Consider the following 56,081-nt stretch of genomic DNA (forward strand, 5'->3'; position numbering starts at 1 on the left):
GCGGACGCCCCGTTCGTGCATGCGCGCCAGCGTCTCCTGATCGACGTCGTCGTCGACCATGGCCACGCCGCGCGCGTGACCGCCGCAGCGGTCCAGCGCATCCAGCATGCAGCGGTTGTCGGTGCCGTAGTAGCTGGGCTGCACGATCACGTAGCGCTCCACCCCCAGTGCATCCAGCGCGCCCTCCAGCTTCGATTGTTCGCCGTCGGGCAGCGTGTAGTGGGGATGCGGGACGCGCGGATACCGGTCGGCCGGCCCGAAGACGTGCACGTGGGCATCGCAGGCCCCCGGGGGCACCTCGAAACGGGGGCGCTCCAGCGTGGAAGGCGCGCGCATGGGCGTGGAAGTCAGCATGGAATCTGTCATGGCAGGACCGTGGTGTATCAATCGAGATGGACGCGCCCGCTCGCGGCGACGCGCCGGTTACGGACCAGTTCGGAAGAAATCGCCTCGCGCATCGCGGCAGGATCGTAGGCCTGGAGCTCGAATCCCTGGCCTTCAAGGGAAAGACGCAGCCCCGGTTCGGCCATTGCTTCGCGCAACGCGCGTCCGACCGCCTCCTGCTGGGCCGCGGGCGCCCCCGCCGGCATGACCAGGCCCACCCACGAGCGATAGCTGTAGTCGGTCAGCGCGGGCAGTCCCGATTCGGCGTAGGTCGGCACCTCGGGCAGCAGGTCCCAGCGCTGCGCGCCCGTCGCCGCCAGCGCGCGTACCCGGCCGCTGCGCACATAGGGCACGATGGGTGCCGTGACGTAGACCATCATGTCGACTTCGCCGGCCACGAGCGCGTTCATGGCCTGCGCCTCGCCCTTGTACGGCACGTGCCGCGCGGCGATCCCCAGCGCCTGCAGCAGTTCCTCGCTTTGCAGGTGCAGGCTGGTGCCGACGCCGAAGGACCCGTAGGTCAGCCCGTCGGGATGGGCCTTTGCATGTTCGACCAGTCCCGCCAGATCCGCCACCGGCAATCCCGCACGGACGGCCAGCACTCCCGAGTTCGCCGCCACGATGGCCAGCGGCGTGAAATCCTTCAACGGGTCGTAGCCGACGGCGCGGTCCACCACCGGGTTCACAGTCAGGATGGACGGCGACACCGCCAGCAGCGTCTGGCCATCCCGCGGGGCTCGCAGCGCGGCCTGGGCGCCGATCTTGCCCGCCGCGCCCTGGCGGTTCTCGACCACCACCGGGACCTCCAGACGCGGTTGCAGGTACTGGGCAACCACCCGCGCCACACGGTCGATCGGTCCGCCGGGCGGCGTCGGCACCACGATGGTGAGCGCGCGCTGGGCGTGGGCCGGCGGGATCCCCGCCATCAATACGGCAGCCAGGGCCAGCGCCCCGCGCCAGCAGCGGTCACGTCGCATCGCCGGCCCCCACACAAGCCAGGGCCTGGACGACGCGCTCGCGCATTGCCGCGGCCAGCAGGTCGCTGTCTATGCCCGTCATCATGAACGGCGCGGCGCCGCGTTCGATCAGGTCCGCCACATAACGAACGTCGGCAACCCCTCCGATGACCAGCGGCTTGCCCGCCCGCAGGCACGCGCGCAGGGCCGCCTCGTGCGCCTCGCGCACGCGGGGATGGGTGGCCTCGCCGGGCACGCCCAGTTCGGCGCTCAGGTCATTGGTGCCGATGGCCACCAGATCCACGCCGGGTACGCTGGCGATGGCCTCGGCATTCTCGATCCCGAGCGGGCTCTCCAACAGCACCTTGACGAGGGTGGCGCGGTTGGCGGTGGCATAGAGTTCCGCCGCCGGCACCCGGCGGAATCCGACGCAGGGCAGCGTCGCGATGGCCGACCGGTGTCCCTGGGGCGGGAATCGGCAGGCGGCCACCAGGTCCGCGGCCTGCCCGGCCGTTTCGACCCGGGGGAAAATGATGCCCGAGGCCCCCGCATCCAGCAGCCGTCCCACGACGCCATATTCGCGCTCGGGCACCCTGACCAGCGCCGCCATCCCCAGATCTGCCGCGGTGCCGCACAACGCGCCCGCCACATCCACGGGCATGGTGCTGTGCTCCAGGTCCACCCAGACCGCGTGGTGTCCCGTGGCCCTGGCCCACCGCACGACATCGGGCGTACGCGCGCATCGCAGGCCCAGCGCCGCCACCGGCAGCCGGCGAACCAGCCGGTCGATGACGGGATGGACGGCGTCTGTCCGCGAGTTGTCTCGTTGATCCATTATCTGTTCTCGCCTCCTCGATGCCCCGCATCCTAAGCCTCCTTTTTTATATTCTGAAATACAATTTGAATGAGGCTTTCGATATCCTAAAGATATGATCGAGCTACGCCACCTGCGCTACTTCATCGCCGTCGCGGAAGAACTCAACTTCACGCGCGCCGCCCAGCGGCTGCACATGGCGCAGCCGCCGCTCAGCATCCAGATCCGCGCGCTGGAAGAAGAACTCGAGGTGCAATTGTTCGAACGCGACAAGCGGCGCGTGGCGCTGACCCAGGCGGGGCGGCATTTCCTTGAGCGCGCCCGCGGCATCCTGCGCGAGGTCGAGGATGCGAAAGGAGAAGCCCGAAGCGCCGCCTCGGGCGAGATCGGCGCCATTTCGCTGGGCTATACCGCGTCGTCGATGCTGTCCTCGCTGCCGTCCATCCTGCGGGATTTCCAGCTCGCCCATCCCCAGGTGCACATGAACCTGCACGAGATGACCTCGGTCGATCAGCTCGATGCCGTCAACGCGCGCACGCTGGACCTGGCCATACTCCGGCATCCCGGGGTGGAGATCCCGGCGGGCATCGCCATCGAGGAATGGCTGCGCTCGCCGCTCGTTGCGGCTATCCCCGCCGGCCATCCTCTGGCGGCCGCCCCGCTCCACATACGCGACCTGCGCGACCATCCGCTGGTCATGTATCCGCGCCAGGCAGGCATAGGTTTGTATTGGAAGGTGCAGGACCTGTGCGCGAAAGCCGGATTCCGGCCGCGCATGGTCCAGGAAGCCCGCGAAGCCTCCACCATCATCGGGCTGGTCGCGGCCGGCGTGGGCATCGCCATCGTGCCATCGCACACCCGCTGCATCGCCCTCGGTGGAGTGATCTACCAGCGTATCCTGGACAAGGACGCGGTATCGCCGCTGCACCTGGCCTACCGCACGGCCGATCAGGGCGTTCACCTGCGCAAGTTACTTGTCCAACTGCGCGCGCGCCGGAAAATGTAACTCGGCCATCATGACCGGCCATGCTCCCGCCATGTGTATCCGTTCGCTAGCAAGCGAGCTGTTCGTCCTCGGCCACACGGCCTTCGTTCCGGGTTTCCCCGGAAGCTCCATCCCTCATTCAGCCACTGTTCAGGCGCCTTTGTTGCTCCCGGAGCAATTTCCCCCGCCCGCTCGACGCGCTTTTCGCAGAAAAAAGAAATGGGCTCTTTCTAACAATTGAGACATCCTGCAAACTTCCGATAACACACGCCCCCTATACTCGTTCGCGCAATTACAACGGGAAAAGCATGATTGTTTTCATTGCCATCATCGCTGCCATCTGCGTAGGGGTCATCGTGGTCAAGGCTCGCCAACGGGCGAAGGCTCGCGAGATCGCCCGCGAAAGGCATGGCAAGCAGTGCCCGAGCTGCGGCAAGTACGTGCATCCCGCCGCCGCTATTTGCAAGCACTGCTACGCCCGGCTGCCGGCGTCCAAGACCTAGGGTTTGCGGAATTTCAACAGGAAGCCATCGGCCTCTCCGATCGCGGCGTAGCGTTCGCGATCCTTGTCGCCCAGCCGGAAGGTAGGCGGCAGCGTCCACACCCCCGCCGGATGATCCTTGGTATCCCTGGGATTGGCCAGCGCCTCCGAGCTGCCGACGAAGACGAAGCCGGCCTGCCGGGCGAGCTGGATCGCGTAATCCTGCCGTACGTAGCCATCGGCGGCGCGCGGGTCCTGGGGCTTGTCGGTCCGGCCGCGGTGGGCCTCGATGCCCAGGATGCCGCCGGGTTTGAGGGCGCGGTAGAAGGCGGCCATCACCTCTTCGGCGTAACCGTCGTTCATCCAGTTGTGCAGGTTGCGGAAGGTCAGCACGATGTCGGCGCTGCCCGGCGGGGCGATGTCGTAGCGCCCCTTGCCGAAGGCCGTCACCCGGACCCGGTCGTACCAGGCCGGATTAGCATCCAGCTTGGCGCGGAAATTCCGGTAGTACTCCTGGTAGTAGGCGCGCCCCCCGCCGTCCTGCGGATACTGGGCGGCGTAGTAGGTGCCGCGCGGCTTCAGGTACGGCGCCAGGATCTCGGTCCAGTAGCCGGCCCCGGGCGAGATCTCGACCACGGTGGCGTCCGGCCGCAGCTCGAAGAAGTGCAGGACCTCGTAAGGCTTGCGCGCGGCGTCCCGGGCGACGAAGGCCGGCGTGCGCGCCGGACTGGCGATGGCCTGCTTCAACGCGGTGTCCTCGCCGACCGGCGCGACGGCGCACCCCGCGCCGACCAGCGACACGCCAACGACCGCGACCAAGGCTTTGAATGACATGCGAAAGGCTCCCATGGAGAAGGACCCTGCACCGGTGTCGGTGCGGTCCGTGGCTGCGCATACAATGACGCCGTTCCCCGTTTTAACACCGGCCCGCCCAGGCGGGCCATGCCCAGACCGCATATCGATCTGCGTTTCCCGTCGCGTCCCGTCCACGGCCGGAAAGCAGACCCCATCGGGGCGCGGCGCCTTTTTCCTTTCCCTCCATGATCTCAAACGCATGCGGCGTCGATTTCGGGACGTCCAACTCCACTGTCGGCTGGCACCGGCCCGCCGCTCCCTCCCTGCTGCCGCTGGAAGACGGGCAGCCCACCTTTCCCTCGGCGGTCTTCTTCCACGCCGAGGACATCGAGACCAGCTTCGGCCGCGCGGCGGTCCGGGATTACCTGGAAGGCTATGACGGCCGGTTGATGCGGGCGCTGAAAAGCCTGCTGGGCACGCCGCTCATGGAAGGCCACACCGAGGTCCAGGGCCGGGCGCTGCCCTTCCGCCTGCTGCTCTCGCATTTCATCGGAGAACTCAAGCGGCGCGCCGAGCACGCGGCCGGCAGGACTTTCGACCAGGCGGTGTTCGGCCGCCCCGTCTTCTTCGTCGACGACGATCCGCGCGCGGACGCCAAGGCGCAGGAGACCCTGGCGGAGATCGCCCGCGAGGTAGGCTTCCGCCACGTCGAATTCCAATACGAGCCGATGGCGGCAGCCTTCGACTACGAATCGCAGATCGCCGGCGAGGAACTGGTCCTGGTGGTGGACATCGGGGGCGGCACGTCGGACTTCACGCTGATACGCCTGAATCCCGCGCGCGCAGCCGCCGCCGAGCGGCGCGAGGACATCCTCGCCAACGGCGGCGTCCACATCGGCGGCACCGACTTCGACAAGTACCTGAGCCTGCGCACCGTGATGCCGCTGCTGGGCCTGGGCAGCCGCCTGACCAGCGGCAAGGAGATGCCCTCGACGCCCTACTTCAACCTGGCATCGTGGCACACCATCAACCAGGTCTATGCCCGCAAGTCGGCCACCATGCTGGCCGAACTGTTCCACGAATCGGCCGAGAAGGACAAACTCGCCCGGCTGCTGGAACTGGTCAAGGAGCGCGCCGGCCACTGGGTGGCTTTCCAGGTCGAGGAAGCGAAGATCGCGCTGGCCGCCGCGCCCGAGGCCCGGATGGACCTGGGCCGCGTCGAGCCCGGTTTGATCCAGGTGGCGACGCGCGCCGACCTGGATGCCGCCATCGAACACCTGGTGGACCGGATAGGCAGGACGATCGCCGAGCTGCTGGACACCGCCGGCATCGCCGCGCGGGCGGTCGATACGGTGTTCTTCACGGGGGGATCAAGCAGCGTACCGCTGCTGCGCAACCGGGTCGCCTCGCTGCTGCCCGCGGCGCGCGCGGTCCAGGGAGACACGTTCGGCAGCATAGGAACGGGCCTGGCCCTGGACGCCGCGCGGCGCCTGGGGTGAGACGCCGGCCGGGGCTCAGCGCCCCGAGACCTGCTCGCTTTCCACGGTCATGTCGAGCACGTAGGCGTAGCGGGAGGCGTCCGCCGGCGGATTGGCGAGGGTGTAGCGCTTGATACGCAGCACGTTGCGCACGCCGGCCGTATGGGTATAGCCCTGGATGTTGCCGTAGAAGGCTTCCCAGTCGCCATAGCCCTGCTTGACGCCGGCGGCGTCGTAGCTGACCGTGCGCACCCGCATGCATTTCATGTTCGGGATGAGGGGATGGCTGCAGGGAACCAGGTCCGGCGCCACCTCCAGGAACATGGTCTCGCCCGCCGACCCGTAGCGCGTCTCGTCGGTGGGCGTGCCGGCCAGCCGCCATTGGCTGCCGTCGGCGAAGGTGAGTTTCAGGGCGGGCTGCGCCCCCGCCTCGGGCCGCGCGGCGCCACCCAGGATCTCCCAGCCCGACACCGTCGGCAGCCGCTCGGCCACATCCCGTTCGTACTTCATCAAGGCCTGGTCCGGGCACATGCGCAAGGTGCCGGCCATCTGCGTGATGGTCATCCGCGCGCCATCCACGCGGTAGCCGCCGCCCAGCATGTTGCACAGCCCGGCCACGGAAACGCGCTCCCCGGCGAAGGTCAGTTGCAGCGCCTGGCCACCGTGGGTGTTTACCGCATCCGGCTGGGGCGCGCCGGTCGCGTTCAGCGCCTGTTGCAGGCGCCAGTGATAGGCCGCCAGGATCGAGGCATCGGTCTTGGCGCCGGAGCCGCCCGCCGCGCCGCCCTGCTGGGCACAGGCCGCCAGCCCCTGCACCACGACCGCCGCGAGCAGGATTTTCCAGGTCCGTTTCATGGACGTTCTCCTTCTTCTTGAGGCCATCAAGCGTAGCATTCCACGGCGCCCAGGCGCGCGGCGGCCCGCCGGGGAGTGCTACAACTGCAATAATCGCCCCATACCCGCAACAAGTCCTGACAAAGAAACGATGCCGGCGCACTATTTCATGGCCATCGGCCTGACCGTGGTCTTCTCCATCGGTTACCGTCGCCCTGCACTACGAAGCCTTGCGCTTCATTTCCTCCATCCATCCGCGGCGCTGGAGCGGGCGGGCGAACATAGGCGTGCTGATCTGCGCCATCATCGCCGCCCATTGTCTGGAGGGCATGCTGTTCGGGGCCGGCTACTGGATAGGCGCGGAATGGCTGGGGCTGGGGCACCTGACCGGCGCGGCCAGCGCGGGCCCCCTGGCCTACATCTACTTCGGACTGGAAACCTTCACCACCCAGAGCCTGGGCGACATCTTTCCCACCGGGCCGCTGCGTCTGCTGGCCTCGGTGGAACCCCTGGTGGGCCTGATCCTGATCGGCTGGTCCACTTCGTTCACGTTCATTCTCATGCGGCGCAACTGGCGCGAGCGCCAGGACGGCGAAAACCGCCGCTGAGCGCCCCCGCGCGCCCCGGGCCTATATCCTTCCCATCAACAGCAGGACGATCAGCACGACCAGGATTACCCCGATGATGCCCGAGGGCCCGTATCCCCAACTGGCAGCATGGGGCCATGCGGGAAAGGCGCCGATCAGCGCCAGCAGCAGGATGATCAGAATTATTGTGGTGAGCATGGCGTTCTCCTCGATAGCGAAGGAAGCGGCCTTGGCAAGGCCTGCCTGCCCCTCAGCAAGATGCGCGCCCGCCCTCGGCTTCAGACCCCCAGCCTGGCGCGCAGCGCCTGGCGATAGGGCCGCGACACCGACCAGGGTTGGCCCAGGCCGCGCAACTGGACGGTCCACGGCATCGAAGCGCCCCGCTCCAGCGCCTTGACGTGCCCCAGGTTGACCAGCGCCGTACGGTGGATGCGCATGAAGCTCTCCTGTGGCAGCAGCTCTGCCCAGGCGGACAAGGGCCGCATGTCCTTGACCGAGCCCCCGCCCGCCAGCCAGATCAGGGAATAATCGCGCGCCGAGCGCACGCCCAGGATGTCCGCCGGGGCCAGTCCGCGGGTTCCGTGCCCCAGCCGCAGGTAAAGCAGGGGCTCGTAGAGCTGCGCGCGCGCCCGGCTGCGCTCGGTTTCCGTGCCGCCATAGCGGGCCTGCGCGATCAGGTCCGCGCACAGGAACAGGCCCAGCGCCTGCGCCGGCTGCCAGCGCACCGGCGCGCGCGTCGCATCGAAGCCTATGCAGGCGCGCAGGCGGCCTTCATGGAACACAGGCACGCTCAGCACGCTGCGATCCTGCTGGCGCAGCATTTCCGCCTGTACCGACCTTGCCGCGCGCGGCATGCGCGCCACGTCATGGATCATGACGGCGCGCCGCTGGTTCAGGGCGCGATGCAGCCACGCGATCATCGTGACCGGCGCATCCTGGAGATCGCTCACATGGGAGGTGATGCCGGACCGGCACCACTCATGGGTGTTGCGAAAGCGCAGGGCGCGCGCATCGTATTCGAACATCCATGCGCGATCGACCTGCGCCAGCGTTCCCAGCGCCTGCAGGGCAAGAAAGATGGCCTCGTCCTGGGGCCGGCTCATCAGTGCCAGGGCAACCTGGTGGACCCAGGCCCCCAGCGCCGGAGCCGACGCGCACTGGTCGCGCTCCAGGGTCTCGAACGGCGCGTCGCTGTCCATGCTGTCCATGGCTGGCCTCTTGCGGCGCTATTTGCGGATGGCGTCCACGCACGCCTGCAACACCGGGCGCACGGCCTTCACGAACGCCTGGAAAGGCGCGCCCGTGCTAGTTTCCGGACCGCGCCAGTTGTAGGTGAAGCAGAACGTGACCGGCACCCGGTCGACGATCATCTGGCCGGGAAAGCTGATGGTGTGGAAGTCCAGCCAATCGATGCTGCCTCCCTTGCCATACGCAATGATGTCCGCCGGCACCACCAGCGAGATCGCGTCGGCCATCGCCAGTATCCGCTTGTATTCCGTCAGGGTCGCCGGCTGGGTGAAGAACTTGCCCGACAGCGATTGCCGGTACCACGCCACCAGCTCGGTGGCCGTGCTGAGCATCGACTGCCTGTCGTTGATCGCCTGCCGCGCGTTCGGCAGCGAAGGCTGCGCCAGCTCCGCCATCAAGGCCTCCCAGCCCAGGTCCACGCCGTCGGGCGCCCCGGCCAGGTACGAGAACAGGCGGCGCGTCGAATCCGGGATCCGCGTATGCGTCAGCCCCGCCCGGGCGATCAGTTGCCGCACCCGGTCCGCCCCCACCGCGGCATAGGCCATGTCGGTGGCGGTGTTGTCGCTGTGGGCGATCATCGCCTCCAGCGCGTACTTGGCGGGCAGCGTGCCGTTCAGGTCGACGAATACAGGGCTGCCGGGCGAGCGGACCCCGTCGTCGATGGTCTGCGGCATGTTCCCGGAAATGCCGTTGTACGACGTTTCCGCATCGATCACGAACTGGCCCAGGATGAAGGTCTTGATCGCGCTGCCGATGAACAGTTGCCGGTCGGGGTTGTAGCTTGCGCTCCAGGAAGCATTGGGAACGTCGGCCCGCACCAGGCAGTGCGTGCCTTCGGGCGCCAGCGCGCCAAAATCGGCCACCGCCTTGAGAACCGCGTCGCTGGCATTGCCCTCGGCGGCCTGGGCATCGCCCCCGCACGCGGCCACGGCCTGCACGGCCAGCGCCGACGCGGTGAACTTGAAAAGCCTGCGGCGCTGCTGATCGGCCGGGTCGACGGGGAATTGCATGGTCGGGGACACTCCGCTGGTTGACGCCCGCTCACGCGCGGCCCGCCACCCCGGCAGCCGTCATGCGGAGCACGCATGGACGTCGCGGATGTTGGAAGTCGGTGTGGGAATTGTCAATCAGGAACGATCAATCGACGTTATTCGCCGACGAATCGACATACGCCCCCGCCGTCAGCCGGCGCCAGCGAAGGCTGGCGCCGGCTGCCGCGACTCATCGCCGCATCGAACCTCCCGACGACGCGCCGTTGTCAGGCGAAGGAACCGGCTTGCCCGACGCGCCCGAGGACGGTCCCATGTCGGTCCGGGATTCCCGGTCGTTGCCGCCCGGCCGGGTGCGGTCGCCCGAAGGCTGAGCCGCATCCGAGCCGCTGCGGCCGGCGGGCAAGGGCTTGCCCGAGGCCCCGCTGGAGGGCCCCATGTCGCTGCGGCTTCCGTGCTCGACGGGCCCGGTCCGCTTGGTGGATTCGGGCTGCGGGCTGTTCTTCCCCTGGTCCGCGGGCAGGGGCTTGCCGGACGAGCCGGTCGACGGCCCCATGTCGGTCCTGGCATCCTGGCTCGTCCGGTCGGGCGAACTCGTCTGCGCGATGGCGAACGGCGTGGCAGCCGCCAGCAGGACGGCGAGCAGCGTGTTGCGAGTGGTACTCGAGCATTTCATGGCGTCACCTCTTTGGTTTTGGATATGAACCCGGGCTGCCGCAAAACGCGTACCCGGCTTCGCGAGGCGGCGAATGCCATGTCGAACGCCCAAACAAAAAGGGCTAGTGGCTGCTGGCGCACTAACCCTTGGAATTCCTTGGCGGAGCGGACGGGACTCGAACCCGCGACCCCCGGCGTGACAGGCCGGTATTCTAACCAACTGAACTACCGCTCCGCAGCGGCGTTTTTACTGCTGCCAACCTGTGGCGGTTGGCGTCCCCTAGGGGATTCGAACCCCTGTACTCACCGTGAAAGGGTGATGTCCTAGGCCTCTAGACGAAGGGGACCTGGAACTGCTGTTTCGTGGTGGAGGTAAGCGGGATCGAACCGCTGACCTCTTGCATGCCATGCAAGCGCTCTCCCAGCTGAGCTATACCCCCACGGTTACTGCCATTCAGTTACCGCCATCCATCTGGGTGGATGCCCGCTGAAATGTTTTTCAAGCGGGATCTGGATTATAGCCATATTTCAGCTTGCAAGTCCACGCAGGACCCGCCTGAGACACAGGCGGAGCAGAAAAGCAAAAGCCCTGCTAAACACGGGATTTAGCAGGGCTTTCTGATTCTTGGCGGAGCGGACGGGACTCGAACCCGCGACCCCCGGCGTGACAGGCCGGTATTCTAACCAACTGAACTACCGCTCCGCAGCGGCATATTTTTACTGCTGCCAACCTGTTCGGCTGGCGTCCCCTAGGGGATTCGAACCCCTGTACTCACCGTGAAAGGGTGATGTCCTAGGCCTCTAGACGAAGGGGACCCGGAACTACAGTACTGCTTCTTCCCGGACTGGTGGAGGTAAGCGGGATCGAACCGCTGACCTCTTGCATGCCATGCAAGCGCTCTCCCAGCTGAGCTATACCCCCGTCCTGCGAAGAAGCGAGATTATGCACGGTTTTTAAACCGTGTGCAAGCGGGCCAGCACTTTCTCGCGGCCAAGCAGTGACAGGACCGCATCGATGGCCGGCGTCTGCGCCCGTCCCGTCACGGCTACCCGCAGCGGTATCCCGAGCGCCGGCATCTTGACGCCATGCTTGGCCAGGGTGGCCTTCATCAGCGCCGAGATCTGTTCCCGGGTCCATTCGATCGAGCCGGCCTCTTGCGCGAAGTCGCGCAGGATCGCGCGCGCGGCATCGGTCAGGTGCTGCGCGACCAGGTCCGGCGGCGTGGCCGCGGCATCGAATTCGCCGCAGAACAACATGGCGTCGTCGGCCAGTTGCTCGAGCGTTTCGGCGCGTTCCTTGAGCAGCGCCATGATGGCCGGCAGGTCCACGCCGTCGACCGCCCCGCCCCGCTTGGCGATGCGCGGCGCGACGCGCGCGGCCAGGTCGGCGTCGGCGCTCTGCTTGATGTAGTGGGCGTTGACCCAGTTGAGCTTCTTGGGATCCCACTGCGCCGCGGACTTCGACAGGCTGCGGGTATCGAACCACTCGACCAGTTGTTCGCGCGTGAAGATCTCGTCGTCGCCGTGGCTCCAGCCCAGGCGCGCGAGGTAGTTGATCATGGCTTCCGGCAGATAGCCCTGGTCGTCGTACTGCATGACGCTGACCGCGCCATGGCGCTTGGACAGTTTCTCGCCGTCCGGTCCCAGGATCATGGGCACGTGGCCGTATTCCGGCAGCGTGGCGCCCAGGGCCTTCAGGATGTTGACCTGGCGCGGCGTGTTGTTGACGTGGTCGTCGCCGCGGATGACGTGGGTGATGCCCATGTCCCAGTCGTCCACCACCACGCAGAAGTTGTAGGTGGGCGTGCCATCGGGCCGGGCGATGATGAGGTCGTCCAGTTCGGCGTTGGCGATGGTGATCGGGCCCTTGACCAGGTCGTTCCAGGTGACGTCGCCGTCCAGCGGATTGCGGAAGCGCACCACGGGCTTGCGGCCCTCGGGCACCGGCGGCAGGGTCTTGCCCGGCTCGGGCCGCCACGTGCCATCGTAGCGCGGCTTGCGGCCTTCGGCCCGGGCGCGCTCGCGCATGGCTTCGAGTTCGTCGGGCGAGCAGTAGCAGTAATAGGCCGACCCGGCGGCCAGCATGCCCGCCAGCACCTCGCGATAGCGGTCCATGCGCTGCATCTGGTAGAACGGGCCTTCATCGTGATCGAGCGCCAGCCACGCCATGCCGTCCAGGATGGCTTGCACCGCTTCGGGGGTGGAACGCTCCAGGTCGGTATCCTCGATCCGCAGCACGAAGGTGCCGCCGTGGTGACGCGCGAACGCCCACGAGAACAGCGCCGTGCGCGCGCCGCCCAGGTGCAGAAAGCCCGTGGGCGACGGTGCGAAGCGGGTACGGACCGCGGGGTTGCGGCCGGACGACGAGGAATCGGTGCTCATAGGAAAACGGCTCTCGTGCAGGAGTGAATACTGGGCGCGCGAAGCGCGCCAGGGTCGGCTGACCGGGGTAGTATTGTATTGCAGCAAATCCGTGCGGCCCCGGGCCGCCACGCGCCTGCGCGTCCTCATCCAGAAAGGAGGGCCATGTCCCGGCACGCCCTGTCCCCGCTGTTCGATCCCCACTCGCTGATCGCCATCAGCGACCGGCCGCTGCCGATGATGGCCTCCCTGCCCGCCGCGCTGCGCGCCCGCACCACCGAGCTGCGGCTGGACGAGCGGCGCACCTGCGTCCTGCCCGCCGGGCTGGCCCAGGCGGCCGAGCGGCCCGACCTGGCGGTGGTGTCCGTTCCCCGCGACGCGCTGCGGACCACGCTGGAGACGCTGGCGCCGGCCCGGCCGCGAGCGGTGGCGGTGCTCACCCACGAGCCATCGCTCGAGGACAACGATTTCTGCTGTGCCTGGGCCGCGGCCCACGATTGCATACTGCTGGGGCCGCACAGCTTCGGGCTGCAACGGCCGCACGCCGGCCTCAACGCCAGCGTGCACCCCTCGCTGGGGCGCTCGGGCCGCGTCGCCCTGGTCACGCAATCGCGCTCCATCATGGCGGTCGTGATGGATTGGGCCGATGACAACCGGACCGGCTTCTCGACCGTCGTTTCCCTGGGCAGCGAAGCGGCGCTGGACGTGCCCCGCGTGCTGGATTTCCTGGTGGCCGACGCGCGCACCGATAGCATCGCGCTCTACCTGGAGGACGTGCGCGACGCCCGCGAATTCATGAGTGCGATCCGCGCCGCCGCCAGCGTCAAGCCGGTGGTGGTGCTCAAGGCCGGGCACGGCGGCCGAGAGCGCACTAGCGTGCGGCCCCTGGCCGCCGACGAGTCGGCCTCCGCCGCGCCGCCTCCGGTCCCGTCCGACATGGTCTTCGATGCCGCGCTGCGGCGCGCTGGCGCGGTGCGCGTCCGCTATTTCGTGCAACTGTTCTCGGCGGTGAAGGCGCTGGGCTTCGCCAAGCTGCCCAGCGGCCGGCGCATCGCCGTGCTGGCCAACGGCAGCGGTCCGGCGCAGCTGGCACTCGACCAGTTGGGGCCGGGCCGGCCGGTCATGCGCGCCGAACTGGGCGAAGACACGCGCAGGCAACTGGCTGCCACGCTCAGCGCCAATGCCTGGACCGACAATCCGGTGGTCGAGTTCTCGGCCCCCGATCCCCAGGCCTGCGCGCAGGCCGTGCAGGCCATCGTCGCCGACGCCGGCGTGGACGGCGTGCTGGCCGTGCTGTCGCCCGATCCCGAGGCCGACATGCGCGCGGTGGCGCAGGCCCTGGCCGCCACCGCGCCCAAGGCCTCGAAGCCGGTCATCACCTGCTTCATGGGCGATGCCGCCATGCGGCCGCTGCGCCGCATCCTGGACGACGCCGGCTCGCCCTCGTTCCGCACGCCCGAAGCGGCGGTGGACGCCTTCGGCAACCTGGCCACCTATCACTACAACCAGCAATTGCTGCTGCAGACCCCGCCCCCCGAGCCGCCCGGCCAGGAGCCCGATCTGGCCGGCGCGCGCATCCTGCTCGACGGCGCGCGGCGCGAGGGCCGGCTGACACTGACCGAACCCGAGAGCAAGGCGCTGCTGGCGGCCTTCCACATCCCGGTGGTCCAGGTCCTGCTTGCCCGCACCCCCGCCGAGGCGGTGATCGCCGCGCAGCAGATCGGTTTTCCCGTGGCCATCAAGATCGACTCGCCCGACGTGGTGCGCAAATCGGCGGTCCGGGGCGTGCACCTGGACATCCGCAACAGCACCGAACTCGTCACCGCCTACCAGCGCATGCTGGCGAATGCCCACGCCGCCGCGCCGCAGGCCTACATCGAAGGCATCACGGTGGAGGCCATGGCCGGCCCGCCCGGCTCGGCCAAGGTCTCCATGGGCGTGGCCCGCGACGCGCTGTTCGGACCGGTGATCCGTTTCGGATCCGCGCGCTCGCGCAGCGAAAGCCCCTCCAACCGCAGCCTGGAACTGCCGCCGCTCAACGGCTTCCTGGCGCGCCGCCTGATGGAGCGTTCGCCGGTCTGGCGCTACGCGTTGGCGGGCCAGCTATCGCCGCGCGCACTCGACGCGCTGGAGGACGTGCTGGTCCGCATTTCCGAGATCGTCTGCGCGCTGCCCGATATCGAGACCATAGACATCGACCCGGTCATGATCGACGGCGACCGGGTCGTCGCGGCCGACACCCGCATCACGCTCACGCGCGAGACCGCGGGCGACGCCGACGCGGGCCTGGGCGGCTACGCCCACATGGCCATCCACCCCTACCCCGCCCGCCTGGTCAGGCACCTGCAATTCAAGGACGGCTCGCCCTACACCATCCGCCCCATCCGGCCCGAGGACGCGGCACCGTTGCAGGACTTCACCCGCCAGTTGTCCGAACACACGCGCTACATGCGCTTCATCTCGTTCATGCGCGAGCTCTCGCCGCGGACACTGGCGCGCTACACCCAGGTCGACTACCACCGGGAACTGGCCCTGGTGGCCACGGTCTGGGAAGCCGACCCCGACCACCCCGGCGAACTGCGCGAGGCCATCATCGGCGTGGCGCGTTATCTGCTGAACGCCGACGGCGAAAGCGCCGAATACGCGCTGGTCATCGGCGACGCGTGGCAACGGCGCGGACTGGGCATCCAGCTCATGACGACGCTGGTGGACGCGGCGCGCAGGCAAGGATTGGCCGTCATCGAAGGCTTGGTACTGGGCAACAACCGGCCGATGCTGACGCTGATGGGCCGGCTGGGGTTCCACGTCGACGTGGACCCCGACGACTTCAGCATGCGGCGGGTGTGGCTGCGCCTGAAAGGCGACGGCGCCCCGGCGGGCGACGGTCCGGCGGGCTAGCGCGGACGGGGGCTTTCCTTCCTGGCCAGGCCGGCGACGAAACCCAGCGCGGCCAGGGCAACCAGCGCGGATACGGCAAATCCGGACACCGCACCGTGCGCCAGCAAGCCCGCGCCCAGCGCGGTCCCCAGGGCGATGCCCAGGTAGATGCAGGAGGCGTTCAGCGCGACCACCAGCGGCGCCTCCTGCGGCGCGGCGTTGGTCAGGCGCAGTTGCTGCGGCGGTGTCTGACCCCAGCTGCTCATGCCCCAGACCAGCACGAGCAGCCCCACGGCCACCTCGTGGCCGGCGCCCGCCACGGCCAGCCACGCCATGATTGCGAATGACGCCGCCATGGCCACGTATGCGGTGACCGACACCGGCGTGGGCCCCCAGCGATCGGTCCCGTAACCGGCAAGCAGGTTGCCCAGCACCGCCCCGACGCCGTAGCAGAGCAGCATCGCGCCGATGTGTCCGTCGGCGATCCCCAGGGCCTGCAAGGCGGGCACGCTGTAGGCATACACGATGTAGCAGGCCGTCATGCCCACCACCGTGAGCGGCAGCACCCAGGCCACCGCCGGCCGGCGCAGCACCGCCAGGCGCGCGCGCAGCGACGAACGCGCCTGCCCCGGCAGGGCGGGCATGATCAGCGCCACGCCCACGCAGGCCAACGCCGCCAGCGCGGCCACCATGCCCAGCGCCGTGCGCCAGCCGAACCACTGGCTGACCAGATTGCCCAGCGGCACGCCCAGTGCCGTCGCCACCGTCAACCCGCCCGTGACCAGCGAAAACGCCCGCGCCCGCAGCTCAGGCCGCACCAGCGCCCCACCCGCCGCCGTGGCCGTCGGCGTATAGGCCGCCGCCCCCACCGCCGCCAACGCTCGGCTTGCCAGCAGCGTCCAGATGTCCGGTGCCAGCGCCGAAAGCAGATTGGCCAACGCCAGCACCGCCAGCGCCCCCACCAGCACCCGATTGCGCGACCACGGTGCCGTGACCGTCGCCAGCACCGGCGCCAACAACGCATACGTTCCCGCGAACACCGTGACCGACAGCCCCGTCATGGAATTCGATGCCTGCAACGACTGCGCGATCGAAGGCAGGAACCCCGACACGATGAACGCATCCGTCCCCACCGCGAACGTCCCCAGCGCAAGAATGGCAACCGATCCCAACCCCTGCCCCGGCAAGGCACTGACAGACGAAGAAGCGCTACGCGTCATGATGAAGAACTCGGCAAGAAGCGAGGCCATGCCTCTATTCTGGATATCTTATATCCAGATTAAAAACAAAACAAACCCCAACCGCAGCCAGCGAAGCACAAATGCCACAACCCAAGAAACAGGTACTAGACCCAGGATGCGGTGGATCCGGCTCCGCCGGTCCACCCGCATCGCCCCCTGGGGGGCGCGCGAAGCGCGTAGGGGGGGACCTACCTCAAGCTGAAGTCCACCCCCGTCTGCTTCGCGCCCTCGGCGGGCTTGGCCTCGATCTTGGGCGCGACCACGAAGGCCCGCTCGCCCAGCTTGGCCTCGCGCAGCACGGCCATCACGGCCTGCGCGCGCCGCACGGCCAGTTCGCGCAACTGGTCCGGCCCCACGTTGACGCTGGCTGCCAGCAGCGCCTCCATATCGGGACCGGGCAAGGACTTGGCAAGGCCGATCACGTTGCGCGGCTTGTCGATCTTGGCGGCCTTGTAGGCGCTTTCCAGGTAGCGGGCCCGCTGCGCGGCATCCAGCGGCGGCAGGTCCTTCCCGTCGGCGTCGTCCCCCTTCTTGCGCAGGTCTTCCCGCTGCTGGACGCGGATCAGGGCGTCGACGCCGGCCTTGCGCAGGCCCTCGGTGTCCACGGACGGGTTGGCCCGGCCGGCCACGTCCAGCTTCAACGCCGGACGGTCGTTCAAGGCCTTGACCAGCGTTTCGACGCGTTTGCGCGTATCGTCGTCGAGCACGGCGCGGCCCGGCGCGAAATCGATGTGGGACAGCTCCTCGCCCGAGCCGAAGGCCGAGGCCAGCAGCGAGAACGGCGCCGTCACCGCCCGCACGATCAGGTTGACCAGCGCGCGGAAGATGATGCCGCCCACCGAAAACTGCGGGTCGTCCAGCGATCCGGAGATGGGCAGTTCGATGTCGATTTCGCCCCGGCTGTTCTTGAGCAGCGAGACCGCCAGCAGCACCGGCAGCTTCAGGGCATCGGGGCTGTCGACGCGTTCGCCGAAGGTGAGCTGGTCGAGGAAGATCTTGTTGCTGGCCTGGAGCTTGCCGTCCTGGATCAGGTAGTGCACGTCCATCGACAGCTTGCCGCGTTCGATGGCATAGCCGGCGTACTTGGCGGCATAGGGAGTCAGCGCCGGCAGTTCCACGCCCTTGGCGCTGGCATGGATGTCCGTGTACAGCCGCGGACCGAAGGGGTGGAGCTTGCCCGTGATGTCCACCGGCGCGTCGCCGTCCACCTTGGCCGTCACCTGCACGTCGGCCGGCTGGCTGTCGGCCGAGGATACGGCCGAGATGCTGCCGGCGATGTCGGTCAGGTTGGCGCGGTAATTGGGCTTGACGAAGTTGTCGGTGAAATTGATGTGGCCTCGCGCCAGCTGCACGGCGCCCACCCGGATGTCGCGCGGCATTCCGCCCGCCTCGGGGGCTGCCGCGCCTGTTTCCTTGGCGCCCTGCACCCGCTGTTCCGATGCCGCCGGCTCGCCGGCCTTCGTTGCCGGCCCGGCCGGCTTCTCGTCGGTGATGGAACCGGCCTGTTCGCCCGGCTGGACGATCAGCTGCGACAGGTTCAACCGCCCCTGCTCGCTCAGGATCACCCGTGCGAAGAAATCTTCCAGCGAGATGTCGCCCAGGTCGGCCTTGAGCGTATCGCCCGCGCTGGCCACGTCCAGCCGCTTGAACGCCAGCCGCTTCCATTTCAGGAAATCCGCCGAGTTGAGCTTGTCGATCAAGTCGAGATTGGTGATCTCGGCGGCGCCGGTCCAGGCCGCGCGCTGCGGCTGCCTGCCGGTGGCGGCCGCGAACTCCAGCCTGCCGTTGGCGCCGGCCACGACGCTCTTGACGGTGGCGTTGAGCCGCTCCGCCAGGTAGGGGGCGAGCGCGGTCAGGTCCAGCCGGTCGGCGCGCACCTGGGCCTTGACCGAAAGCGGCTCGGGCACGACCGTGCCCTTGATGTCGGCGGTGCCGCGCCCCTGGACGGACGAGCGCAGCGAGAAATCGACGGGCGCCCGCAGGTCCGACCCGAGGTTGCGCGCCTCCATCTGCAAGCCGTCCAGCCTCAGCGCCACGCGGGGCGACACGGACTCGTCGGTCAGCCTGAGTGAGCTCTTGGCGACCGACAGTGTGCCCGCGCTCACCTTCCACGCGGCCTGGCCATGGCCAGCGGGGGCCGGGGTCGGCTTGCCGGCGGGTCGGGTCCGGGGCGCGGCCGGAATGGCGATATCCGCCCAGCTCACGGCCGACGAGGCCGAGCGGGTGGCCGCCAATGCCAGGCCGTCGATGGCGATGCGTTCGATCCGTGCCATACGCCCCGCCAGGTCGCCAGCCAGCCCGCCCACCTCCAGCGACTCCAGTTTCAGGCTGGATGCCTTGTCCGAGACCGGTGCCGCGGCCAGCTTGCGCAGCGCGACGCTGCCATCGCTCCAGCGCACCGCCAGGGATTCGCCCTGCTCCACGTGCAGCCTGGCTGCCGCGCCCAGCGAGCCATCGTCGATGCGCAGCGCCAGGTACGGCTTCCACAGCGGCGCCAGCGCAGGCAGCGCCAGCGAATCCAGCTTGAGGTCGAGGTCCGCCGACAAAGGCTGGAGGCGGACCGGGCCGCTGACGTCCAGGCGGCCCGCCTCGCCCACGCGCGCGGCCACGGTCAAGGGCACGGCCTGGTCCTGCGCCGCGGGCAGGTTCAGATCGCGCAGCTCCGCCGCGAACTCCGAGATGCGGTAATCGAAGCGATCCTGCTCATCGTGCCAGGCGAGTTCGCCGTCCTGCAGCGCCACGGTTCCCACCGACACATGCCAAGCATCGGCCTGTGCGGGCGCGGGCGCGGAAGAAGGCGCCGGGGCCGGGCTGGCGGACGGCGACGGCGCGGCCGGCGCCGCGGGCGCAGGCGCAGCGGGCTGCTGGAAACGGCCAGCCACCTCGGCCAGGTTCACGCGCCCGTCGGCCGAGCGGCTGGCATGGATCGAGGGGCCGGCCAGGACGATGCGCTCGGCCTGGAACCGGCGCGCCAGCGGCTCCAATGCGAACTTCTCGAGCGCCAGGCTCTTGAACGCCAGCAGCGCGGCATCGCCCTGGTCGCGCACGTCCACCTCGCGCACCGTGGCATTGCCTTCCAGGCGGACCTTGGGCGCCGCCGAGCCGCCTTCCTCGAACACCAGCTGGGCATCGCTGTCGAGCCGGGCGTGCTTGAGCACCACCGGCATCGCGCCCGGCACGGCATCGGCCAGCGCATCCAGCCCCAGGTCGTCGATCTTGAGATGCAGCGAGGACGTACGCGGCGTATCGAAGGGCCGCGCGGTGCCCTCCAGGTTGAGCGGACTGCCGTTGACCAGCGCCGACAGCCTGGGTTGCACGTCGATGTCGGTGGCATAGGCCAGCGTGGACAGGAAGGGAATGCCCACCTGCAGGTCGCGCACGGTGTGCTGGCGGCCCGTGACCTTGTCGTCGACAGTGATCTCGCCGCCGTCCAGCTTGACGTTGTTCAGCGAAAACCGGGGCGGCGGCCCGTCTTCCGAGGGCTTGGCGGCCAGGCGGTCGAGCATGTCGCTGATGTTGAAGCGTTGCGGCCCCTCGCGGACCAGCGAGACGCGCGGCGCGGTGATCGTCAGCCCGTCCACCACCGGCGCGAGCCGGAACAGCGACGAAACCGAGGCATTGACCTCGACCTGCTCCACCGAGAAATCCGGATGGGTGCCCGCCTGGTCGAGAATGGCGAAGTCATGGACGCGCAGGCGCAGCTTGAAAGGATTGAACGACACCTCGCCCACGCGTGCCGTACGCCCCAGCACCTCCGGCACCTGGGCCAGCGCCACGCTGCGGACCAGCCGGGGAATGCCCCAGGCGGTCAGGGCCAGGAACAGCAGCCACAGGACCAGCAGGGCAATGAGAATACGAACCAGCGGCTTGCGCCGCCGCCTGATGCCGTCGACCGTCCCCCCCAGCGTGAAAGCCACGTCGCGATCCGGTCAGAGGGAATTGCTGGCCGACATGAACAGCTTGGTCGATCGCGCTCCGCTGCGGCAGAAGGCCAGGACCGGCCCCGGCAGGGTCTTGAGCAGGGAAGCGAAGGTGGAAACGTCGCCGGGCTGGATGTTCGCGCCGTTGACCGGCTGGTGGACGTAGTTCAACCCCGCCGCCTGCGCCGCGGCCTGCATCTGCTCGCTGGAGGGCTGGGCCGGCCCACCTTCGAAATCGGGCCGGTTGTTGATGACGCTCTTGAAACCGGCCGCCGCGACGGCGGCCATGTCTTCCGGGGCCAGTTGGGGGGCCACGGCGAAGTTTTCGGTAAGGGAAGTGAATGCGGACATGCGAGTCTCCGGAAGGATCCCCCCGCGCGCCGCGCGCGCTCCGGAAGCGCCTTGCGGGCCGCGCGTTGCGGGGGATCGATAAGGGGTAATCCTAACTCGGAGACGTCCGCCAGACAAACGAAACGCGCAGAATACGTCGAGGTTCCGCGCCGCCCGCGGGGCGGCGCGGACGGCCTCACGAAGAGCCGGCCTTGCCCTGGATCTCGATGACGACCCGGCGGTTCGGCGCCAGGCAGGCGATCAGCTCGCTGCGGTTGCGCTGGTCGCACTGCACCACCGGCTCGCGCGAGCCCCGGCCGTCCGAACTGATCAGGTTGGACGGCACGCCGGAATTGACCAGGTAGGCCACCACCGTGGCGGCCCGCTGCCGGGACAGCCTGTCGTTGTAGCTGGCGCTGCCCAGCCGGTCGGCATGGCCGATCACCCGTACCCGTTCGACGTCCACGCTGCGCAGTTCCTTGCCGATCTCGTCCAGGCGGCGGCGCCCTTCGGGCGAGATGCTGGCCAGATCGGACCGGTCGAAGGCGAACAGCGCGTCGGCGCCCAGCGTGATCTGCCTGGGGGGCGGCTTGACCGGCGCGGGCGCGGGCGGAGGCGGCGGAGGCGGCGGAGCGGCCACCGGGCGCGGGAACACGAAGTCCGCGCACTCGCGCCGGTTCCAATTGCCGGCCTCGGTCTGCATGTCCTTGTTGAAGCGCAACTGGTACTGGCAGGTGATGAACTCGTTGCCGTTGCCGGTACGGAAATTGAAGATGTAGTTCCAGGTGCGCACGCCGAACACGCCCTCGCTGAAGTGCGGCGGGCCGAGTAGGTCGTAGACCTGGGGCTTGGTCATGCCCGGGATCATCTGCCTGAGATTGTCCAGGTTGACGAAGGTGCCTTCCTTGAGCGAGGCGGACTCGCGGGCCGGAAACTCCACCGCGGGCGGGCTGGCCCCGTTCGCCGCGGCCGGCGCGGACGGCGACGCCGGGGCCTTCGAACTGCGGAACATCGAGCAGCCGCTCATCACGGCCACCGAAGCCACGCATGCGGTCAGCAGCGCGAGGCGCCTGCCGGCCAGGCCGGCGCGGCGGGCATGGGGGTTGTTTTCTTGCATCCTGGCCTCCGATGATTCGTTCATGCGCGCTACCACTGGTAACCCGCGCCGATGACGGCGCCCACCTTGCCCTGGGAATTGACGTTGCCGGCGATCTTGTAGACCCAGCGGCCATTCTCCGAGATGGTGGACAGCCCCACGGCGATGGCGGACTGGCCGAGATAATGGCTGGCGGCCGCCGAGGCCATGCTGCGCCCCGGGGTATACGCCTGGGGCAGGCCCGCCACCGCCATGGCCGAGGCCGCGCCGGCATTGGCGTTGCGCTCGACCCTGCGTAGGTCGTCGCGCACGCTGCTGATGCTGCTCGTGAAGTCCGACGTGGCGCTGCGCAACTGCCGCAGGTTGACGGCGTCCGTGTCGGCGGTGCCGTCGCCCACGTTGGCGATCTGCCGCTCCTGGCCCGCCGCGCCCACCGACACCACGTTGGGCCGGTCCGCCACCGAGTTCGTGCCCAGGGCGACGCTGTTGGCGCCGCTGGCCTGCGCGCCGGTGCCCAGCGCCATGCTGTTGGCCACCGTGGCCTGGGCGTTGTTGCCCAGCGCGACGGTATTGCTTTGCGTGGCGTTGGCCTGGTTGCCGATCGCCACCGAGTTGGTGGCCGCCGCGCCCGTCTGCGCGCCATTGCCCATGGCCATGCTGCCGCTGCCCTCGGCCTTGGCGCCGGTACCGAAGGCGGAGGCATTGGCTCCCGAGGCAAGGGCGGAGTTGCCCACCACCGTCGAATTGACCCCAAGCGCCTGGGCGGAGTTGCCGACCGCGGTCGAGTTCTCGCCCTTGGCGATCGACGCGTTGCCCAGCGCCGTCGCCGCGGCGCCCTCGGCCATCGCGCCGGCACCGCCGGCCACCGAGTCCTTGCCCGTGGGCTTGGGTTTGGCGCGGGCAAGCGAGTTCTCGATCTGGAACATGCCGTCCTTGCCTTCCTGGATGTTGGTGATGTCTCCCGACACCTCCTTCAACTGGGCGTAGTTGACGGCATCCGTGTCCTGCGTGCCGCGCGCGACATTGGTGATCTGGCGTTCCTTGCCGGCGGCGCCTACCGATACGGTGTTGTCGCGATCGGCGACCGAGCCGGCGCCGAGCGCCACGCTGTTCTTGGCCGACGCATCGGCATTGGCGCCGATCGCGGTCGAGCTCTCGCCCGTCGCCTTGGATCCGGTCCCCATGGCCGTCGAGTTCGCGCCGCTGGCCGTCGCGCCCGAGCCCATCGCCGTCGCCTGGGCGCCCGTGGCGGTCGCTCCGGAGCCCACCGCCGTCGAGGCCGTGCCCGAAGCGGCGGACGCCCCGCCGACGGCCACGCTGTTGTCGGCGGAAGTCGTGGCGCCATTGCCCATCGCGACGCTGTTGGCACCGCCCGACACGGCCGCCGGACCGGCTGCGACACTGTTGGTGCCGGTGGCCTGCGCCCCGGCCAGCGTGGAATTGGCCTTGAAGTACTTGGTGTCCGAATCGATGTCGTTGATGCGCTTGTACAGGCTGAGGTTGCTCATGATGTTGGTCTCATCCTGAGTCCAGCCCCACAGCTGCGAACCATTGATCGCGTCCGTGCTGGAGGACGTCACCGCGCCCCGGCCCACGTTCGAGATCACCGTCGACGTACCCCCGGCGTTCAGGGTGATCTTCGACTTGGTGTCGTCGTCGTACTTCACCGCCAGCTTGTCCATTTCGCCGATGCGGCCGTCCACGGCCTTCAGCTGCGCGATGTTGGCGGCATCGGTATCGGCGCTGCCCGCCGACACGTTGGTGATGCGGCGCGTCGCACCGGCGCTGCCCACCGACACTTCGCCCGCCGACGACTGGCGCGCGGTCAGCGCATACGCGACGTAGTCGCTCTGCGCGCCCACGGTCGTGGTCGAGCCCGCGCCCAGGGCCACGCTGTTGGCCATGCTGGCATTGGCACCGTTGCCCAGCGCCACGGCGTTGGCGGCCGACGCCACCGACGCGCCCCCCGCCGCCACGCTGTCCGTGCCGCTGGCCGAGGCCGCCGCCAGGGTCGAATTGGCCTTGAAGTACTTGGTGCCGTTGTTGTCGATGTTGGTGACGCGGTTGTCCACGTTGGTGACGTTGGTGTTGGTCTCGTTCAACTGCGAGCCGTTCACCGCGTCGGTGCTGGTGGCGCTGACTTCGCCGGCCTTGACGTTGGTCACCACCGTTCCCGTGCCGCCGGCGTTCAGGGTGATCCTGGTCTTGGTGTCGTCGTCGTACTTCACCGCCAGCTTGTCCACTTCGCCGATGCGGCCGTCCACGGCCTTCAACTGGGCGACGTTGGCGGCGTCGGAATCGGCGCTGCCCGCCGACACGTTGGTGATGCGGCGCGTCGCACCGGCGCTGCCCACCGACACTTCACCCGCCGACGACTGGCGCGCGGTCAGCGCATACGCGGCGTAGTCGCTCTGCGCGCCCACGGCCGTGGTCGAACCCGCGCCCAGGGCCACGCTGTTGGCCATGCTGGCGTTGGCGCCGTTGCCCAGCGCCACGGCGTTGGCCGCGGAGGCCACCGACGCGCCGCCCGCCGACACGCTGTCCGTGCCGGTGGCCGAGGCCGCCGCCAGGGTCGAATTGGCCTTGAAATACTTGGTGCCGTTGTTGTCGATGTTGGTGACGCGGTTGTCCACGTTGGTGACGTTGGTGTTGGTCTCGTGCAGTTGCGAACCGTTCACCGCGTCGGTGCTGGTGGCACTGACATCGCCGGCCTTGACGTTGGTCACCAGGGTGCCGCCGGCGCCGCCCAGCGTCGCCTTGGTCTTGGTGTCGTCGTCGTATTTCATCGCCAGCTTGTCCACCTCGCTGATGCGGCCGTCGACAGCCTTCAACTGGGCGACGTTGGTGGCATCGGTGTCGGCGCTGCCCGCCGACACGTTGGTGATGCGGCGCGTCGCGCCGGCGCTGCCCACCGACACTTCACCCGCCGACGACTGGCGCGCGGTCAGCGCGAAAGCCGCGTAGTCGCTCTGCGCGCCCACCGTGGTGGTCGAGCCCGCGCCCAGCGCGATGCTGTTGGCCATGCTGGCATTGGCGCCGTTGCCCAGCGCCACGGCGTTGGCGGCCGACGCCACCGACGCGCCGCCCGCCGCCACGCTGTCCGTGCCAGTGGCCGAGGCCGCCGCCAGGGTCGAGTTGGCCTTGAAGTACTTGGTGCCGCCGTTATCGATGTTGGTGACGCGGTTGTCCACGTTGGTGACGTTGGTGTTGGTCTCGTTCAACTGCGAGCCGTTCACCGCGTCGGTGCTGGTGGCGCTGACTTCGCCGGCCTTGACGTTGGTCACCACCGTGCCGCCCGCTCCGGCCAGCGTCACCTTGCCACGCGTGGCATCGTCGTACTTGACCGAATTGGCGTCGATGCCGTCGATCTGGTCGGCCACCGCCTTGAGCTGGCGCACGTTGACGGCATCGGTATCCGCCGTGCCGCCCGCGACGTTGATGATCTGGCGCTCGTTGCCCGCGGAGCCCACGGACACCGCGCCGCGCACCGGCACCGCGACGTTCGAGAACACTTCCCTGCCGCCGCCCTCGCGGTCGGAAACGGACTGGAAGCCCAGCGCGACGCCGCCCGCCACGGTCGACGATGCGCTGGCACCGACGATGGTCTGGCCATTGGCATTGCCGTAGGTGCTGTCGCCGATCAGGACCGAGTGGCCCTTGCGCGCCGCGTAGTTGGTGTCGGGCACGCCCGGCATGTTGGGATCGGTGAAGATCGTCCCGGCATCCTCGTTGGGCAGGATGTGCTTGGCGTTGGTGCCGATCACGACTTCCTGCGAACCGTTGGCCGAAGCGCCGTCGCCGATCAGCACCTGGTTGTTCTGCGCCGCGGGAATGTCCCAGCAGGTGGCGCCGGCCAGGCCCAGGACGTTCAGGCAGTTGTTCCTGTCCACCCAGGACGGCGGCTGCGTGCCCGGCAGCAGCAGACCGTTGTTGTAGGTCAGGCCGGAATTGATGTTGGTGATGTAGTTGCCCGAGGTCACGCCGCCCAGCAGCGTGAGCTTCTGCTCCGGCAGCGGGCCCCCCAGCGTGCCTTGCAGCGTACCCGTCACCGGTGCCAGGTCCAGGATGGGGATGCCCAGCACGTTGACCACGCTGAAGCGCGCGTTGATGTTTTCGCGGTTCACGCTCAGCGCGCCGGAACGCATCCACGCTTCCTTCTGGCCGAACAGGCTCATCGTCAATGGCTGCAGGCCCTGCCCGACGCCGCCCAGCAGGCCGGCCGTGCCGATCACCAGGCCGGTGGGCGCGGGCGGATTGAGCGGCGGCGGCTCCGAGCCCGACGAGGCGGCGACCGCCATGGTCTGGCGGTTGGAACTGCTGGGGAAGAGCGACCCTCCCGTGGGCAGGATACCCAGCGTGCCGTTGCCGCTCAGCGGCGACATGGGCGAGGCGGGCACGCTGTTGGACAACGTGGCGACCGATCCCAGCGACGCCGCCGAAGCGACCGCGTCATCGGCGGGCACGGCGGCATTCCGGCTCTTGTCCACCGGCGCGGAAGCCAGCACCTCGGCGAGCTTGGCGGGAACCGACTCGACCGCCTTGCCGGCCTTGCCCGGCAGCGCCGAGCCGACCTTCTTCGTCACCGCGGCCGGCGCGGCGGCGATGGCCTGGACCGCGGCGGGAACCGGGGTGGCGGCCAGCACCTCGCCGACCACGGGCAGCGACGGCACGGCCTCGGCGATGGGTATCTGCTGCAATGCCGAGGCAGGCGGCAGGATGGGCGCGCCGATGCCGGCCAGGGCCGCCGCCGTCTGCGAGACGCCCTGCTGCACGGCCGACGCCACGGGGGCAACGCTGGGCGCCGCATTGGTCGTGGCCTGAAGCAATTGGCTCATCACGCCCACCGCGGCGCCATCGGTCAGCCGCGCGTTCGACAGGCCGGGCACGCCATGCATGCCGTCGGCCGCCGCCGGCGCCGCCCATGCCCCGGCCATCAGCGCCACGGCAAGCGCGCCGGCCTTGCTGGCGCCACCCTTACCCCTGGCACGCGCGGTTTCGGCAACCGCCACCCAACATCCGAGCCGCTGGCTCCACACGGTGCGATAGGTCTTGTTCAATTTCAGCCCCCACGGATAGGTATCCCAACAGAGCCGCGATCCGCCGGATGGCGAATCGACCACTGCTGGAAAACACGTTTGCGGGAGCTTCGAGCAAAAGCTATGCCATCGGCCTGGACGCCTCGCGGCGCAAGCCCGCGCGAACTCCGGAACGAGGGCGCACGATGCGGCGAAAACGTTGAAAACAAACGGGATATCGGCAAACCGAAGATGTTCCTCCGGTGCGATAGTCACACCGATTCCCGGGCCCGCCGCGGGGCGGCGGAGCCAAAACGTTACGTACCATACGCAGGGGCGTTACGTAACGCGCGGGGGACGGGAACGCCCCGCGACGGCCTCGCGCGCCACCTCGATGAAGGCCGCCGCCGCGGCCGAGGGCGAGCGGAAGCGATCGCGGATCAAGGCGATTTCCGAGCGGACCACGGGGTCGCGCAACGGCCTGGCCACCGAGTTGCCGTCGCCGGGGACCAGCGCGCCGTACGGCGGCATGATGGCGGCCCCGAACCCGGCCTCGACCAGGCTGATGACCGTGCTCAACTGGACGACCTCGACGGCGATCCGGGGCTGCAGGTCCAGGCGAGCGAAGCAGCCGTCCAGGAATTGCCGGAAGGAATTCTCCGGGGTCAGCGCCACCAGCGGCGTCTCCGCCAGATCCGTCCATTTCAGCTGGCGGCGGCGCGCCAGCGGATGGACGCGGGGCAGCAGCGCCACCAGCGGCCCTTCCAGCAGGGGCTCGGTCAGGTATTCGTCGCGATCGGCCGGCAGCATGCCTATGCCCAGGTCGATGTCGGCCGAGGCGATGCCCGCGGGAATGGCCTCGGAAGGAATGTCGCGCAGGGTCAGCGCGATGTGGGGATAAGCGCTGCGGAACCGGGCGGCGATGCCCACCAGCAGGCGCGACATCAATAGCGGGGGCGCGGCCACCGTCACGTGGCCGTGCTGGCGCGAGGCCAGCCCCTTGACGTTGCCGACGGCGGCGGAGAGATCGGCCAGCAGGCGCGCCGCCGGCCCGCGGAACTCGCGCCCGGCGTCGGTCAGGCTGACCTGGCGCGTACTGCGGTCGAACAGGCGGCACTCCAGGCTCTGTTCCAGTTCACGGATCAGGATGCTCAGGCCCGACTGGGAAATATGGATGCGCTGGGCCGCCTTGCTGAAGTTGCCTTCGTTGCACACCGCGACGAAGGCCTCGAGTTGGCGCAGGGAAATCGACATCGTGCGGGCCCGCCGGCAAAGTATTGGAAATCACTATGAATCTATATGAATATTTCAATTTTTACAATTAGTCGACTCTGCTAGATTTGCCGGAACGCTTACCGCAGGAGCCCGCCGGCCGTGTCCCCCACCCTGGTCCTTCACCGAGGCAGGATCATCACCTGCGACGACCGCGGCGACGTCGCCTCGGCCGTCGCGATCCGCGGCCGGCACATCGCCGCCGTAGGCCGTGATGACGACATGCTCGCCCTGGCCGGCCCCGAGACCCGGGTCGTGGACCTGGGCGGCAAGGCGGTGCTGCCAGGGTTGACCGATGGCCACGCTCACATGGACCGCGAGGGCCTGCGGCGCCACCTGCCCAGCCTGGCCGGCGCGCGCACGCGGGACGACGTCCTGGACATCATCGCCGACGAAGCCGCCAAGGCCCCGCCGGGTACCTGGATCGTGACCCAGCCCATCGGCCAGCCTCCCGAATATCCCGAACCCGACGACGCGCTGGCGAACGGCCCCTACCCCACGCGCCACGACCTGGACCGGGTCAGCCCCGATCATCCCGTCTACATCCGGCCCATCTGGGGGTACTGGCGCAACCGCGCGCCCCTGGTCTCGGTGGCCAACAGCCGCGCCCTGGCGCTGGCCGGCGTGACGCCCGCCACGGTCTCGCCCTCGCCCGACGTCGACATCGAACGCGACGACGCCGGGCGCCCCACCGGCCGGTTCGTCGAGCGCACGCTGGTGCCCATCGTCGAACATACCCTGATGCGCGCCGCCCCCGGCTTCACCGCCGAGCAGCGCGCCAGCGGACTGCGGCACGCGATGGCCGAATACAACCGCTACGGCACCACCGCCGTATTCGAAGGCCACGGCGTGGCCGGCGAAGTCATCGACGCCTACGAAACGGTCCGCGGCCAGGGCGCATCGACCGTGCGGTCCACCCTGGTCCTGAGCCCCTATTGGGGACCTCGTGGCGGCGGGCAGGCGCTGGAGCTGCTGCGCGAATGGCGCACCTGGCTGGCTCGCCGCGGGCGGGGCGACGACATGCTGCGCGTGCAGGGTCTGTACGCCGAGATCGACAAGGATCCGCTGAACAACATGCTGCGGGCCGGCAATCATCCCTGCACCGGCTGGGCCGGCTTCCAGGCGGGAGCGGCGCTGGATGCCGGCGCGCTGGCGCCGCTGCTGGCCGAGGCCGCGCGGGCCGGCATCCGCGTGGCGGGCATCTGGCCCGACCTGCTGCCCCTGTTCGAACAGGCTCACCGCCAGCACCCCATCGACGACCAGCGCTGGGTGCTCGGCCACCAGCCGGTGGTCGACGCCGACACCCTGGCCCGCATACGCGATCTGGGTCTGGTGCTGACCACGCATACCAACCGCCATATCTACAAGGACGGCGACCTGTGGATGCAGCGCCGCGGCGCCGCCGGCCAGGACGACATCGTGCCGCTGCGCCGGCTGCGCGATGCCGGCGTCGCGGTGGCGTTCGGCAGCGACAACCTGCCGGTTTCGCTGTTCGGCCCCATCTGGCACGCGGTCGCGCGCCGCAGCCGCGGCGGCGCATCCGTTGCCCCCGGCCAGGCGCTGGGCCGGCAAGAGGCACTGGACGTCGCCACGCGGGGCGGCGCCTACCTGACATTGGACGAAGACGTCCGAGGTTCGATCGAACCCGGCAAGCTGGCCGACCTGGCGGTATTGAACGCCGATCCGCTGACCTGTGCCGAGGACGATATCCCTACGCTGCATTCCCTGTTGACGGTGGTCGACGGCCACATCGTCGCCCCCACCCCCTGAAGGAGATTCCCATGACATCCGTCCCGTTCCCGGCCCGCCGGCTGGCGGTCGCCAGCCTCGCCGCGGCCTGCGTCCTCGCCTCGACCGCCGCCGTCGCGGCCGATGTCTGGCCCTCGCGCCCCATCCGCGTGGTGGTTCCCTACGCGCCCGGCAACACCGGCGACATCACGCTGCGCTTCGTCCAGTTGCAACTGGAGAAGCAGTTCGGCGTGCGCATCCTGATCGACAACAAGAGCGGAGCTTCCGGCAACATCGGCGCCGACGAGGTGGTGCGCGCCACTCCCGACGGCTACACCTTCCTGCTGGGAGCGACCAACAACTTCGTCACCAACCAGTACCTGTTCAAGGGCATGCGCTTCGATCCGACCAAGGACCTGGTGCCGGTGTCCCTGCTGAGCAACGGCCCTTCCGTGCTGGTGGTCAACGGTTCGTCCGACATCCGCACCCTGTCCGACCTGACCGCCGAAGCAAAGAAGAATCCCGGCAAGCTGAACTTCGGATCACCCGGCAACGGCACCCCGCCCCACCTCGCGGCCGAGCTGTATAGCCAGCTCGCCAACGTGCAATTGACCCACGTTCCCTACCGGGGCTCGCCGCCCGCGGTCCAGGCTCTGCTGGCGGGCGAGATCCAGCTGTATGCGACCGCGCTCAGCTCGGTGGCCGGCCATGTGACCAGCGGCAGGCTGCGCGCCATCGCCGTGGCCGATGGCGCACGCCTGCCCATCCTGCCGTCGGTGCCGACCACGGCCGAGCAAGGCCTGCCGGGACTGGTCACGGGCAACTGGTGGGGGCTGGCCGCGCCGGTGGGCACCGACCCGCAGATCATCGACAAATTCTCGCGCGCGCTGCGCGAGGTATTGAAGGATCCCGCCATCCGCAAGCAGTACACCGACATCGGCGTCACGCCCATAGGCAGCACGCCGGCGGAATTCGCCGCGCGCATCAAGCAGGAGGCGCAGGCGTGGAAGGCCGTGATCGAGAAGGCCAACATCCAGCCCGAATGAGGCGGTTTCCGGCGAGGCGCCTCAGAATTCCGTGTGCAGGCGCACGCCGAACACCTTGGCCGGGCCGCGGTCGCGGTTGTAGCCGGGATGCCGGATGTACTGTGCATCGACGGTGATCCATAGCCGCTTCAAGGGGCGCCAGCTGTAATAGGCCTCGGCGATCTGCTCGGTACCGTAGTTCAGCGTGCCGTCGCCGAGGAAGGCGCCGGCCCCGCCGCGACGCAGGTATTCGCGATGGGAGGCGCTGAGCGCGTTGATCGCGGCCGCCACGCCCGCGGTGTCGCCCGGCCGCCCCCACGCCGCGCCGTCGAACACCACGCCGCCCGAGACCGATCGATCGATCTCGGTGAAGGCGTAGGTTTCGGTCTTGCCGTCGGCCCAGTTCAGGCGGATGAAGGCGGTGGCGCGATCGGACAGGCCCTGCTCCAGGCTCACCCCCATGCCGAGCTTGGCCCGCTCCTTGCGCACCGCCGCCAGGTCGGGCGTTCCGCCCCGCGCGGCCGCCAGCGCATCGCCGTAGCTTCCCATGTTCGCCTTGTTGCGGAAGGCCAGCACGCGCAGCGTACCGGGCCGGTCCAGCACCGCATACGACTTCTCGAATTCGACCTGGTCCCCGTAGTGGCGTCCCAGCCGCCGGTCCAGCGGCAGGCCGTTGGACTCCCTGGGCTGCATGAACCGGCCGGCGCGCACCGCCCAGCCCTCGTCGATGTATTCCAGCACCGCCCCCCAGGTGTAGCCCCGGGCGTCCGCGGCATAGTCGTAGCTGCCATGCGCCATGAAGGCCCAATTCATGAACTGCGTGCGCGGGTCGTGACTGACCGACACCGCGTCGAACACATCCAGCACCGAGATATTGCCCGCCGTCAGCACGATGCGCCGCTTGTCGACGAAGCCCGCGAGCTGGTTCATGTCCGCGTCGACCGCCTCGCGTCCGCCGCCCAGCCCCCAGGTCTGCCGCAGGAAGGCGCGGGCCCGGTAGAAGGTCATGTCGGAACCCGCGGTCTTGGCCAGCTCGCCGTTGGGCAGGCCACCCAGGCCATGCAGGCCGGAGAACGCGATGCCTTGCGAGCCTTCGCCGTTGAAATGGACCTCGGCCCCTTCCCACAGCCTGGCGCCCAGGTCCACGGTGGCCGTCAGCGAATAACTCGTTGCACGCGATCCCGACAGCGAGTTCTCCCCCTGGTACGGGGATGCGAACGAGGGCTTGCGCTGCCATACATAGGTCGACTGGGCATGGATGGCGAAGGCCTCCGCCTGGACCGGCGACGACTCCTGGGCCATGGCCGGCGTGGCCAGGAAAACGGTCAGCAGGAACCCACACGCCCGCAGCCGGCGGAACACGACCATCATTCTTCTTGTACTCGCGACGCGATCACCCAACGTACAATTATGCCGGCCCTGCGTGACACAGCGGTGACGCGGGGCGCCGAACAACGAGGAGACACCACCCCATGACCCCACCGCCGGCCGACCGTCAGCGCCAACGCCTGATCATCGCCATCACCGGAGCCAGCGGCTCCATCTACGGCCTGCGCCTGCTCGAAGCGCTGCGCGAACTGCCCGATTGGGAAAGCCACCTGGTCGTCTCCGAAGCCGGCGTGCTCAACACCATGCATGAACACGGGCTCGGCCGCAAGGACCTGGCCTCGCTGGCCGACGTGGTCTACCACCCCGGCGACGTCGGCGCCGCCATCGCGAGCGGCTCGTTCCTGACCGCCGGCATGGTCATCGCCCCCACCTCGATGAAGACCCTCGCGGCCGTGGCCCACGCCTACGCCGACAACCTGATCACCCGCGCCGCCGACGTCGTCCTGAAAGAACGCCGCCGCCTGGTCCTCCTGACCCGCGAGGCCCCCCTGAACCTCGCCCACCTGCGCAACATGGTCGCCGTCACCGAAATGGGCGGCGTCGTCTTCCCCCCCGTCCCCGCCTTCTACTCAGGCGCCCAGAGCGTCGACGACATCGTCAACCACACCGTGCTGCGCACCCTGGACCTCTTCGGCATCCACTCCGACCGCCTCAAACGCTGGAAAGGTTTAGGCGGCCGCTAGAAGCCCCCCTACGGCCTTCGGGCGCCCCCTCAAGGGGGCGGCGCTGGCGGACCGGCAAAGCCGGATCCGCGGCGCCCAGGATCAAAGCCAGCATGCGGTGCTCCGCACCGAGAACGACGACACAGACCACGACACGGTGGATCCGGCTCCGCCGGTCCACCGCCGTCGGCCCCCCGGGGGGCGCGCGTCAGCGCGTAGGGGGGATCTCAATACGGCAAGCCGACGTAGTTTTCCGCCAAGGCGGTCGAGGCGGCTTGTGAGCCGACCAGGTAGCCCAGCTCGGCATGCTGGATCTTCTGGCCGAAGTCGCCGTTCTCCGGGAACTTGTGCATCAGCGAGGTCATCCACCAGGAGAAGCGGACGGCCTTCCAGACCCGGTCCAGGCACCGTTCGGAATAGGTCTCGATGCCCTGCTGGTCGCCGCCGTAGTGGCGGATGATGGCATCGGACAGGTAGCGTACGTCCGAGACCGCCAGGTTCAGCCCCTTGGCGCCGGTGGGCGGAACGATATGGGCCGCGTCGCCGGCCAGGAACAGCCGGCCGAAGCGCATGGGTTCGGCCACGAAGCTGCGCAGCGGCGCGATGCTTTTCTCGATGGACGGGCCGGTCACCAGCGAGTCGGCCGCCTTCGCATCCAGCCGGCTGCGCAGTTCGTCCCAGAACCGTTCGTCGGACCAGTTCTCGACCTTGTCGTCCAGCGAACACTGCACGTAGTAGCGGCTGCGCGTGTGCGAGCGCATGCTGCACAGCGCGAAGCCGCGCTCGTGGTTCGAGTAGATGAGCTCGTCCGACACCGGCGGCGTCTCGGACAGAATGCCCAGCCAGCCGAAGGGATAGATCTTCTCGTAGGTCTTGATGGCGGAGGCCGGCACGCTGGCGCGGCTCACGCCGTGGAAGCCGTCGCAGCCGGCGATGAAGTCGCACTCCACCACGTGCTCGACGCCGTCCTTGCGATACGTGACCTTGGGCCGGTCGGTGCCGAAGTCGTGCACACGGACCTGCTCGGCCTCGTAGACCGACGCGTAGCCGGCCGCCTGGCGCGCGTCCATGAGATCGTGGGTGACCTCGGTCTGCCCGTAGACCATGACGCTCTTGCCGCCCGACAACGTCTTCAGGTCGATGCGGTGGCGCTGGCCGTCGAAGCACAGCTCGATGCCGTCGTGCACCAGGCCCTGCTCGTGCATGCGGCGGCCGGCGCCGATCTCGTCCAGCAGGTCGACCGTGCCCTGCTCCAGGACGCCCGCGCGGATGCGGCCCAGTACGTATTCCTTGCTGCGCTGCTCGATGATGAGCGTCTCGATGCCCGCCCGGGAAAGGATCTGCCCGAGGAAGAGCCCGGCCGGACCGGACCCGATGATTGCGACTTGGACCCTCATGGCGTGTCTCCTGCATGTGTTCTGACTTCCAGGCATCTTAAGAGCCGGGTCGGCGGCGCGCGATAGATTATGGAGACATCTTCATGGATAATCCGAACATCTTGCGTGCCAGGAACCATGGCCATGAAAAGCATCGTCCCCACCTATGCCCTGTATGGGGAACACGGCAAGAACCTCGTCCCGGAAAGCCTTCACTGCGAATCCATCCCGCAACGCAGCCGCCTTTACGACTGGGAGATCAAGCTGCACCGCCATGACCTGTTCGTGCAAATTCTGTACATACGGTCAGGTACCGCCGACATCCAGTTCGACGATCGCCGCTTCACCGTCCACGGCCCGTGCGCCCTGTTCGTTCCCGCCCTGCACGCGCATGGCTTCCGCTTTTCCGAGGACATAGACGGCGCGGTCATCACCATCGTCACGCAGCAGATGGAAAGCCTGCTGGCTCGCCACGCGGAGCTCCTTCCTCATTTCCAGGCACCACGCCACGTCCCGTTCGAGCCCGGGGAAGCGGCCTACGCGCCCTTCGCCCAATCGATCGAGCTGCTGCTGGCCGAATACGACGAAGCCCACGCCTGGAGACTGGCCCTGCTCGAATCGCTGCTGGGCACCGTGCTGGTCCTGCTGGCGCGCAAGGCCGCCACGCTGGCCGGCCCCCGGCCGGGCCGGCGCAGCTCGCGCGGCGTCATGCACCTGCACCGCTTCAAGACCCTGCTGAACCGGAGCTTCCGCGAGCAGCGCGACATCGCCTATTACGCCGAGCGCCTGGGCATCACCCCCACGCAGTTGAACCGGATCTGCCGCGACGAGCTCGGCCTGTCGGCCCTGGGCGTCATCAACGACCGCCTGCTGACCGAGGCGCGCCGCGACCTCGCCTATTCGTCGCTGAGCGTGAAGGAAATCGCCCTCACGCTGGGCTTTTCCGACCCTGGCTATTTCTCGCGCTTCTTCACCAAGCACACAGGCGCATCGCCCAGCGACTTCCGCACCATGGTGCGCGACCAGCTCGACCGCAACCGTGCCGCGCCTCCCCCGGGGGCTTGACCGTCTTCGGCTTTCGCCATTACTTTCAGGAACTTGTAAGCTTGCCGCCCGCGCCGCCGGGCGTGCCGCTTGCTGCGCCGGACGATCACGCATCCCTGCCCTGCACCGAGGACCCTCCCGTCATGAGCAACGCGTTCCCCGCATCGACCCCGCATGCGTCCAACCCGGATGCCGCCGCCAGGCCCCCCACTCGCCCGCTCCTCGGTACGCTGGACATCATGGCGCTGGTCGTGGGCATCGTCATCGGGGCCGGCATCTTCAGCGCGCCGTCGCTGGTGGCGATGCACGCGGGCTCCCCGGCCGCGATGATGATGGCCTGGATCGTCGGCGGCATGATCTCCGTCGCCGGCGCGCTGTGCTACGCGGAACTGGCCAGCACCTACCCGCATGCCGGCGGCGACTACCACTATCTGCGGCGCGCCTTCGGTACCCGGCTGTCCTTCCTGTTCGCGTGGGCCCGCCTGACCGTCATCCCCACCGGCTCGATCGCCCTGCTCGGCTACATCTTCGGCGACTATGCCACGCAGATCGCCAATCTCGGACCGGCTTCGCCCGCCATCTACGCCGCCGCGATCATCGTCGTGCTGACGCTGGTGAACGTGGCGGGACTGAGCACCGGCAAATGGACGCAGAACCTGCTGACGGCCCTGGAAGTCGGCGGCGTCGTGCTGATCATCGCCGTGGGCCTGCTGTTCGCGCCCGAGACAGCGCCGGCCGCGCCGGCTGCCCCCGCCTCGGGCGTCGCCAACTGGGGCCTGGTCCTGATCTTCGTGATGCTGACCTACGGCGGGTGGAACGAGGCCGCCTACATCTCGGCCGAGGCCTCGGGCCCTGGGCGGACCCTGCCGCGGGCGCTGTTCTGGAGCCTGGCGCTGATCACGCTGCTGTACCTGCTGGTCAACCTGGCCTACCTGAACGTGCTGGGCCAGGATGGCATGGGGGCCTCGTCGGCCGTCGCCGCCGACATGATGCGGCGGGCGCTGGGCGAACCGGGCGCGCAACTGATCGCGCTGCTGATCGCGATCTCGGCGCTGACCTCCGCCAACGCCACCATCCTGACCGCCGCGCGCACCACCTACGCCTTCGGCCAGGACACCCCGGCCTTCTCGATGCTGGCCAAATGGCATCCGCAGTGGAACACACCGGTCAACGCCTTGTGGGTCCAGGCGGCCATCTCGCTGGCGCTGGTCGCGCTGGGGGCCTTCACCCGCAGCGGCTTCGCCACCATGGTCGAATACACCGCGCCGGTGTTCTGGCTGTTCTTCGTGCTGAGCGGCGTGGCGCTGCTCGTGCTGCGGCGCAAGGACCCCGGCGCCCATCGCCCCTTCCGCGTGCCGCTCTATCCGCTGACGCCGCTGCTGTTCATCGCCACCAGCGGCTACCTGTTCTATGCCAGCCTGCGCCATACCGGCGTCGGCGCCCTGGTGGGCGTGGCCGTGCTGGGCGTGGGCGCCCTGCTGATGCTGGCCCAGCCCCGCGGCCGCACGCCGTCCGCATCCTGACCCGCCACTTCTCCGGGAGCCTTCCAGCCATGAAACGCCGCCAGTTCTGCCTGACCACCCTGGCCGCCGCCGCGGCCGCGCCCGCCTGGGCCCAGTCCTTCGGCACCGCCAAGCCCCTGCCCCGCACACCCGACGTGATCTTCGTGCCCACGCCCCAGACGGTGGTGGACGCCATGCTGCAGGTAGCCAAGGTCGGCCCCGACGACATCCTGTACGACCTGGGATCGGGCGACGGCCGCATCCCGATCACCGCGGCCAAGCGCTTCGGCACGCGCGGCGTGGGCATAGACCTGGACCCCCAGCGCATCAGCGAGGCCAACGCCAACGCGCGCAGCCAGCAGGTGACCGACAAGGTCCGATTCATCCAGGGCGACCTGTTCGAACAAGACCTGAGCCCGGCCACCGTCATCACGCTCTACCTGCTGCCCAATCTCAACCTCAAGCTGCGACCCACCCTGCTCGCGCTCAAGCCCGGCACGCGCATCGTCTCGCACGCGTTCGACATGGGCGACTGGGAACCGGAGCAGACCCTGACGGTAGACAGCAAGCGGATCTACTTCTGGACCGTGCCGGCTCGCTAGGCTGAATGGACATTCATGGCATCCATGATGGCTAAGGGCCAACCGCGCCAACTCCGGGAAGTCCCGGCAAAGCCGGGACCGGCTACGCTGCGCCTGCGCGCCCGCCCGGCCCCGGCGCCCCGGACAAGACCGGATAAAGAAAATGAATGTCGAGTCAGCCTAGGTTGGCGGCGGGTCAGAACCTCTCTACCCGCTCCAGGATCTCCTGGCCATAGGCCTCGAGCTTGCGCGCCCCCACCCCGCTGATCGCCCCCAGTTCGGTCAGCGACGCAGGCCGCGCCAGGGCGATTTCCCGCAGGGTCGCATCATGGAAGATGACGTAGGCCGGCACGCCATGGCTGCGCGCCACTTCGCCCCGCCAGGTGCGCAGCGCGGTGAACAGCGCCTCGGCCTCTGGCGGCAGGGTAACGGCGGAACGGGCCCGCGAGCTTTCGCGCGCACGGGCCGGCTTGGCGGGCTCGCGCCGCAGCATCAGCGTGCGCTGGCCCTTGAGCACGCTGCGGCTACCCTCGGTCAGGGCCAGCGTGCCGAAGGCCTCGTGGTCCACCGTCAGCAGGCTTTGCGCGATCAACTGGCGCAGCACGTTGCGCCAGTCCTTCTCGCTCAGGTCCGCGCCTATGCCGAACACGCTGAGTTCGTCGTGCCGGTGCTGCTCGACCTTTTCGTTTCGCTTGCCGCGCAGGATGTCGATCACGTGCCCGGCGCCGAAACGCTGGCCGCGTTCTTTCCATAGCCGGTAGACCGCCGACAGGATCTTCTGCGCCGCCTCGGTGCCGTCCCAGGCCTGGGGCGGTTCCAGGCAGGTATCGCAATTGCCGCAGGCCTGCGAGGCCTGGCCGAAATACTGCAACAGCCGCACGCGCCGGCACTCCACGGTCTCGCACAGCCCCAGCATCGCTTCTAGCATGGACGCCGAGCGGCGCTTGTAGGCCTCGTCGCCGGTCGACTCGTCGATCATGCGGCGCTGCTGCACCACGTCCTGCAAGCCATAGGCCATCCAGGCCGTGGCCGGCAGGCCGTCGCGTCCGGCCCGCCCGGTTTCCTGGTAGTAGCCTTCCACCGACTTGGGCAGGTCCAGGTGGGCGACGAAACGCACGTCGGGCTTGTCGATGCCCATGCCGAAGGCAATGGTGGCCACCATGACCACGCCGTCCTCGCGCAGGAAGCGCGCCTGGTTGGCCGCCCGCGTGGCGGCGTCCAGGCCGGCGTGGTAGGGCATGGCATCGATGCCCTGGGCCCGCAGCGCCTCGGCGGTTTCCTCGACCTTGGCGCGCGACAGGCAATAGACGATGCCGGAATCGCCCGCGTGCTCCTGCTTCAGGAAATCGAGCAACTGGCGGCGCGGATCGTTCTTTTCGACGATGCGGTAGCGGATGTTGGGGCGGTCGAAACTGGAGACGAAATGCTGCGCGTCCTCGAGCCCCAGCCGCTGGGCGATCTCGACCCGCGTCGCCTGGGTGGCGGTGGCCGTGAGGGCGATGCGGGGCACGTCCGGCCAGCGCTCGTGCAGCGCGGACAGGCCCAGGTATTCGGGCCTGAAGTCATGCCCCCATTGCGACACGCAGTGCGCTTCGTCGATCGCGAACAGGGCGATGCGGCCGCGCTCGAGCAGGGCCAGGCAGCGATCGGTCAACAGGCGCTCGGGCGCCACGTACAGCAGGTCGAGCTCGCCGGCCACGAACGCGCGCTCGACCTCGCGCACACGCGCGAAGTCCTGGGTGGAGTTCAGGAAGGCCGCCCGCACGCCCAGTTCGGTCAAGGCATCGACCTGGTCCTGCATCAGCGCGATCAGGGGCGAGACGACCACGCCGGTTCCGCTGCGCACCAGTGCCGGTACCTGATAGCACAGGGACTTGCCCGCGCCGGTCGGCATCAGCACCAGCGCATCGCCGCCGCCGATCACGTGGTCGACGATCTCCTGCTGTGGTCCGCGGAACTGGTCGTAGCCGAAAACCCGGTTCAGGACCTCCAGCGCGCTGCCGTCAGCCATGCGCCGCGGCCTTGTCGTGCAACAGGTCCAGTCCCTGGCGCAGGTCGGCGATCAGGTCGGCCGGATCCTCCAGGCCGATGTGCAGCCGCACGGCGGGCCCCTCGGGCTGCCACCTGGTGGCCGTGCGATAGGCCGCGGCATGCACGACCGTGATCAGGCTTTCGAAGCCGCCCCAGCTCGAACCGATGCCGAACAGTTTCAGGCCGTCGACGAAACGCGCCAGCGCGGCGTCGTCGACCGGCTTGAGCACCACCGAGAACAGGCCCGAGGCGCCCCGGTAGTCGCGCTTCCAGAGCGCATGGCCGGGATCGCTTTCCAGCGCCGGATACAGCACCCGGGACACTTCCGGCTGGGCCTCGAGCCAGCGTGCCACCTGCAGCGCGTTGCGCTCGTGCTGGCGCAGGCGCACGCCCAGCGTGCGCAGGCCGCGCAGGGCCTGGTAGCAATCGTCGGGACTGACGCTGTAGGCATAGTCGTACACCGTCTGGCGCACCGGCTTCCAATAGCGCTCGTTGGTGGCGACCACGCCTATCATCAGGTCGGAATGGCCGCCTATGTACTTGGTGCCCGCATGGATGGAGATGTCCACGCCCAGTTCGAACGGCGAGGCGAAATACGGCGTGACCCAGGTATTGTCGGCCAGCACCGGGATGTCGCGCGCATGGGCCGCCGCCGCGATGGCGGGGATGTCCTGCATTTCGAAGGTGAGCGAACCCGGGGACTCGCAGAACACCGCGCCGGTGTTGTCGCGCAACAAACCAGCGATGCCGGCGCCGATGAGCGGATCGTAGTATTCGACATCGACCCCCAGGGGCACGAGCCTGCGGTCGCAGAAGCCGCGTGCCGGCGAATACGCCGAATCGGCCACCAGCAGGTGCTGGCCCGGCTTGAGCACCGCCAGCAGGGCCACGACGATGGCCGACAGGCCGTTGGGCGTGGCCACCGCCTGGTGCGCGCCCTCGAGCCTGGCCACGGCCTCTTCGAAGGCGAAGGTCGTGGGCGTGCCGTGGCGGCCGTAGCTGACCGGCTTCTTCGTCAGGTCGCGCGGCGCCTCGTACGACTCGATCGTGGGATGGATGACGGTGGAAGTGCGGAAGACGGGCGTGTTGACCATGCCGGCATAGGCTTCGGGAGCGCGTCCGGCATGCGCCAACAGCGTATCGGGCTTGGGCATGGACATCTCTGGCAGGTTCGGGCGGGTCGCCGATCACAGGGGATTTTAGCGAAGTCGGCTGGATATCGAAGCCGAAGCGGCGCCAAGCCGGACAAGAAGGCCTCACTGGGCCGCCCGTGCGTCCCCCTGGGCCAGGCTCGCGGCGATCCGGTCGACGATTTCCTCGGGCGTGCGCTCGGCATCGACCACGATGCCCCGTCGGGGCACCTCCAGCGCCTGGAACTGGCTGCGCGCCAGGGCGGGATCGAAGAAATGCCCCCGGCGGCGAGCCAGCCGCCGCATGACCGTCTCGTAGGAAACGTTCAGGTGGACGAACACGACGTCCTCGCCGGGCCGGGCCAGCGCGTCGCGATAGCGCTGCCGCAGGGCGGAACAACTGAACACGTGGGTGCGGCCGCCGGCCAGGACGGTCTCGATGGCGGCGCGCATGGCTCGCAGCCATGGTTCCCGATCGGCGTCGCCCAGCGCCACCCCGCGCGACATCTTCTCGATGTTGGCCTCGGGATGGAACTCGTCCGCGTCCGAATAGCCGCAGCGCAGGCGGGCGGCCAGCAGCTTGCCTATGGTCGTCTTGCCGCTGCCCGATACTCCCATGATGATCACCACCATGACCGTCTCCCGTGGCGGCCGTCCGCAATATCGGCCGGAAAACCCCTCTTCTCGCAAGAAACGTACCTCATTGCGCAAAAAAAACCGGCGCATCGCTGCGCCGGTTTTCCGGTCCGCCGTGATCAGCTTTTGGACGGAGCATCCTGACGGCGATGCTCGCGCATGCGGTCGCCCCGTTCCAGGCGCTGCTTGACCGCGTCGGTCACGACCTGCTTTTGCTTGCCGTCCAGCGAATCATAGGCGGCCAGCCAGGCGTCCCGGGCGGCATCCAGCTTGGGCTTGACGGCCGCGCGTTCGGCGTCGTGCCGGGCACTCAGCGCCCGCAGGTCCAGGGGACCGGCGGCGACCTGCGTGCGCAGGGCCTTGATGCCTTCCTCGCGCTGCGCCCGCATGGCCTGGCCGGCCTCGCGACTGGCGCTCTGCGCCGCATCCCACAGCTTCTGCTGCGAATCGGTCAGGTTCAGCCTGGACTTCAGGTGTCCCAGCATGGCCAGTGGCGACTGCTCCATGCCGCCCCGGAAGAAGTGATGTCCCTTGGCTCCATGGTGGCCCATGGGGCCCCGATGGCGTTCCGGCGCGGGCTTCTGTTCGGCCTGCGTGGTATTGTCGCCCGCGGCCTGGGCATGGGCGGCCTGCAGCACGCCTGCGCCCCCGGTAGCCAGGGCCAGCGACAGCGCGATCGTACGAAGGGCGTTCTTGGTCATTGCATTACTCCTTGTCGACACCGCATCGGACTGCGGCGGTGAGGGCATTCTTGTTCCAGACCCGTTTCGGACCGGTTGCGGGGCGGGGCCCATCTGTTTCAACCGATTTCAGGCAGCTTGCGGGTCCTGCCCCGCCACGCGAACATTCCCCCATGGAAAAATCCGCCATCAAACTGCTCGTGGTCGATGACGACCCGGCTCTGCGCCAGCTCCTGGCCGACTACCTGAACAAGCAGGGCTACGACACACTGCTGGCGCCGGACGCCACCGACCTGGAAGCGCGCATCACCCGCTACGCGCCCGCCCTGCTGGTGCTCGACCGCATGCTGCCGGGCGGCGACGGCGCGGAAGCCTGCCGCCGCCTGCGCGAACGCGGCGAGGACCTGCCCGTGATCCTGCTGACCGCGCGCGACGAGACGGTGGACCGCATCATCGGCCTGGAATCCGGCGCCGACGACTACCTGGGCAAGCCCTTCGATCCGCGCGAGCTGCTCGCCCGCATCGAGGCGGTGCTGCGGCGCAAGAGCGGCCCCTCGGCGCTGGTCAAGGACGCCCCGGTCTCGTTCGGCCCCTTCATCTTCGACGCCAAGGCCCGCACCCTGCATCGCGGAGCCGAGCAGGTACGCCTGACCGGCGGCGAATTCAACTTGCTGGAGGCCCTGCTGCGCAACGCGGGCAAGCCGCTTTCGCGCGAGAGGCTGCTGGCCCTGGCGCGCGACGACGAGGCCGGCGAGCGCAACGACCGCGCCATCGACATCGCCATCCTGCGCCTGCGCCGCGCCATCGAGGACGACCCCAAGCAGCCGAAATGGATCCAGACCGTCTGGGGCATCGGCTATCGGTTCTCTCCCCTGGCCCCGAACGACGATCCGGCGCCGGCCTCGCCGTCCCTGCCATGAACGCACCCGCGCGCCGAGGCTGGGCGGGCCGCCTGGTGCCGCGCTCGCTGCGCGCGCGCCTCGTCCTGCTGATCCTGGGCGCGGTGCTGGTCGCGCAGGCCACGACCTTCCTGGCCATCGAGCACTACCGCCGCAACGTCCTCGAGAACGTCACCCCGGACCTCATGGCGACCACGATACGCACCCTGCGCGCGTCCATCGCGCAGATCGACGAGAGCGAGCGCGCCGCCTTCGTCGCGGCGGCCTCCCAGGGCGAGTGGCGGCTGGTCTCCCGCCCCATCCCGCCCCGGCCCCGGCCGGGCGAGCCCCCACGGCGGGAAGGCCGCCCGGCCCACCCCCGGTTCGAACCGCTGCCTGGGGGCCGCATGCCGCCCGACTACCGGTCCGGCGAATTCCGCTTCGGCCCCGAGCGCCGCGGCCCGCGCGAGGCCCCGCGCTGGGCCGACGACGACCCCCGCCACGCCATGCGGGGCCTGATCCAGCGCCTGAACGCCCAGTTGGCGGACGGCTCGCGGGTAGCGCTGTCCCGCGGCCCCGAACCCGCCCTGTTCATCTCCCTCACGCCCGGCCTGGGCAATGACGACGAACCGCTCATGCGGTCCTGGCTGGTCATCTCGCTCGAACGCATCAGCCCGCCCGTCAAGACGCCCCTGATCGTCATGTGGCTGGGCGGGGTCGGCGCGATCCTGCTGCTGGCCGCCTGGTTCTCCTGGCACATCACGCGCCCCATCACCTCGCTCGCCCATGCCGCCGATCGCCTCGCGGCCGGCAAGCCGGAGCGGGTGGAACCGGCCGGCCCGCACGAGACCCAGGTCCTGGGCGAACGCTTCAACGCCATGCTCGATGCGCTGAACGAGTCCGACAAGGTGCGCCGCACGCTGCTGGCCGGCCTGCCGCACGACCTCAAGGGCCCGCTGTCCAGGATGCGCCTGCGCACCGAGATGGTCGACGATCCGGCGCTCAAGGACGGCCTGCGGCAGGACGCCGAGGACATGCAGCACATCGTCGACCAGTTCATCGGCTTCGTGCGCGGCACCGACCGCGCCACCTACCATTTCACCCCCATCGACCTGGGCGACTGGCTGCGGGAACGGATCCACGCCTGGCAAGGCACCGGCAGCCAGATCGACTATCCGTCCCCCCCCACCGGCGAGATCGTGGTCAACGCCGACGCCGTCGCGCTGGCGCGGCTGGTCGACAACCTGATCCAGAACGCCATGCAGCACGGCGCCCCGCCCCTGGAGATCACCCTGGAAGCCCGCTCCGGCGAGGCCCGCCTGGGCGTGCGCGACCATGGCCCGGGCATCAGCCCCGACCGCTACGAAGACGCCCTGCGCCCCTTCTCCCGCCTGGACCCCGCCCGCAGCCGCACCGGCAACGTCGGCCTGGGCCTCGCCCTGGTCGACGCCATCGCCCGCGCCCACGGCGGCCGGATCGTCCTGGAAACCCCGGCAGGCGGCGGCCTGCGGGTCATCGCGGCCATCCCCCTCCCCCCCTGACCCCACCCCGCCAGCCGGACCTCCCTCAGGCACTGCGGATCCGCTCCGCCGGTCCGCCAGTGCCGCCCCAAGGCGGGTCCCGGCCCCCTTGGGGGGCTGCCGCGCAGCGGCCGGGGGCTCACCATGTCGGGCGCGCGCGGCGCGTAGGGGGACCAGCGTTATGGCAAAATCGAAGCAAGGACCAGTTCGTCCACCCCTATTTCCAATGACCACACCGAACAAACCCGCTCCCGCTCCAGCCACCAATTTCCTGCGCAATATCGTCGAGGCCGATCTGGCCGCCGGGCGCTATGCCGAGAAACACTGGGCCGGCCACCCCGGCCCGGCGTCGGACCTGGCCGGCGCTCCGCTGGATCCGGCCCGCATCCGCACGCGCTTTCCGCCCGAGCCGAACGGCTACCTGCACATCGGCCATGCCAAGAGCATCGCCCTGAACTTCGGCCTCGCCCGCGACTATGGCGGCGTCTGCCACCTGCGGCTGGACGACACCAATCCCGAGAAGGAAGAACAGCGCTACGTCGACGCCATCGTCGATGCCGTGCGCTGGCTGGGCTACGACTGGACGGCGTTCGGCACCGAGCACTACTACCACGCCAGCGACTACTTCGACTTCATGTACGAGGCGGCCGAGGCGTTGATCATGGCCGGCCACGCCTACGTGGACGAACAAAGCCCCGAGGAAATCCGCGCCATGCGCGGCACGCTGACCGAAGCCGGCACCGATTCGCCGTGGCGCAGCCGCCCGCCCGAGGAGTCCGTCGCCCGCCTGCGCGAGATGCGCGACGGCAAGCATCCCGACGGCTCGATGGCCCTGCGGGCGAAGATCGACATGGCTTCGCCCAACATGAACCTGCGCGACCCGGTGCTGTACCGGATCCGCCATGCCACGCACCATCGCACGGGCGACAAGTGGTGCATCTACCCGATGTACACCTACGCCCATCCCATCGAGGATGCGCTGGAAGGCATCACCCACAGCATCTGCACGCTGGAATTCGAAGACCAGCGGCCGTTCTACGACTGGCTGCTGAACAACCTGCGCGAGCTGGGCCTGCTGGAGGCGCCCCTGCCCCACCAGCACGAGTTCGCGCGGCTGAACCTGACCTACATCATCACCAGCAAGCGCAAGCTGCTGCAACTGGTCAACGACGGCCACGTCAGCGGCTGGGACGACCCGCGCATGCCCACCATCCTGGGCCTGCGCCGGCGCGGCTATACCCCCGAGGCCATCCAGCTGCTGTGCGAGCGCACCGGCGCCTCGAAGTCGGACTCCTGGATCGACTATTCGCTGCTGGAGCAGGCGCTGCGCGACGACCTGGACCCCAAGGCGCCGCGTACCGTGGCGGTGCTGCGCCCGCTCAAGCTGGTCATCACCAACTATCCGGAAGGCCAAACCGAGGAATGCTCGGCCCCCCGCCATCCCCACCATCCGGAAATGGGCAAGCGGACCTTCCCGTTCGGGCGCGAACTCTGGATCGAGCAGGAGGACTTCGAGGAAACCCCGCCCAAGGGCTTCTTCCGCCTGTTCCCCGGCAACATGGTGCGGCTCAAGTACGGCTACGTGGTCAAGTGCACCGGCTTCGTCAAGGACGAGGCCGGCAAGGTGGTCGAGGTCCAGGCCGAATACCTGCCCGACACCAAGAGCGGCACGCCCGGCGCGGACAGCGTCAAGGTCAAGGGCAACATCACCTGGCTGCACGCCCCCACGGCCGTGCCCGCCGAGATCCGCCTGTACGACCGCCTGTTCACCGAACCCAATCCCAGCGCCGGCGGCAAGGATTTCATCGAGTACCTGAACCCCAACTCGGTCGAGACCATCCAGGGCTACCTGGAACCCGGCACCGACGGCACGCCGGGCACTTCCTACCAGTTCGAACGCTTCGGCTACTTCGTCGCCGACCGCGAAGACTCGTCCACCCTGGCCCCGGTCTTCAACCGCACCACCACGCTCCGCGACACCTGGAAGTAGTCGTCCCCCCCTACGCGCTGACGCGCGCAAGGAAAGCCCACCCCCTACGCCCTCCGGGCGCCCCCTCAAGGGGGCGATGCGGGTGGACCGGCAAAGCCGGATCCACCGCATCCTGCGGTCTAGAGTTTTTATCTTGGATTGGGGTACCTGTGCTTCGCTGGCTGCCAGCGGTAGCAGCGGTGCATCAAACCAAGAAAGCCGCACTAGACCCAGGAAACCGCGGATCTGGCTCCGCCAGTCCGCTGGTTTCGCCCCCTGGGGGGGGCGCCCGAAGGGCGTAGGGGGGGGACCTCCCTAGCCCCGGCGTGGGCGTTAGCGGTTGTGTCGGTGGGGCCGACACAACCGCTAACGCCCACGCCGGGGCGCCTACCGGTAGAATCTGCATTTTGCGCATTTGCGCCGTCCGGCGCCGCCCATGGAAGCCAGTCCCGTACTTGATATCAAGAGCACCTCGCTCTACGCCATCCGCGTGGTGTTGCATTCTTCCGACCTCCAGGCCGTGCTGGCCGCGCTGGACCAGCGGATGGAGGAGGCAGCCGGCTTCTTCGAAGACGAACCGGTGGTCATCGACGCCTCTCGGCTGACCGAACCGCTCGACTGGAACCAATTGGCCGAGGCCCTGAAGCGGCACGGCTTGCCGACCATAGGCATCATGGCTCCGGCGGATCTGGCCGAATCGGCGCGCCAGGCCGGCCTGGCCCTGTTGTCGCTGCCCGCCGCGCCGGCCCGGTCGCCCGCGCCCGAGCCCGAGGCCGCCGCCGAGCCGGAACCCGCGCCAGCCGCCCAGGCGCCGGCTCCCGCCCCCAGCCAGCCGGAAACGCCGCCCGCCACCGAAACCGTGGCCGAGCAGCCGCCCGCGGCGCCGCATGCCGTGCCGACCATGGTCATCGACAAGCCCCTGCGCTCGGGCCAGCGGGTCTACGCCCGCCATGCCGACCTGATCGTCATGGGCGTGGTCAGCCACGGCGCCGAGGTCATCGCCGACGGCAACATCCATGTCTACGGCCCGCTGCGCGGCAAGGCCATGGCCGGCGCCCGCGGCGACACCAAGGCACGCATCTATACCACCCGGCTCGAAGCCGAGCTGGTCGCCGTCGCCGGCGTGTACCGCACGCTGACCACGGCGCTTTCCCCCGACATCCAGGACAAACCGGCATTGATCCGCCTCGACGGCGAGAAATTGCTGGTCGAACCGTTGCCCATCTAACTCATAAGGACCCACTCCCCATGGCACGTATCGTTGTCGTGACTTCAGGCAAAGGCGGCGTCGGCAAGACCACCACCAGCGCCAGTTTCGCTGCAGGGCTGGCGCTGCGCGGCCACAAGACGGCAGTCATCGATTTCGACGTCGGCCTGCGCAACCTCGATCTCATCATGGGTTGCGAGCGCCGCGTGGTCTACGACCTGATCAACGTCATCCAGGGCGAAGCCACCCTGAACCAGGCCCTGATCCGCGACAAGCAGCTCGACAACCTCTACATCCTGCCGGCCTCGCAAACGCGCGACAAGGATGCCCTGACGCAGGAAGGGGTCGAGAAGGTCATGGAAGGGCTGAAGGAAATGGACTTCGCCTACATCGTCTGCGATTCGCCCGCGGGCATCGAATCGGGCGCGCTGATGGCGGCCTACTTCGCCGACGACGCGCTGGTCGTGACCAACCCGGAAGTCTCGTCGGTGCGCGATTCGGACCGCATCCTGGGCATCCTGTCGGCCAAGTCGCGCCGCGCCGTCAACAGCGAGGAACCGGTCAAGGAACACCTGCTCCTGACGCGCTACAACGCCAAGCGCGTGGCCGACGGCGAAATGCTGTCACTCAAGGACGTCGAGGACATCCTGCGCATCAAGCTGATCGGCGTCATTCCCGAATCCGAAGACGTGCTGCAAGCCTCGAACCAGGGCCTGCCCGCCATCCACCTGAAGGGTACCTCGGTGGCCGAAGCCTACCAGGACGTCGTCGCCCGCTACCTGGGCGAGGACAAACCGCTGCGTTTCGTCGATTACGAAAAGCCCGGCCTGTTCAAGCGTCTGTTCGGAGGGAAATAATCGATGTCGCTGCTCTCCTTTTTCCTAGGACAGAAAAAGCCGCCGTCGGCCGGTGTCGCCAAGGAACGGTTGCAGATCATTCTTGCCCACGAACGATCGGGCTCCGGCGCCTCGGCCGATTACCTGCCGCAATTGCAGAAGGAGCTGGTGGCCGTCATCTCGAAGTACGTCAAGATCAATCCGGACGACATCAAGGTGAACCTGGAGCGCCAGGACACGCTGGAAGTGCTGGAAGTCAAGATCGAGATGCCTTCGGCGACCTGATGCCGCCCGGCTCGCGCGGCCCCGGCGTCCCCGCGCCGGCGGCCCGCCAGAATGCCTCGGCCGCGGCGGGTTCGGCCGCGCCGCGGCGGTACAGGCGGATGTCCAGCTCGATGCGCCAGGACGGTTCCCCCGCCTCCATCAGTTTTCCCTCGCCCAGTTCGTCGCGGACCAGACTGGCCGGCAGCCAGGCGACGCCACGGCCGCTGCGCGCCATCGATTGCAGCACCGTCGCCAGGTGCGCCGTCACCGCCACATCCGCCCGCAACCGTGCCAGCGCGGCTCCATGCACGGCCCGGACGATGCGCCCCAGGCCCGATTCCGCGCTGTACGCCAGGATGGGCACGCGCTTGCCCGACGTCCCGCCCAGCACGAAACGCGGCCGGCCTTGCCGGTCCGGCGCGCAAACCGGCAGCAGCACGTCGTCGCCCACCTTGATGGACGGATAGGCCGAGGCGTCCAGCCGGGCCGGGGCCTGCTCGTGCGCGTGGCACAGGAAGAACTGCGCCCGCCCCTGGGTCATCAGCGCCTCGCATTGCTGGGCGACGTCCGACACCAGCTGTATGGGCCCCAGGCTCAGGCCGGACTCCAGGCCACGCAGCCAGTCGGGCAGGAAGGTCAGCGACAGGGCATGCGTGGCCGCGAAGCGCAGCGTGGCCGAGCTGGCCTGCGCCACCCGGCGGGCCTCGTCGGGGATGCGCTCCACGCGCGCCAGCATGTCCTGGGCCGTGGTCCGGAACCACAGCCCCGTCTCCGTCAGGGTGACGGGATGCGTGGCCCGGTCGAACAGCGTCACGCCCAGCCATTCCTCCAGCATGCGTATGCGGCGGCTGAAGGCCGGCTGCGTCATGTGCCGCAGCTCGGCCGCGCGCGAGAAGTTGCCGCACTCGGCCAGGACCAGGAAATCTTCCAGCCAGATCAGGTTCATGGCCGATGCTTACAGAGCATGGAAAAAGAGAAAACTAGCATTGGCCGCCCGATGCGGCAAACGGCATGATACGTCCATGCAGCCGGCCTTCCGCCCGGCCCTCCTGGAGTTTCCATGTCCGTGCGCATTCTCGAAATCCGCGAAGTCACCAAGCCCATTTCCTCGCCCATCCGCAACGCCTACATCGACTTCACGAAGATGACCAGCAGCCTCGTGGCCGTGGTCACCGACGCGGTGCGCGACGGCAAGCGCGTGATCGGCTACGGCTTCAATTCCAACGGCCGCTACGGCCAGGGCGGGCTGATCCGCGAACGCTTCGCGCCCCGCATCCTCGAAGCCGACCCGAAGTCGCTGCTGAACGATGCCGGCACCAACCTGGACCCGCACCGCGTCTGGGCCGCCGCGATGTCCAACGAGAAACCCGGCGGCCACGGCGAACGCTCGGTGGCCGTGGGCACGATAGACATGGCCGTCTGGGACGCCGTCGCCAAGATCGAAGGCAAGCCCCTGTTCCGCCTGCTGGCTGAACGCCATGGCGTGACGGCCGATCCGCGCGTGTTCGTCTACGCCGCGGGCGGCTACTACTACCCCGGCAAGGATTTGTCGGCCCTGCGCGCCGAGATGCGTTCATACCTCGACCGCGGCTACAACGTGGTCAAGATGAAGATAGGCGGCGCCTCCATCGACGAGGACCGCCGGCGCATCGAGGCGGCATTGGCCGAGATCGAGGGCCGCGGGCAACTGGCGGTGGACGCCAACGGGCGCTTCGACCTGGACACCGCCATCGCCTACGCGAAGATGCTGCGCGACTACCCCCTGTTCTGGTACGAAGAGGCCGGCGATCCGCTGGACTACGCCTTGCAGGCCGCGCTGGCCGAATACTACCCGGGCCCCATGGCCACCGGCGAGAACCTGTTCAGCCACCAGGACGCCCGCAACCTGATCCGCTACGGCGGCATGCGGCCGGACCGCGACTGGCTGCAGTTCGATTGCGCGCTGTCCTACGGCCTGGTCGAATACGAGCGCACGCTGCAAGTGCTGCGCACGCACGGCTGGTCGCCCCGCCGCTGCATCCCCCACGGCGGGCACCAGATGTCGCTGAACATCGCCGCCGGCCTGGGCCTGGGCGGCAACGAAAGCTATCCGGACCTGTTCCAACCCTACGGCGGCTTCCCCGACGGCGTCCGGGTCCAGGACGGACACATCGTCATGCCCGAGCTGCCGGGCATCGGCTTCGAGGGCAAGAGCGACCTGTACGCGGAAATGCGGCGGCTGGCGGAGTAGATCCGCCAGTCCGCTCCTTGCGTTTACAGATCGCCCTCAGTGATCGACGTGCTCTTGCCCGAGGAAGACTTGACGGAGATCGTCGTGACGCCCTTGTCCGAAGTGGCGATGGTCGTATCGACGGTCTCGGCGTCGGTCTTGGCGCGCAGGCCGCCGCTGATCAGCTCGCCGAAAGCGATCCGGGCCACGACCGGCGAAGTCAACGACACCCGGTAGTCGAACTCGCCCAGCGGCGAGCGGGAACCCTTGGCCCGGTAGTCGACCTTGGTCATCGTGTCGGTGTCCGTGGCATGGTCGGTGCTGAATTCGGAGGCATACTCGCTGATCTCCATCGACACGCCGCTCTCGGTCAGCTTGACCGCGCCCGAGATCTTCAGGGTGCTCGTGCCGTCGTCGGTGTCCGGAGCGCCACCGGGCGTGGTAGCCGCCTTCAGCACGAAATCGCCGTCCAGCGTAGTGTCGTCGTCCACTTTCATGCCGCGGAACGGAAACGTCATCGTCGCCGCGGCCGGCTCGTCGTTATCGAAGATGTCGCCGCTGACGTCGCTGAACGTGACGGTCGTCTTGCCAGTCAGCACCACGTCATCGTCATCGCACCGGTCGAACTGGATGTCGACCTTGTCGCCGTTGCCCGGGATGGGGCCGCTACTGGCCCGAGTAAGCGTGGCCGTATAGGTGCCGCCGTCGTCACAAGGCTGGGGACCGCTCGGCGCACCATCGTCCAGGAAGCTGAGCGCCTGGCCGGCTGCGGATATCGTAACCTGCGGCACGCCCAGGCTGATACCTATCACATCGAAGGCGAGCTCCTGGAGCTGCTTCTCGGAATAGGTAGGCTTGGCGGGATCGTCGCTGCCGCCACAGGCGGCCAGCAGTGCCAGCGCGACAGCGGCGCCGGTGGTTTTCAGGACATGGTGCATCGGGATTCCCCCTGGGTGTTTTCTTGGAATGGCTTGATGCCATCTGCATCCTAGGAGGCGTACGTTCTTACGACAATCCTCCAAATTGAGGAATTCCCGTTCGCTGAAATGTTCCTGGCGGGGATAGACATCTCATCCGCGAGCCGGCGCAAATGGCAGGAGCGAATGCTTACTCTTTTCGGAGCTGGCCTGGTAAGGTGATGGAAACACGAAGCCCTCCCAGATCCGGGGAGCGCGAGAAACCGATCACGCCCCGATAGGCCTCGACCAGATCCCGGGCGATCGCCAGCCCGAAACCGGTACCCGGGCGGGACTCGTCCCAGCGGCGGCCCCGCTCGATGCGCAGGGCCTCGTCCCCGGGCAACCCCGGGCCGTCGTCCTCGATGACCAGCGTCCAGTCCCGCTCGCCGGCCTGGCGGGCCACCAGCCGGATCTGGCTGTGGGCCCACTTGCGCGCGTTGTCCAGCAGGTTGCCGAGTATCTCCATCAGGTCGCCCTCGTCTCCCGCGAAGCAGAGCCCCTTGGCGACGTCGGCGTCCCAGTCCAGCGACTGCGCGCCGGGCAACGTCTGCAGCGCGCGCAGGGTCTTGTTCACGGCGTCGCCGACCGGCGTCGAACGATACCCGAGCGCGGCCGCCATGCCGGCGCGAGCGCGCGCCAGCGTGCGGTCGACCTGGCGCCGCATGGCGCCGACCTGCTCGTCGATCTCGTCCGCCAGCGCTGCCTGCCCGCCGTCGCGGGCGCGGCGTGCCGCCGCCGCCATGACGGCCAGCGGCGTCTTCAACCCATGCGCCAGGTCGCCTGCCTGGGTGCGTGCACGTTCGAGCGAAGCGTCATGGAACGCCAGCAACCGGTTCAGTTCATCCACCACCGGCTGGACTTCGTCAGGCACGCCGCGCGGCAGCTCGCGGCCATGTCCGCTGCGCACCGCCTGCAGGTGGGCCTGCAGGTCGCGGAAGGGGCGCAGCGCCAGATGGATGAACCCCGCCATGGCGATGATGAGAAGCAGGCCCAGTCCGACCAGCGAAGGAACCAGCAGGCTCAGGAACGAACGGCGCTCGGCCTGCAGGTCGGCACGGTCCAGCGCCACCAGCAAGTGGACCCGCGCATCGGTGGCTGTATCGTCCAGGACGATGGTGCGTTCGATCGACAACAGGCGCGAATGCTCCGGACCGTCGATCCAGCGCGCGCGCAAGGGGCGCCCTGGCGGCGTATCGATAGTGGGCAGCGCCTCGTCCCATAGCGAACGCGAACGCAGCTGCTGGCGCCGGGGCCCGTCGATCTGCCAGTACAGGCCGCCATAAGGCTGCTCGAAGCGCGGATCGCTCGGGGCCGCCTCCAGGCCCATCGTTCCGTCGCCTTCCAGGCGGACTTGCGCGGCCAGCGCCTTCAGGTACAGGGCCAGCTCGGCGACCGCGCGCCGCTCCATCTGGCGGTCGAAGATCAGCGTGAGCCCGACGCCCCCCGCCGCCAGCGCCAGCAGGATCATCAGCGCCGCGGCGCACCCCAGCCGGACCAGCAGCGAACGGCGGCTCATCGGGCGTCGTCGGGAATCAGATAGCCGTGGCCCCGCCGCGTCTCGATCAGGTCGACCCCCAGCTTGCGGCGCAGCCGGGCGACCAGCGCCTCGATGGCATTAGTGTCCCGGTCGCTGCCGGTTTCGTAGATGTGCTCGATCAGCTCGCTCTGCGACAGCACGCGGCCCGGGTGGTGCAGGAAATAGGCCAGCAGCCGGTATTCCAGAGAAGACAGCGTCATCGCGGACCCATGCACGGTAACCAGCCGGGTCCGGGTGTCGATTTCCACGGGCCCGGCGCGCAGTATGGCCGACGATTGGCCCGCCGCGCGCCGCGTGATCGCGCGCAGCCGGGCCAGCATTTCTTCCATCTGGAAGGGCTTGGCCAGGTAGTCGTCGGCGCCGGCGTCGATGCCCTCGACCTTGTCGCGCCAGCCGTCGCGCGCCGTGAGGATCAGTACCGGGGTGGCGATGTCCGCCGCGCGCAGCCGTTTCAGGACGGTCAATCCGTCCAGCTTGGGCAGGCCCAGGTCGAGCACGATGGCATCGTAGTCTTCGGTGCCGGCCCGGAACCACGCGGTTTCGCCGTCGGCCGCCTCGTCCACGGCATAGTGCGCGCGCTCCAGCCCGGTACGGATATCGGCCGCGATGCGCGGCTCGTCTTCGACTACCAGTATGCGCATGTCTACTTGATCTTCAGGATTTCCAGGGTGCGGGCATCGATTTCGAGCTTCTTGCGCCGGCCGCTGGGTGGCAGGACCTTGACTTCGTAGACCCAGATTCCATCTTCGCGGTCGAGCTCGATCTCAATGATATCGCCGGGCACCTTGTCGCGCACCACGCCCAGCACATCGGACAGCGGGCGGATCTCGCCATGCACCAGCGCTTCGCGCGCGCAGTCCTGATCCCGCCTGCAGCGGTCGTCGCGGGCCAGGGCCGGAGCCATGGCGCAGGAGAGCGCCGCCGCGAGCAGGATCGCGGACAGGCGGGGGGAACGGCTGGATATTGCAGACATGGGCGGCACACTAACAGTCGCTGGCTGATAAAACGCTGACATCGGCGGTCAGGAACGCGAGGCGGGGGATGGCTATTCTGCCAGCCATGGACAACCCGCCAACACCAACGAGGAACACCATGCGCCTGCTGCCCGCCCTGACCATCGCCCTTGCCGCCACCGCCTCCTACGCCACCGCCGCCCAGGCCGCCGACAAGTGCGCCTATGTGCCCCACGACCGCTGGGTTCCCATCGACCAGGCCATACGCAAGGCCGAATCGCTGGGCTACGAAGTGCGCGAGGTCGAACGGGACGACGGCTGCTGGGAAGTCGAAGGCTTCGACAAGAACGGCGCCAAGATCAAACTGTACCTGGATCCGGCCACGGGCGAGGTGGTCAAGCCCTCGGACTGGCTGCCCCGCAGGAGCCGCCAATGATGGCCTCCCCTTCTGTCTGCCGCACGATAGCCTCGAGGAAAAATGCCGTGAACCAGCCCGCGTTCTCCGACAGCAGCGACGCCAGCCTGTTCGACGTCCAGCATGCTCCCGGCACCATCGGCGCCGACGCCGTCCTGCGCGGCCGGATCGAGTCGGCGCTGGCCGACCTCGGCCGGGCGCGCGAGGAATGCTTCGGCTACGCGGCCTATGGCGCGGTGGTGGCGGGGCTCAAGCGCGACTTCGCCATTCCGTCGTACCTACCGTGGACGGACATCTGGAACTGGCCCGCCGATCGGGCCGACGAAATCCTGAACTACCTGCACGGCCGCCACGCCGAGACCCTGGGACGGCCGGCGCAGCGGCGTTCAGCGTAAGGCGTAGTGCACCATGCGCGCCAGCGGCGGCTCGATGCCGTTCAGCACGCGAGCGGGCAGGTTCAGCGGCTTGAGGAACATCTTCACGCTCATGTCGGCGCTGACGTTGCGCTGGACCAGGCGCCGCGCATCGGCATTGATGCGATCGATCCATGCCTTGTCGTTCGCATGCTCGGGATGGCGATGGTTCAACACATGGCGGATGGCGCATTCGGCGTCGTCGTTGCGTATCTCCAGCAACCGCCGCACCAGCGCGCCCAGCACCTTCACGCGGCCATTGCCTTCCAGCGTGTTGTAGCGGTTGAAATAAAGATAGAAGTACTTGTAGTGGCGGACCTCATCCGTCCGGATGTTGGTGGTCAACTCGCGCAGCACGGGTTCGGGCGCGTACTCGGCCAGGCTGCGATACAGCGTGGCGGTACCCATTTCGACCACGCAGCGCGCGGCCAGCTCGAGGGCGCGCGTGGGTTCGAATTCCTCCAGCGTGCAACGCTTGGAATACTCGCCGAAGAAGCTGTCGAACGCCGCCTGCCAGTCGAAATCGGGCCAGACGTGTTCGATGTAGGCGCGCAGCGCGCGGCCGTGCTGCAGCTCTTCCTGCTCCCAGTGCTGGCCGAGCCAGGTCGCCACATCCTGGTCGTCCCGGTAGTAGTTCACCAGGTTGCGGGTATAGAGGTCGGAACCGCTTTCTATGAACGAAGCGCTGCACAGCAGGTAGAACAGCGTATCGTCGTCCTGCACCAGGCTCCGCTCGATGCGGTTCAGGTCGATATCCTCGAGCCGCCAAGGCATTTCCGTTGCAACAGCGTCCACCGAAAAATCTCCGAAGTTCGCA

The 56,081-nt window shown here is 68.6% G+C and carries 48 protein-coding genes and 6 tRNA genes (1 of these 54 running past the window's edge); 20 read left to right on the forward strand and 34 right to left on the reverse strand.

Annotated features, from left to right (window positions below):
* The 3 genes in view from CDO46_RS03320 to CDO46_RS03330 are tightly spaced (at most 29 nt apart) and all read right to left on the reverse strand, a layout consistent with a single transcriptional unit that may run on beyond the window.
* Positions 1 to 354, reverse strand: partial view of an amidohydrolase gene (locus tag CDO46_RS03320; protein ID WP_243724401.1) — the beginning only. Its footprint begins 531 nt before the window's first position; only the first 354 of its 885 coding nucleotides appear in the window; the start codon lies at positions 352 to 354; its stop codon lies off the left edge, out of view.
* Positions 355 to 383: 29 nt separating this feature from the next.
* The gene (locus CDO46_RS03325; protein WP_087837143.1) at positions 384 to 1,361 is read right to left on the reverse strand and encodes a tripartite tricarboxylate transporter substrate binding protein; all 978 of its coding nucleotides are present in this window, start codon (positions 1,359 to 1,361) and stop codon (positions 384 to 386) included.
* Positions 1,351 to 2,175, reverse strand: coding sequence for an HpcH/HpaI aldolase/citrate lyase family protein (locus CDO46_RS03330; protein ID WP_087837144.1), 825 nt, complete (start codon positions 2,173 to 2,175; stop codon positions 1,351 to 1,353). Before CDO46_RS03330 ends, CDO46_RS03325 begins: the two co-directional genes overlap by 11 nt.
* A 94-nt stretch (positions 2,176 to 2,269) precedes the next feature.
* Here CDO46_RS03330 and CDO46_RS03335 point away from each other — a divergent pair, with 94 nt between their 5' ends.
* Entirely contained in the window at positions 2,270 to 3,160 is an 891-nt protein-coding gene (locus tag CDO46_RS03335; RefSeq protein WP_087837145.1) for a LysR substrate-binding domain-containing protein, read from the forward strand.
* Positions 3,161 to 3,447: 287 nt separating this feature from the next.
* A complete protein-coding gene (locus tag CDO46_RS03340; RefSeq protein WP_087837146.1) occupies positions 3,448 to 3,642 on the forward strand; it encodes a zinc ribbon domain-containing protein in 195 nt (64 codons plus the stop codon).
* On the opposite strand, the gene CDO46_RS03345 is transcribed toward CDO46_RS03340, so the two are convergent.
* Positions 3,639 to 4,454, reverse strand: coding sequence for a class I SAM-dependent methyltransferase (locus CDO46_RS03345; protein WP_087837147.1), 816 nt, complete (start codon positions 4,452 to 4,454; stop codon positions 3,639 to 3,641). The two genes, CDO46_RS03340 and CDO46_RS03345, sit on opposite strands and share 4 nt — an antisense overlap.
* Positions 4,455 to 4,660: 206 nt before the next feature.
* On the opposite strand from CDO46_RS03345, the gene CDO46_RS03350 reads away from it, so the two are divergent.
* The gene (locus CDO46_RS03350) at positions 4,661 to 5,914 is read left to right on the forward strand and encodes an Hsp70 family protein (RefSeq protein ID WP_087837148.1); all 1,254 of its coding nucleotides are present in this window, start codon (positions 4,661 to 4,663) and stop codon (positions 5,912 to 5,914) included.
* 15 nt (positions 5,915 to 5,929) lie between these two features.
* Here the strand turns inward: CDO46_RS03350 and CDO46_RS03355 are convergent, their stop codons facing one another.
* Entirely contained in the window at positions 5,930 to 6,748 is an 819-nt protein-coding gene (locus CDO46_RS03355) for an META and DUF4377 domain-containing protein (RefSeq protein ID WP_087837149.1), read from the reverse strand.
* Positions 6,749 to 6,957: 209 nt separating this feature from the next.
* Between CDO46_RS03355 and CDO46_RS03360 the strand changes: the two genes are divergently transcribed.
* Complete coding sequence (locus CDO46_RS03360; RefSeq protein ID WP_254914547.1) at positions 6,958 to 7,335, forward strand: ion channel; 378 nt, start codon at positions 6,958 to 6,960, stop codon at positions 7,333 to 7,335.
* 21 nt (positions 7,336 to 7,356) lie between these two features.
* On the opposite strand, the gene CDO46_RS03365 is transcribed toward CDO46_RS03360, so the two are convergent.
* From CDO46_RS03365 to gltX, 11 genes are all read right to left on the reverse strand, one after another.
* On the reverse strand, positions 7,357 to 7,512 hold the full coding sequence (locus tag CDO46_RS03365; RefSeq protein WP_087837150.1) for a DUF3309 family protein: 156 nt from the start codon (positions 7,510 to 7,512) through the stop codon (positions 7,357 to 7,359).
* 80 nt (positions 7,513 to 7,592) lie between these two features.
* A complete protein-coding gene (locus CDO46_RS03370) occupies positions 7,593 to 8,522 on the reverse strand; it encodes a LytTR family transcriptional regulator DNA-binding domain-containing protein (protein ID WP_254914548.1) in 930 nt (309 codons plus the stop codon).
* A gap of 18 nt (positions 8,523 to 8,540) precedes the next feature.
* Entirely contained in the window at positions 8,541 to 9,572 is a 1,032-nt protein-coding gene (locus CDO46_RS03375; RefSeq protein ID WP_087837151.1) for a serine hydrolase, read from the reverse strand.
* 211 nt (positions 9,573 to 9,783) lie between these two features.
* Positions 9,784 to 10,227, reverse strand: coding sequence for a hypothetical protein (locus tag CDO46_RS03380; protein WP_087837152.1), 444 nt, complete (start codon positions 10,225 to 10,227; stop codon positions 9,784 to 9,786).
* A 139-nt stretch (positions 10,228 to 10,366) separates the two neighbouring features.
* Positions 10,367 to 10,443, reverse strand: a tRNA-Asp gene (locus CDO46_RS03385).
* Between the two features lie 36 nt (positions 10,444 to 10,479).
* A tRNA-Glu gene (locus tag CDO46_RS03390) sits at positions 10,480 to 10,555 on the reverse strand.
* A 17-nt stretch (positions 10,556 to 10,572) separates the two neighbouring features.
* Positions 10,573 to 10,648, reverse strand: a tRNA-Ala gene (locus tag CDO46_RS03395).
* A gap of 186 nt (positions 10,649 to 10,834) precedes the next feature.
* Positions 10,835 to 10,911: transfer RNA gene (locus tag CDO46_RS03400), tRNA-Asp, on the reverse strand.
* Between the two features lie 37 nt (positions 10,912 to 10,948).
* Positions 10,949 to 11,024, reverse strand: a tRNA-Glu gene (locus CDO46_RS03405).
* Positions 11,025 to 11,054: 30 nt separating this feature from the next.
* Positions 11,055 to 11,130 (reverse strand) — tRNA-Ala (locus tag CDO46_RS03410).
* A 32-nt stretch (positions 11,131 to 11,162) separates the two neighbouring features.
* Positions 11,163 to 12,590, reverse strand: coding sequence for a glutamate--tRNA ligase (gene gltX, locus CDO46_RS03415; protein ID WP_087837153.1), 1,428 nt, complete (start codon positions 12,588 to 12,590; stop codon positions 11,163 to 11,165).
* A gap of 144 nt (positions 12,591 to 12,734) precedes the next feature.
* Here gltX and CDO46_RS03420 point away from each other — a divergent pair, with 144 nt between their 5' ends.
* A complete protein-coding gene (locus CDO46_RS03420; protein WP_087837154.1) occupies positions 12,735 to 15,467 on the forward strand; it encodes a bifunctional acetate--CoA ligase family protein/GNAT family N-acetyltransferase in 2,733 nt (910 codons plus the stop codon).
* Here CDO46_RS03420 and CDO46_RS03425 read toward each other — a convergent pair.
* The 6 genes from CDO46_RS03425 to CDO46_RS03450 all read right to left on the reverse strand — a co-directional run bounded on the left by CDO46_RS03425 (position 15,464) and on the right by CDO46_RS03450 (position 28,302).
* A complete protein-coding gene (locus tag CDO46_RS03425; protein WP_243724399.1) occupies positions 15,464 to 16,696 on the reverse strand; it encodes an MFS transporter in 1,233 nt (410 codons plus the stop codon). The genes CDO46_RS03420 and CDO46_RS03425 overlap by 4 nt on opposite strands.
* 179 nt (positions 16,697 to 16,875) lie before the next feature.
* Positions 16,876 to 20,604, reverse strand: a complete 3,729-nt coding sequence (locus tag CDO46_RS03430; protein WP_087837155.1) for a DUF748 domain-containing protein — start codon at positions 20,602 to 20,604, stop codon at positions 16,876 to 16,878.
* A gap of 12 nt (positions 20,605 to 20,616) precedes the next feature.
* Complete coding sequence (locus CDO46_RS03435) at positions 20,617 to 20,958, reverse strand: TIGR01244 family sulfur transferase (RefSeq protein WP_087837156.1); 342 nt, start codon at positions 20,956 to 20,958, stop codon at positions 20,617 to 20,619.
* 175 nt (positions 20,959 to 21,133) lie between these two features.
* A complete protein-coding gene (locus tag CDO46_RS03440; protein WP_087837157.1) occupies positions 21,134 to 22,078 on the reverse strand; it encodes an OmpA family protein in 945 nt (314 codons plus the stop codon).
* A gap of 5 nt (positions 22,079 to 22,083) precedes the next feature.
* The gene (locus CDO46_RS03445) at positions 22,084 to 27,090 is read right to left on the reverse strand and encodes a YadA-like family protein (protein ID WP_140416827.1); all 5,007 of its coding nucleotides are present in this window, start codon (positions 27,088 to 27,090) and stop codon (positions 22,084 to 22,086) included.
* A 297-nt stretch (positions 27,091 to 27,387) separates the two neighbouring features.
* Positions 27,388 to 28,302, reverse strand: a complete 915-nt coding sequence (locus tag CDO46_RS03450; RefSeq protein WP_087837159.1) for a LysR family transcriptional regulator — start codon at positions 28,300 to 28,302, stop codon at positions 27,388 to 27,390.
* Positions 28,303 to 28,422: 120 nt separating this feature from the next.
* On the opposite strand from CDO46_RS03450, the gene CDO46_RS03455 reads away from it, so the two are divergent.
* Both CDO46_RS03455 and CDO46_RS03460 read left to right on the forward strand, forming a co-directional pair.
* Complete coding sequence (locus tag CDO46_RS03455; protein ID WP_087837160.1) at positions 28,423 to 30,090, forward strand: amidohydrolase; 1,668 nt, start codon at positions 28,423 to 28,425, stop codon at positions 30,088 to 30,090.
* A gap of 11 nt (positions 30,091 to 30,101) precedes the next feature.
* Positions 30,102 to 31,094, forward strand: a complete 993-nt coding sequence (locus CDO46_RS03460; RefSeq protein WP_087837161.1) for a tripartite tricarboxylate transporter substrate binding protein — start codon at positions 30,102 to 30,104, stop codon at positions 31,092 to 31,094.
* 21 nt (positions 31,095 to 31,115) lie between these two features.
* On the opposite strand, the gene CDO46_RS03465 is transcribed toward CDO46_RS03460, so the two are convergent.
* Positions 31,116 to 32,441, reverse strand: a complete 1,326-nt coding sequence (locus CDO46_RS03465; protein WP_254914551.1) for a carbohydrate porin — start codon at positions 32,439 to 32,441, stop codon at positions 31,116 to 31,118.
* A 104-nt stretch (positions 32,442 to 32,545) separates the two neighbouring features.
* Between CDO46_RS03465 and CDO46_RS03470 the strand changes: the two genes are divergently transcribed.
* Positions 32,546 to 33,145, forward strand: coding sequence for a UbiX family flavin prenyltransferase (locus CDO46_RS03470; RefSeq protein ID WP_087837162.1), 600 nt, complete (start codon positions 32,546 to 32,548; stop codon positions 33,143 to 33,145).
* Between the two features lie 206 nt (positions 33,146 to 33,351).
* On the opposite strand, the gene pobA is transcribed toward CDO46_RS03470, so the two are convergent.
* Positions 33,352 to 34,521, reverse strand: coding sequence for a 4-hydroxybenzoate 3-monooxygenase (gene pobA, locus CDO46_RS03475; protein WP_087837163.1), 1,170 nt, complete (start codon positions 34,519 to 34,521; stop codon positions 33,352 to 33,354).
* Between the two features lie 123 nt (positions 34,522 to 34,644).
* On the opposite strand from pobA, the gene CDO46_RS03480 reads away from it, so the two are divergent.
* The 3 genes from CDO46_RS03480 (at position 34,645) to CDO46_RS03490 (ending at position 37,648) form a co-directional block, all read left to right on the forward strand.
* A complete protein-coding gene (locus CDO46_RS03480) occupies positions 34,645 to 35,565 on the forward strand; it encodes a helix-turn-helix domain-containing protein (protein WP_176400650.1) in 921 nt (306 codons plus the stop codon).
* 122 nt (positions 35,566 to 35,687) lie between these two features.
* Positions 35,688 to 37,067: an APC family permease gene (locus tag CDO46_RS03485; RefSeq protein ID WP_087837165.1), complete on the forward strand. Its 1,380-nt coding sequence runs from the start codon at positions 35,688 to 35,690 to the stop codon at positions 37,065 to 37,067.
* A 29-nt stretch (positions 37,068 to 37,096) separates the two neighbouring features.
* Complete coding sequence (locus CDO46_RS03490) at positions 37,097 to 37,648, forward strand: class I SAM-dependent methyltransferase (RefSeq protein WP_087837166.1); 552 nt, start codon at positions 37,097 to 37,099, stop codon at positions 37,646 to 37,648.
* A gap of 175 nt (positions 37,649 to 37,823) precedes the next feature.
* Here the strand turns inward: CDO46_RS03490 and recQ are convergent, their stop codons facing one another.
* From recQ to CDO46_RS03510, 4 genes are all read right to left on the reverse strand, one after another.
* On the reverse strand, positions 37,824 to 39,638 hold the full coding sequence (recQ, locus tag CDO46_RS03495) for a DNA helicase RecQ (protein ID WP_087837167.1): 1,815 nt from the start codon (positions 39,636 to 39,638) through the stop codon (positions 37,824 to 37,826).
* Complete coding sequence (gene metC, locus CDO46_RS03500) at positions 39,631 to 40,812, reverse strand: cystathionine beta-lyase (RefSeq protein ID WP_165963000.1); 1,182 nt, start codon at positions 40,810 to 40,812, stop codon at positions 39,631 to 39,633. The genes recQ and metC overlap by 8 nt, the downstream gene beginning before the upstream one ends.
* A gap of 102 nt (positions 40,813 to 40,914) precedes the next feature.
* On the reverse strand, positions 40,915 to 41,421 hold the full coding sequence (locus tag CDO46_RS03505; RefSeq protein WP_087837169.1) for a gluconokinase: 507 nt from the start codon (positions 41,419 to 41,421) through the stop codon (positions 40,915 to 40,917).
* A 122-nt stretch (positions 41,422 to 41,543) separates the two neighbouring features.
* The gene (locus CDO46_RS03510) at positions 41,544 to 42,125 is read right to left on the reverse strand and encodes a Spy/CpxP family protein refolding chaperone (RefSeq protein ID WP_165963001.1); all 582 of its coding nucleotides are present in this window, start codon (positions 42,123 to 42,125) and stop codon (positions 41,544 to 41,546) included.
* Between the two features lie 152 nt (positions 42,126 to 42,277).
* Between CDO46_RS03510 and CDO46_RS03515 the strand changes: the two genes are divergently transcribed.
* The 6 genes from CDO46_RS03515 (at position 42,278) to minE (ending at position 48,799) form a co-directional block, all read left to right on the forward strand.
* Positions 42,278 to 43,024, forward strand: coding sequence for a response regulator (locus CDO46_RS03515; protein ID WP_087837171.1), 747 nt, complete (start codon positions 42,278 to 42,280; stop codon positions 43,022 to 43,024).
* Positions 43,021 to 44,523 (forward strand): ATP-binding protein, encoded by a 1,503-nt coding sequence (locus tag CDO46_RS03520; RefSeq protein WP_087837172.1) that lies wholly within the window; start codon positions 43,021 to 43,023, stop codon positions 44,521 to 44,523. The genes CDO46_RS03515 and CDO46_RS03520 overlap by 4 nt, the downstream gene beginning before the upstream one ends.
* A 205-nt stretch (positions 44,524 to 44,728) precedes the next feature.
* Positions 44,729 to 46,492 carry a glutamine--tRNA ligase/YqeY domain fusion protein gene (locus CDO46_RS03525; RefSeq protein WP_087837173.1) on the forward strand — a complete coding sequence of 588 codons (1,764 nt, stop codon included), beginning with the start codon at positions 44,729 to 44,731 and terminating at the stop codon, positions 46,490 to 46,492.
* Positions 46,493 to 46,907: 415 nt separating this feature from the next.
* Positions 46,908 to 47,699 carry a septum site-determining protein MinC gene (minC, locus tag CDO46_RS03530; RefSeq protein ID WP_087837174.1) on the forward strand — a complete coding sequence of 264 codons (792 nt, stop codon included), beginning with the start codon at positions 46,908 to 46,910 and terminating at the stop codon, positions 47,697 to 47,699.
* A gap of 20 nt (positions 47,700 to 47,719) precedes the next feature.
* A complete protein-coding gene (gene minD, locus CDO46_RS03535) occupies positions 47,720 to 48,535 on the forward strand; it encodes a septum site-determining protein MinD (protein ID WP_087837175.1) in 816 nt (271 codons plus the stop codon).
* 3 nt (positions 48,536 to 48,538) lie between these two features.
* Complete coding sequence (gene minE / locus CDO46_RS03540) at positions 48,539 to 48,799, forward strand: cell division topological specificity factor MinE (protein WP_087837176.1); 261 nt, start codon at positions 48,539 to 48,541, stop codon at positions 48,797 to 48,799.
* Here minE and CDO46_RS03545 read toward each other — a convergent pair.
* Complete coding sequence (locus tag CDO46_RS03545; protein ID WP_087837177.1) at positions 48,771 to 49,724, reverse strand: LysR family transcriptional regulator; 954 nt, start codon at positions 49,722 to 49,724, stop codon at positions 48,771 to 48,773. The genes minE and CDO46_RS03545 overlap by 29 nt on opposite strands.
* Positions 49,725 to 49,838: 114 nt before the next feature.
* Here CDO46_RS03545 and CDO46_RS03550 point away from each other — a divergent pair, with 114 nt between their 5' ends.
* Positions 49,839 to 51,008: a mandelate racemase/muconate lactonizing enzyme family protein gene (locus tag CDO46_RS03550; RefSeq protein ID WP_087837178.1), complete on the forward strand. Its 1,170-nt coding sequence runs from the start codon at positions 49,839 to 49,841 to the stop codon at positions 51,006 to 51,008.
* Positions 51,009 to 51,031: 23 nt separating this feature from the next.
* Here the strand turns inward: CDO46_RS03550 and CDO46_RS03555 are convergent, their stop codons facing one another.
* From CDO46_RS03555 to CDO46_RS03570, 4 genes are all read right to left on the reverse strand, one after another.
* Positions 51,032 to 51,925, reverse strand: coding sequence for a hypothetical protein (locus CDO46_RS03555; protein ID WP_087837179.1), 894 nt, complete (start codon positions 51,923 to 51,925; stop codon positions 51,032 to 51,034).
* Positions 51,926 to 52,094: 169 nt separating this feature from the next.
* On the reverse strand, positions 52,095 to 53,462 hold the full coding sequence (locus CDO46_RS03560; RefSeq protein ID WP_087837180.1) for a HAMP domain-containing sensor histidine kinase: 1,368 nt from the start codon (positions 53,460 to 53,462) through the stop codon (positions 52,095 to 52,097).
* Positions 53,459 to 54,124 carry a response regulator transcription factor gene (locus CDO46_RS03565; protein ID WP_087837181.1) on the reverse strand — a complete coding sequence of 222 codons (666 nt, stop codon included), beginning with the start codon at positions 54,122 to 54,124 and terminating at the stop codon, positions 53,459 to 53,461. Before CDO46_RS03565 ends, CDO46_RS03560 begins: the two co-directional genes overlap by 4 nt.
* Before the next feature lie 2 nt (positions 54,125 to 54,126).
* Positions 54,127 to 54,456, reverse strand: a complete 330-nt coding sequence (locus tag CDO46_RS03570; RefSeq protein ID WP_087837288.1) for a PepSY domain-containing protein — start codon at positions 54,454 to 54,456, stop codon at positions 54,127 to 54,129.
* Positions 54,457 to 54,575: 119 nt separating this feature from the next.
* Between CDO46_RS03570 and CDO46_RS03575 the strand changes: the two genes are divergently transcribed.
* Both CDO46_RS03575 and CDO46_RS03580 read left to right on the forward strand, forming a co-directional pair.
* A complete protein-coding gene (locus CDO46_RS03575; RefSeq protein WP_087837182.1) occupies positions 54,576 to 54,872 on the forward strand; it encodes a PepSY domain-containing protein in 297 nt (98 codons plus the stop codon).
* A 47-nt stretch (positions 54,873 to 54,919) separates the two neighbouring features.
* Positions 54,920 to 55,246 (forward strand): hypothetical protein, encoded by a 327-nt coding sequence (locus tag CDO46_RS03580; protein WP_087837183.1) that lies wholly within the window; start codon positions 54,920 to 54,922, stop codon positions 55,244 to 55,246.
* Here the strand turns inward: CDO46_RS03580 and CDO46_RS03585 are convergent.
* Positions 55,238 to 56,038 (reverse strand): ferritin-like domain-containing protein, encoded by an 801-nt coding sequence (locus CDO46_RS03585; RefSeq protein ID WP_087837184.1) that lies wholly within the window; start codon positions 56,036 to 56,038, stop codon positions 55,238 to 55,240. The two genes, CDO46_RS03580 and CDO46_RS03585, sit on opposite strands and share 9 nt — an antisense overlap.
* Positions 56,039 to 56,081 lie beyond the last annotated feature (43 nt).

Source organism: Pigmentiphaga sp. NML030171, assembly GCF_002188635.1.
GTDB lineage: Bacteria > Pseudomonadota > Gammaproteobacteria > Burkholderiales > Burkholderiaceae_B > Pigmentiphaga > Pigmentiphaga daeguensis.

Bases quoted from the DNA above. Each gene is read 5' to 3' on its own strand.
- CDO46_RS03550 (WP_087837178.1), top strand. From the start codon at position 49,839: ATGTCCGTGCGCATTCTCGAAATCCGCGAAGTCACCAAGCCCATTTCC.
- CDO46_RS03570 (WP_087837288.1), bottom strand. From the start codon at position 54,456: ATGTCTGCAATATCCAGCCGTTCCCCCCGCCTGTCCGCGATCCTGCTC.
- CDO46_RS03555 (WP_087837179.1), bottom strand. From the start codon at position 51,925: ATGCACCATGTCCTGAAAACCACCGGCGCCGCTGTCGCGCTGGCACTG.
- CDO46_RS03470 (WP_087837162.1), top strand. From the start codon at position 32,546: ATGACCCCACCGCCGGCCGACCGTCAGCGCCAACGCCTGATCATCGCC.
- pobA (WP_087837163.1), bottom strand. From the start codon at position 34,521: ATGAGGGTCCAAGTCGCAATCATCGGGTCCGGTCCGGCCGGGCTCTTC.
- minD (WP_087837175.1), top strand. From the start codon at position 47,720: ATGGCACGTATCGTTGTCGTGACTTCAGGCAAAGGCGGCGTCGGCAAG.
- CDO46_RS03520 (WP_087837172.1), top strand. From the start codon at position 43,021: ATGAACGCACCCGCGCGCCGAGGCTGGGCGGGCCGCCTGGTGCCGCGC.
- CDO46_RS03465 (WP_254914551.1), bottom strand. From the start codon at position 32,441: ATGGTCGTGTTCCGCCGGCTGCGGGCGTGTGGGTTCCTGCTGACCGTT.
- CDO46_RS03525 (WP_087837173.1), top strand. From the start codon at position 44,729: ATGACCACACCGAACAAACCCGCTCCCGCTCCAGCCACCAATTTCCTG.
- CDO46_RS03325 (WP_087837143.1), bottom strand. From the start codon at position 1,361: ATGCGACGTGACCGCTGCTGGCGCGGGGCGCTGGCCCTGGCTGCCGTA.
- CDO46_RS03575 (WP_087837182.1), top strand. From the start codon at position 54,576: ATGCGCCTGCTGCCCGCCCTGACCATCGCCCTTGCCGCCACCGCCTCC.
- CDO46_RS03480 (WP_176400650.1), top strand. From the start codon at position 34,645: ATGAAAAGCATCGTCCCCACCTATGCCCTGTATGGGGAACACGGCAAG.
- CDO46_RS03375 (WP_087837151.1), bottom strand. From the start codon at position 9,572: ATGCAATTCCCCGTCGACCCGGCCGATCAGCAGCGCCGCAGGCTTTTC.
- CDO46_RS03460 (WP_087837161.1), top strand. From the start codon at position 30,102: ATGACATCCGTCCCGTTCCCGGCCCGCCGGCTGGCGGTCGCCAGCCTC.
- CDO46_RS03335 (WP_087837145.1), top strand. From the start codon at position 2,270: ATGATCGAGCTACGCCACCTGCGCTACTTCATCGCCGTCGCGGAAGAA.
- CDO46_RS03345 (WP_087837147.1), bottom strand. From the start codon at position 4,454: ATGTCATTCAAAGCCTTGGTCGCGGTCGTTGGCGTGTCGCTGGTCGGC.
- CDO46_RS03565 (WP_087837181.1), bottom strand. From the start codon at position 54,124: ATGCGCATACTGGTAGTCGAAGACGAGCCGCGCATCGCGGCCGATATC.
- CDO46_RS03585 (WP_087837184.1), bottom strand. From the start codon at position 56,038: ATGCCTTGGCGGCTCGAGGATATCGACCTGAACCGCATCGAGCGGAGC.
- CDO46_RS03545 (WP_087837177.1), bottom strand. From the start codon at position 49,724: ATGAACCTGATCTGGCTGGAAGATTTCCTGGTCCTGGCCGAGTGCGGC.
- CDO46_RS03330 (WP_087837144.1), bottom strand. From the start codon at position 2,175: ATGGATCAACGAGACAACTCGCGGACAGACGCCGTCCATCCCGTCATC.
- CDO46_RS03505 (WP_087837169.1), bottom strand. From the start codon at position 41,421: ATGGTGGTGATCATCATGGGAGTATCGGGCAGCGGCAAGACGACCATA.
- CDO46_RS03340 (WP_087837146.1), top strand. From the start codon at position 3,448: ATGATTGTTTTCATTGCCATCATCGCTGCCATCTGCGTAGGGGTCATC.
- CDO46_RS03350 (WP_087837148.1), top strand. From the start codon at position 4,661: ATGATCTCAAACGCATGCGGCGTCGATTTCGGGACGTCCAACTCCACT.
- CDO46_RS03490 (WP_087837166.1), top strand. From the start codon at position 37,097: ATGAAACGCCGCCAGTTCTGCCTGACCACCCTGGCCGCCGCCGCGGCC.
- CDO46_RS03420 (WP_087837154.1), top strand. From the start codon at position 12,735: ATGTCCCGGCACGCCCTGTCCCCGCTGTTCGATCCCCACTCGCTGATC.
- CDO46_RS03440 (WP_087837157.1), bottom strand. From the start codon at position 22,078: ATGAACGAATCATCGGAGGCCAGGATGCAAGAAAACAACCCCCATGCC.
- recQ (WP_087837167.1), bottom strand. From the start codon at position 39,638: ATGGCTGACGGCAGCGCGCTGGAGGTCCTGAACCGGGTTTTCGGCTAC.
- CDO46_RS03355 (WP_087837149.1), bottom strand. From the start codon at position 6,748: ATGAAACGGACCTGGAAAATCCTGCTCGCGGCGGTCGTGGTGCAGGGG.
- CDO46_RS03380 (WP_087837152.1), bottom strand. From the start codon at position 10,227: ATGAAATGCTCGAGTACCACTCGCAACACGCTGCTCGCCGTCCTGCTG.
- CDO46_RS03560 (WP_087837180.1), bottom strand. From the start codon at position 53,462: ATGAGCCGCCGTTCGCTGCTGGTCCGGCTGGGGTGCGCCGCGGCGCTG.
- CDO46_RS03365 (WP_087837150.1), bottom strand. From the start codon at position 7,512: ATGCTCACCACAATAATTCTGATCATCCTGCTGCTGGCGCTGATCGGC.
- minC (WP_087837174.1), top strand. From the start codon at position 46,908: ATGGAAGCCAGTCCCGTACTTGATATCAAGAGCACCTCGCTCTACGCC.
- CDO46_RS03435 (WP_087837156.1), bottom strand. From the start codon at position 20,958: ATGTCCGCATTCACTTCCCTTACCGAAAACTTCGCCGTGGCCCCCCAA.
- gltX (WP_087837153.1), bottom strand. From the start codon at position 12,590: ATGAGCACCGATTCCTCGTCGTCCGGCCGCAACCCCGCGGTCCGTACC.
- CDO46_RS03450 (WP_087837159.1), bottom strand. From the start codon at position 28,302: ATGTCGATTTCCCTGCGCCAACTCGAGGCCTTCGTCGCGGTGTGCAAC.
- CDO46_RS03370 (WP_254914548.1), bottom strand. From the start codon at position 8,522: ATGGACAGCATGGACAGCGACGCGCCGTTCGAGACCCTGGAGCGCGAC.
- CDO46_RS03510 (WP_165963001.1), bottom strand. From the start codon at position 42,125: ATGACCAAGAACGCCCTTCGTACGATCGCGCTGTCGCTGGCCCTGGCT.
- CDO46_RS03515 (WP_087837171.1), top strand. From the start codon at position 42,278: ATGGAAAAATCCGCCATCAAACTGCTCGTGGTCGATGACGACCCGGCT.
- minE (WP_087837176.1), top strand. From the start codon at position 48,539: ATGTCGCTGCTCTCCTTTTTCCTAGGACAGAAAAAGCCGCCGTCGGCC.
- CDO46_RS03425 (WP_243724399.1), bottom strand. From the start codon at position 16,696: ATGGCCTCGCTTCTTGCCGAGTTCTTCATCATGACGCGTAGCGCTTCT.
- metC (WP_165963000.1), bottom strand. From the start codon at position 40,812: ATGCCCAAGCCCGATACGCTGTTGGCGCATGCCGGACGCGCTCCCGAA.
- CDO46_RS03485 (WP_087837165.1), top strand. From the start codon at position 35,688: ATGAGCAACGCGTTCCCCGCATCGACCCCGCATGCGTCCAACCCGGAT.